The organism is Pseudomonas oryzihabitans, assembly GCF_006384975.1.
Classification (GTDB): Bacteria; Pseudomonadota; Gammaproteobacteria; order Pseudomonadales; family Pseudomonadaceae; genus Chryseomonas; species Chryseomonas psychrotolerans_B.
Genome location: NZ_CP021645.1, coordinates 4,851,430 through 4,908,484 on the forward strand (window position 1 = coordinate 4,851,430; position 57,055 = coordinate 4,908,484).

The 57,055-nt window shown below is 64.6% G+C and carries 48 protein-coding genes and 1 tRNA gene (2 of these 49 running past the window's edge); 15 read left to right on the forward strand and 34 right to left on the reverse strand.

The genetic code is table 11. The features are described from left to right. Positions 1–483, reverse strand: partial view of a succinyl-diaminopimelate desuccinylase gene (gene dapE / locus CCZ28_RS21915; protein ID WP_140220860.1) — the start only. It extends 660 nt beyond the left edge of the window; the window shows 483 of its 1,143 coding nt (coding positions 1–483); it begins with the start codon at positions 481–483; its stop codon lies off the left edge, out of view. 84 nt (positions 484–567) lie between these two features. Here dapE and tcdA point away from each other — a divergent pair, with 84 nt between their 5' ends. Further along, complete coding sequence (gene tcdA / locus CCZ28_RS21920) at positions 568–1,353, forward strand: tRNA cyclic N6-threonylcarbamoyladenosine(37) synthase TcdA (protein WP_140220861.1); 786 nt, start codon at positions 568–570, stop codon at positions 1,351–1,353. A 132-nt stretch (positions 1,354–1,485) separates the two neighbouring features. Here tcdA and CCZ28_RS21925 read toward each other — a convergent pair whose 3' ends face one another. Continuing rightward, positions 1,486–2,457: an IS110 family transposase gene (locus CCZ28_RS21925; protein ID WP_140219811.1), complete on the reverse strand. Its 972-nt coding sequence runs from the start codon at positions 2,455–2,457 to the stop codon at positions 1,486–1,488. 399 nt (positions 2,458–2,856) lie between these two features. Further along, on the reverse strand, positions 2,857–4,341 hold the full coding sequence (mltF, locus tag CCZ28_RS21930; protein ID WP_140220862.1) for a membrane-bound lytic murein transglycosylase MltF: 1,485 nt from the start codon (positions 4,339–4,341) through the stop codon (positions 2,857–2,859). A gap of 314 nt (positions 4,342–4,655) precedes the next feature. Between mltF and purL the strand changes: the two genes are divergently transcribed. Then, positions 4,656–8,555, forward strand: coding sequence for a phosphoribosylformylglycinamidine synthase (purL, locus tag CCZ28_RS21935; protein WP_140220863.1), 3,900 nt, complete (start codon positions 4,656–4,658; stop codon positions 8,553–8,555). Between the two features lie 147 nt (positions 8,556–8,702). Continuing rightward, positions 8,703–9,017 (forward strand): NGG1p interacting factor NIF3, encoded by a 315-nt coding sequence (locus CCZ28_RS21940; RefSeq protein ID WP_140220864.1) that lies wholly within the window; start codon positions 8,703–8,705, stop codon positions 9,015–9,017. Between the two features lie 3 nt (positions 9,018–9,020). On the opposite strand, the gene CCZ28_RS21945 is transcribed toward CCZ28_RS21940, so the two are convergent. The 7 genes from CCZ28_RS21945 to CCZ28_RS21975 all read right to left on the reverse strand — a co-directional run bounded on the left by CCZ28_RS21945 (position 9,021) and on the right by CCZ28_RS21975 (position 15,416). Next, on the reverse strand, positions 9,021–9,317 hold the full coding sequence (locus CCZ28_RS21945) for a winged helix-turn-helix domain-containing protein (RefSeq protein WP_074529450.1): 297 nt from the start codon (positions 9,315–9,317) through the stop codon (positions 9,021–9,023). Positions 9,318–9,359: 42 nt separating this feature from the next. Continuing rightward, entirely contained in the window at positions 9,360–9,704 is a 345-nt protein-coding gene (locus CCZ28_RS21950; protein WP_140220865.1) for a HepT-like ribonuclease domain-containing protein, read from the reverse strand. Then, on the reverse strand, positions 9,697–9,987 hold the full coding sequence (locus CCZ28_RS21955) for a nucleotidyltransferase family protein (protein WP_140220866.1): 291 nt from the start codon (positions 9,985–9,987) through the stop codon (positions 9,697–9,699). The genes CCZ28_RS21950 and CCZ28_RS21955 overlap by 8 nt, the downstream gene beginning before the upstream one ends. A gap of 144 nt (positions 9,988–10,131) precedes the next feature. Then, positions 10,132–12,963 (reverse strand): valine--tRNA ligase, encoded by a 2,832-nt coding sequence (locus tag CCZ28_RS21960; RefSeq protein WP_140220867.1) that lies wholly within the window; start codon positions 12,961–12,963, stop codon positions 10,132–10,134. An 86-nt stretch (positions 12,964–13,049) separates the two neighbouring features. Next, a complete protein-coding gene (locus CCZ28_RS21965) occupies positions 13,050–13,412 on the reverse strand; it encodes a hypothetical protein (RefSeq protein ID WP_140220868.1) in 363 nt (120 codons plus the stop codon). Between the two features lie 5 nt (positions 13,413–13,417). Then, the gene (locus tag CCZ28_RS21970; protein WP_140220869.1) at positions 13,418–13,846 is read right to left on the reverse strand and encodes a DNA polymerase III subunit chi; all 429 of its coding nucleotides are present in this window, start codon (positions 13,844–13,846) and stop codon (positions 13,418–13,420) included. Positions 13,847–13,916: 70 nt separating this feature from the next. Continuing rightward, positions 13,917–15,416 (reverse strand): leucyl aminopeptidase, encoded by a 1,500-nt coding sequence (locus CCZ28_RS21975; protein ID WP_140220870.1) that lies wholly within the window; start codon positions 15,414–15,416, stop codon positions 13,917–13,919. A gap of 171 nt (positions 15,417–15,587) precedes the next feature. Between CCZ28_RS21975 and lptF the strand changes: the two genes are divergently transcribed. Next, on the forward strand, positions 15,588–16,700 hold the full coding sequence (gene lptF / locus CCZ28_RS21980) for an LPS export ABC transporter permease LptF (protein ID WP_140220871.1): 1,113 nt from the start codon (positions 15,588–15,590) through the stop codon (positions 16,698–16,700). Next, entirely contained in the window at positions 16,697–17,758 is a 1,062-nt protein-coding gene (lptG, locus tag CCZ28_RS21985; protein ID WP_140220872.1) for an LPS export ABC transporter permease LptG, read from the forward strand. Before lptF ends, lptG begins: the two co-directional genes overlap by 4 nt. A 98-nt stretch (positions 17,759–17,856) precedes the next feature. Here lptG and CCZ28_RS21990 read toward each other — a convergent pair whose 3' ends face one another. The 3 genes from CCZ28_RS21990 to CCZ28_RS24520 all read right to left on the reverse strand — a co-directional run bounded on the left by CCZ28_RS21990 (position 17,857) and on the right by CCZ28_RS24520 (position 18,949). Continuing rightward, a complete protein-coding gene (locus CCZ28_RS21990) occupies positions 17,857–18,174 on the reverse strand; it encodes a hypothetical protein (RefSeq protein WP_140220873.1) in 318 nt (105 codons plus the stop codon). A 101-nt stretch (positions 18,175–18,275) separates the two neighbouring features. Beyond that, a complete protein-coding gene (locus tag CCZ28_RS21995) occupies positions 18,276–18,743 on the reverse strand; it encodes a hypothetical protein (protein ID WP_140220874.1) in 468 nt (155 codons plus the stop codon). Positions 18,744–18,778: 35 nt separating this feature from the next. Next, on the reverse strand, positions 18,779–18,949 hold the full coding sequence (locus CCZ28_RS24520; RefSeq protein ID WP_167509269.1) for a hypothetical protein: 171 nt from the start codon (positions 18,947–18,949) through the stop codon (positions 18,779–18,781). A 254-nt stretch (positions 18,950–19,203) separates the two neighbouring features. Between CCZ28_RS24520 and CCZ28_RS22000 the strand changes: the two genes are divergently transcribed. Next, positions 19,204–19,533, forward strand: a complete 330-nt coding sequence (locus tag CCZ28_RS22000; RefSeq protein ID WP_140220875.1) for a DHCW motif cupin fold protein — start codon at positions 19,204–19,206, stop codon at positions 19,531–19,533. A 241-nt stretch (positions 19,534–19,774) separates the two neighbouring features. On the opposite strand, the gene CCZ28_RS22005 is transcribed toward CCZ28_RS22000, so the two are convergent. From CCZ28_RS22005 to CCZ28_RS22025, 5 genes are all read right to left on the reverse strand, one after another. Then, entirely contained in the window at positions 19,775–20,326 is a 552-nt protein-coding gene (locus CCZ28_RS22005; RefSeq protein WP_140220876.1) for a DUF4411 family protein, read from the reverse strand. Between the two features lie 2 nt (positions 20,327–20,328). Continuing rightward, positions 20,329–21,507: an ImmA/IrrE family metallo-endopeptidase gene (locus tag CCZ28_RS22010; protein ID WP_140220877.1), complete on the reverse strand. Its 1,179-nt coding sequence runs from the start codon at positions 21,505–21,507 to the stop codon at positions 20,329–20,331. Positions 21,508–21,615: 108 nt separating this feature from the next. Next, on the reverse strand, positions 21,616–21,930 hold the full coding sequence (locus CCZ28_RS22015) for a hypothetical protein (protein ID WP_205894611.1): 315 nt from the start codon (positions 21,928–21,930) through the stop codon (positions 21,616–21,618). A 61-nt stretch (positions 21,931–21,991) separates the two neighbouring features. Next, positions 21,992–22,195: a hypothetical protein gene (locus CCZ28_RS22020; protein WP_140220878.1), complete on the reverse strand. Its 204-nt coding sequence runs from the start codon at positions 22,193–22,195 to the stop codon at positions 21,992–21,994. Positions 22,196–22,508: 313 nt separating this feature from the next. Then, positions 22,509–22,593: transfer RNA gene (locus CCZ28_RS22025), tRNA-Leu, on the reverse strand. Positions 22,594–22,699: 106 nt separating this feature from the next. Here CCZ28_RS22025 and queA point away from each other — a divergent pair. The 6 genes from queA (at position 22,700) to CCZ28_RS22055 (ending at position 28,798) form a co-directional block, all read left to right on the forward strand. Then, positions 22,700–23,743: a tRNA preQ1(34) S-adenosylmethionine ribosyltransferase-isomerase QueA gene (gene queA, locus CCZ28_RS22030; protein ID WP_140220879.1), complete on the forward strand. Its 1,044-nt coding sequence runs from the start codon at positions 22,700–22,702 to the stop codon at positions 23,741–23,743. A gap of 10 nt (positions 23,744–23,753) precedes the next feature. Beyond that, positions 23,754–24,872 (forward strand): tRNA guanosine(34) transglycosylase Tgt, encoded by a 1,119-nt coding sequence (tgt, locus tag CCZ28_RS22035; RefSeq protein WP_140221415.1) that lies wholly within the window; start codon positions 23,754–23,756, stop codon positions 24,870–24,872. Between the two features lie 147 nt (positions 24,873–25,019). Beyond that, entirely contained in the window at positions 25,020–25,364 is a 345-nt protein-coding gene (yajC, locus tag CCZ28_RS22040) for a preprotein translocase subunit YajC (protein WP_058762149.1), read from the forward strand. Positions 25,365–25,428: 64 nt separating this feature from the next. Continuing rightward, entirely contained in the window at positions 25,429–27,297 is a 1,869-nt protein-coding gene (gene secD, locus CCZ28_RS22045; protein WP_140220880.1) for a protein translocase subunit SecD, read from the forward strand. Positions 27,298–27,307: 10 nt separating this feature from the next. After that, the gene (secF, locus tag CCZ28_RS22050; RefSeq protein ID WP_140220881.1) at positions 27,308–28,213 is read left to right on the forward strand and encodes a protein translocase subunit SecF; all 906 of its coding nucleotides are present in this window, start codon (positions 27,308–27,310) and stop codon (positions 28,211–28,213) included. A 57-nt stretch (positions 28,214–28,270) separates the two neighbouring features. Next, on the forward strand, positions 28,271–28,798 hold the full coding sequence (locus tag CCZ28_RS22055; protein WP_140220882.1) for a glycine zipper 2TM domain-containing protein: 528 nt from the start codon (positions 28,271–28,273) through the stop codon (positions 28,796–28,798). 143 nt (positions 28,799–28,941) lie between these two features. On the opposite strand, the gene CCZ28_RS22060 is transcribed toward CCZ28_RS22055, so the two are convergent. From CCZ28_RS22060 to CCZ28_RS22070, 4 genes are all read right to left on the reverse strand, one after another. Then, positions 28,942–29,982: an acyltransferase family protein gene (locus CCZ28_RS22060; RefSeq protein WP_140220883.1), complete on the reverse strand. Its 1,041-nt coding sequence runs from the start codon at positions 29,980–29,982 to the stop codon at positions 28,942–28,944. Positions 29,983–30,266: 284 nt separating this feature from the next. Continuing rightward, a complete protein-coding gene (locus CCZ28_RS22065) occupies positions 30,267–30,818 on the reverse strand; it encodes a hypothetical protein (RefSeq protein ID WP_140220884.1) in 552 nt (183 codons plus the stop codon). A 119-nt stretch (positions 30,819–30,937) separates the two neighbouring features. Continuing rightward, positions 30,938–31,075 (reverse strand): hypothetical protein, encoded by a 138-nt coding sequence (locus CCZ28_RS24525; RefSeq protein ID WP_167509270.1) that lies wholly within the window; start codon positions 31,073–31,075, stop codon positions 30,938–30,940. 64 nt (positions 31,076–31,139) lie between these two features. Next, the gene (locus CCZ28_RS22070) at positions 31,140–32,492 is read right to left on the reverse strand and encodes an MATE family efflux transporter (RefSeq protein ID WP_140220885.1); all 1,353 of its coding nucleotides are present in this window, start codon (positions 32,490–32,492) and stop codon (positions 31,140–31,142) included. 350 nt (positions 32,493–32,842) lie between these two features. Between CCZ28_RS22070 and CCZ28_RS22075 the strand changes: the two genes are divergently transcribed. Both CCZ28_RS22075 and bfr read left to right on the forward strand, forming a co-directional pair. After that, on the forward strand, positions 32,843–33,739 hold the full coding sequence (locus tag CCZ28_RS22075; protein ID WP_058777842.1) for a PA4780 family RIO1-like protein kinase: 897 nt from the start codon (positions 32,843–32,845) through the stop codon (positions 33,737–33,739). 114 nt (positions 33,740–33,853) lie between these two features. After that, positions 33,854–34,351 carry a bacterioferritin gene (bfr, locus tag CCZ28_RS22080; RefSeq protein WP_058785035.1) on the forward strand — a complete coding sequence of 166 codons (498 nt, stop codon included), beginning with the start codon at positions 33,854–33,856 and terminating at the stop codon, positions 34,349–34,351. A 31-nt stretch (positions 34,352–34,382) separates the two neighbouring features. Here bfr and CCZ28_RS22085 read toward each other — a convergent pair whose 3' ends face one another. The 12 genes from CCZ28_RS22085 to CCZ28_RS22140 all read right to left on the reverse strand — a co-directional run bounded on the left by CCZ28_RS22085 (position 34,383) and on the right by CCZ28_RS22140 (position 56,389). Beyond that, positions 34,383–36,950 (reverse strand): ATP-binding protein, encoded by a 2,568-nt coding sequence (locus CCZ28_RS22085; RefSeq protein WP_140220886.1) that lies wholly within the window; start codon positions 36,948–36,950, stop codon positions 34,383–34,385. A gap of 178 nt (positions 36,951–37,128) precedes the next feature. After that, positions 37,129–38,457, reverse strand: coding sequence for a bifunctional DedA family/phosphatase PAP2 family protein (locus tag CCZ28_RS22090; RefSeq protein WP_140220887.1), 1,329 nt, complete (start codon positions 38,455–38,457; stop codon positions 37,129–37,131). Positions 38,458–38,517: 60 nt separating this feature from the next. After that, positions 38,518–39,663, reverse strand: coding sequence for an alginate O-acetyltransferase AlgX-related protein (locus CCZ28_RS22095; RefSeq protein WP_140220888.1), 1,146 nt, complete (start codon positions 39,661–39,663; stop codon positions 38,518–38,520). Between the two features lie 10 nt (positions 39,664–39,673). Next, positions 39,674–41,089 carry an MBOAT family O-acyltransferase gene (locus CCZ28_RS22100; RefSeq protein WP_140220889.1) on the reverse strand — a complete coding sequence of 472 codons (1,416 nt, stop codon included), beginning with the start codon at positions 41,087–41,089 and terminating at the stop codon, positions 39,674–39,676. A 13-nt stretch (positions 41,090–41,102) separates the two neighbouring features. Further along, complete coding sequence (locus CCZ28_RS22105) at positions 41,103–41,759, reverse strand: alginate O-acetyltransferase AlgF (RefSeq protein ID WP_140220890.1); 657 nt, start codon at positions 41,757–41,759, stop codon at positions 41,103–41,105. Further along, positions 41,759–42,415, reverse strand: a complete 657-nt coding sequence (locus CCZ28_RS22110) for an SGNH/GDSL hydrolase family protein (RefSeq protein ID WP_140220891.1) — start codon at positions 42,413–42,415, stop codon at positions 41,759–41,761. The genes CCZ28_RS22105 and CCZ28_RS22110 overlap by 1 nt, the downstream gene beginning before the upstream one ends. Positions 42,416–42,430: 15 nt before the next feature. Then, positions 42,431–46,348, reverse strand: a complete 3,918-nt coding sequence (locus tag CCZ28_RS22115) for a cellulose biosynthesis protein BcsC (RefSeq protein WP_140220892.1) — start codon at positions 46,346–46,348, stop codon at positions 42,431–42,433. Next, positions 46,327–47,484 (reverse strand): cellulose synthase complex periplasmic endoglucanase BcsZ, encoded by a 1,158-nt coding sequence (bcsZ, locus tag CCZ28_RS22120; protein WP_140220893.1) that lies wholly within the window; start codon positions 47,482–47,484, stop codon positions 46,327–46,329. The genes CCZ28_RS22115 and bcsZ overlap by 22 nt, the downstream gene beginning before the upstream one ends. Before the next feature lie 9 nt (positions 47,485–47,493). Beyond that, entirely contained in the window at positions 47,494–49,791 is a 2,298-nt protein-coding gene (gene bcsB / locus CCZ28_RS22125; protein ID WP_140220894.1) for a cellulose biosynthesis cyclic di-GMP-binding regulatory protein BcsB, read from the reverse strand. Between the two features lies 1 nt (position 49,792). Continuing rightward, positions 49,793–51,928 carry a UDP-forming cellulose synthase catalytic subunit gene (gene bcsA / locus CCZ28_RS22130; protein WP_437179238.1) on the reverse strand — a complete coding sequence of 712 codons (2,136 nt, stop codon included), beginning with the start codon at positions 51,926–51,928 and terminating at the stop codon, positions 49,793–49,795. Between the two features lie 41 nt (positions 51,929–51,969). Beyond that, a complete protein-coding gene (locus CCZ28_RS22135) occupies positions 51,970–53,013 on the reverse strand; it encodes a cellulose synthase operon protein YhjQ/BcsQ (RefSeq protein WP_167509271.1) in 1,044 nt (347 codons plus the stop codon). A gap of 358 nt (positions 53,014–53,371) precedes the next feature. Beyond that, the gene (locus CCZ28_RS22140; RefSeq protein ID WP_140220897.1) at positions 53,372–56,389 is read right to left on the reverse strand and encodes a cellulose biosynthesis protein BcsC; all 3,018 of its coding nucleotides are present in this window, start codon (positions 56,387–56,389) and stop codon (positions 53,372–53,374) included. A 255-nt stretch (positions 56,390–56,644) separates the two neighbouring features. Here CCZ28_RS22140 and CCZ28_RS22145 point away from each other — a divergent pair, with 255 nt between their 5' ends. Continuing rightward, positions 56,645–57,055, forward strand: the 5' portion of a protein-coding gene (locus CCZ28_RS22145; protein ID WP_140220898.1) for a glutamate-5-semialdehyde dehydrogenase. The gene runs 855 nt beyond the window's last position; 411 of the gene's 1,266 nt are visible here — the first part of the coding sequence; its start codon is at positions 56,645–56,647; its stop codon lies off the right edge, out of view.

A 57,055-nucleotide genomic window follows, 5' to 3' on the forward strand; every position in this document is an offset into this window, starting at 1 on the left:
GTCCAGCCGCTCGCCGCGTTCGCGCAGGCGCTCCACCACGGCGCGGGTGCCATGCAGCGCCGGACCTTCTTCGTCGCTGGTAATAAGGAAGGCGATAGCGCCGCGATGGTCGGGATGGTCGGCGACGAAGCGCTCCACGGCGATGATCATGCTCGCCAGGCTGCCCTTCATGTCGGCAGCGCCACGGCCGCGCAGCATGCCGTCGGCATCCACGTGGGCATTGAAGGGCGCCTGCTGCCAGGCTTCCAGCGGACCGGTGGGCACCACGTCGGTGTGGCCGGCGAAGCACAGCACCGGACCCTCGCCGCCACGGCGCGCCCAGAAGTTGTCCACCTCCTCGATGCGCAGCGGCTCGAGGGCGAAGCCCAGGCGTTCCAGGCGCTGCATCATCAGGGCCTGGCAGCCTTCGTCCAGCGGCGTGACCGAGGCCCGGCCGATCAGGTCGCAGGCGAGTTCCAGGGTGGGGGTGAGGGCGGTGGTCATGGTAGGTCCCGGGGAGGCGGCTAGGTTCAGGGGGAGCGGTATGGTAAAGGAAAACCTATACTGTGGCTTTTGTGGAAAGCCTTCATGACGTTCGATGAACAACGCTTCGGCGGGATCGCCCGGCTTTATGGGCAGGAGGCGGTGGAGCGCTTGGCCGCCAGTCACGTCGCCGTCGTCGGCATCGGCGGGGTGGGCTCCTGGGCCGCCGAGGCCCTGGCCCGCAGCGGGGTCGGCCGCATCAGCCTGTTCGATCTGGACGACATCTGCGTCAGCAACACCAATCGTCAGGTGCATGCCCTGGACGGCCAGGTGGGCCGGCCCAAGGTCACGGTGATGGCCGAACGCATCCAGGCCATCAACCCGGCCTGCGCGGTCAAGGCGGTGGCGGATTTCGTCACCCGCGAAACCATGGCCGACTACATCACCGAAGACCTCGACCTGGTGCTGGACTGCATCGACAGCGTGGCTTCCAAGGCGGCGCTGATCGCCTGGTGCAAGAGACGCAAGATCGCCATTGTCACCACCGGTGGCGCCGGCGGCCAGATCGATCCCACCCAGATCCAGGTGGTGGACCTCAATCGCACCTACAACGACCCCCTGGCCTCGCGGGTACGCTCCCTGTTGCGCCGCGACTACGGCTTTTCGCGTAATCCCAGCCGGCATTACAGCGTGCCCTGCGTCTTCTCCACCGAACAGCTGCGCTATCCCAAGCCGGACGGCAGCGTCTGCCAGCAGAAGAGTTTCGTCGGCGAAGGCGTGCGCCTGGACTGCGCCGGCGGCTTCGGCGCGGTGATGATGGTTACCGCCACCTTCGGCATGGTAGCCGCCGCGCGGGCGGTGGATAAGTTGATCCAGAAGCCGAAGGGCTAGCGCTTTCGTAGGTTGGGTTGAGCGCAGCGAAGCCCAACGGTGCCCCGATCGAGCCTTCCATGTTGGGCTTCGGCGATGAAGCCGTCTCAACCCAACCTACGTCCTGACGCGCGTAGATACCGTCTTTGTTCCTCAGTGTGCAATCGCTAAAGCAGGGTCGAAAGGCTTGCCCGATTTGAGCACGCCATAGGCGATGGTCAGCAGCTTACGCATGGCGGCGCAGACGGTTTGTTTACCTCTTTTGCCCCTGGCTTTCAGACGCTCGGCTTGCGCCTTGATAGCCGGGTTGTAGGTCAGCGCCACGACAGCGGGTAGGTATAGCGCACTTCGTAAGCGGACTGATCCCATGCGCGAGAGGCAGGCATGGCCGCGCGCGAGACCGGATTCCTGTAGGCGTGGGTTCAAGCCAGCAAAGGCGGTAACGGCGCGGGCATTGGCGAAGCGGTCGATATCGCCGAGCTCCGCCAGGATCAAAGCGGCGGTCTTGTCGGCGATGCCGTCGATACTCACCAGCAGGTCGCGCTTACCACGTAAGTCTGGATCGTCGTCGATATGGCGTTTGATCTGTTCAAGCGTCCAGGCGATCTGCTCATCGAGCCGCTGCAAGACTGCCCGGATGGAGTCCTGGACTTTTTCCGGGCTGACCTCGAGCCGATTGAACTCCATCTGTCGTAGCGATTGGAGGTCCTCCAGGCGCCGGGTCAGCGCGCGAAGCGTGCGGATGGACACAGATTCCGGGTGCCAGTCTCGCAGACTATCCTCATGCCGCTGGCCATAGGTGGCGATCAGCTTGGCGTCGAGTTTGTCCGTCTTGCTGCGTTGCAACTGGCTTTGCGCATAGCGGGCGATCTGTGCTGGATTGAGCACTGCGATTCGGTAGCCCAGAGCATGGAAGTGCTCGGCGAGCGCTTCGTGGTAGATGCCCGTGGCCTCCATCACGATCCAAGCGCCTGGCTCGGCATGCTGTTGCAGCCAGTCTGCAAAGACCGCGAAGCCTGACGGGTCGTTGCTCAGCTTGCCCTTGGTCCGGTACTTGCCGTTGGACTGCAGGACCGCCAGATCGAAGCTGCGCTTGGCGATATCAACGCCCACCACTACGGCCATGATGTCTCCTCCTTCAGATGAGTCACGATCACGTCATCCCGTCCAACCTTGTGCAATACGAGCTCTAGAGGCTCTAGATACCGTTCGAACTTGGGGATGAGTGTGGCGGAGGCAGCCTATCTACGTTGCAAGCTCAAAGGCCTAAGGGTGGACACGGCTTGCCATCCTCCCCCGATGATCAGTCGGGGACTATGACCTCCTGAGGAGGCTGTAGTCGAGATACAAGGGTGGACAACGGCGCAGCCTTGTCCACGCGGGTGAACGCCGGGTGCCAGTGGAAAACGCTGGCGCGGTTTTCCACTGTACGAGGGTTCGAGCGAGGCGGCCCTCACCCCAGCCCTCTCCCCGAGGGAGAGGAGGCGGTACTGGCGCATCGGACTAACGACGGCACGCCTCTCTCTACATATCCTGCGGTGTTTCCCGTGCCGGCCGGTCGTCGGCGATCGCCGGGACGTGCAGGCCGCTCTTGGCCAGTTGCTGGCCTTCCATCTGCGGCTGGGTGGTCCAGGTGAGGATGTCGTAGTAACGGCGCACGTTCTGCACGAATTCCACCGTCTCGCCGCCGCGGGCGTAGCCGTAGCGGGTCTTGCTGTACCACTGCTTCTGCGCCAGGCGCGGCAGCATCTTCTTCACGTCCAGCCAGCGATCCGGGTCCAGGCCCTGGGATTCGGCCAGGCGACGGGCGTCGAGGATATGGGCGATGCCGATGTTGTAGGTAGCCAGGGCGAACCAGGTGCGATCCGGCTCATGGATGCTGTCCGGCAATTCGTCGCGGATCTGGTCGAAGTACTTGGCGCCCCCGGTGATGCTCTGCTCGGGGTCGAGGCGATTGGCTACACCCATGGCCTGGGCGGTGTTGTTGGTCAGCATCATCAGGCCGCGTACCCCGGTCTTGGACGTGGCGTCCGCCGTCCACAGCGATTCCTGGTAGCCCATGGCGGCGAGCAGGCGCCAGTCCAGTTGGTGCTTCTGTGCCACCTTACGAAAGTGCTTCTCGTACTTGGGCAGGCGTTCCTGCAGGTGTTGGGCGAAGGTGTAGGCGCCGACGTAGCCGAGGACGTCGACGTGGCCGTAATAGCGCTCCTTGAGCTGCTGCAGGGTGCCGTCGCGGCGCACCTTGTCCAGATAGGCGTTGACCGCGTCGAGCAGGCTGTTGTCCTCACCCGGCTGCAGGGCCCAGGCCTGGCCCTGGGTGTCGCCCAGGTCGAAGGCCACCCGCACGTTGGGGAAGTACACCTGGTTCATGGCCAGCTCGTTGGAATCCACCAGGGTCAGGTCGATCTGGCCTTCGTCGACCATGCGCAGCAGGTCGCTGACCTCCACCTGGTCGGACTCATCGAAGGCGAGACCAGGCACCTGGGCCTGCAGAGCGCGGAGTTGTTCGGCCTGGCTGCTGCCCTTGAGCACCAGGATGCGTTTGCCGACCAGATCCTTGGGTGAGCTGGGGCGGACGTTGCCGTTGCGATAGATGACCTGGGGTACCACGTCCAGATAGCTGCGGGAGAACTTCAGATTCTGCCGGGTGGGATTGGGCGTGAGACCGGCGGCGGCGATGACCGGGCCGTCGGGATTGCCGAGGCGGTTATAGAGGTCGTCGAGGTTGTCGGCGGTGCTGATTTCCAGGCGCACCTTGAGCGATTCGGCGAAACCCTTGACCAGTTCGTACTCGAAGCCGGTCTCGCCGTTACGGTCCTGGAAGTAGGTCGCCGGGCTGTTGCGCGTCACCACGCGCAGCACGCCGGCCTGCTGTACCTTTTCCAGGGCGGTCGGCTTGGGCTGCGCAGGCGCGTCTGCACCTCCACAGCTCATGAGCAAGATGAGGAAGGGCAGGATAAGCCAGGCGAATCGCTTGAAGGCTCTATTCAAATGGGCTAGCTCGGCCATACGGCATCAAAACGGCACTGGCGCCTTGCTGACGCGCCTCATCGTTGGCCCTCCGGGCACTCGTTATTGCCGGGGCGCGTCGCGCCACCGGTACGGCCAAAGGCCCTATCCTGAGCCCAATGGGCAGCCACGTCCAAAGGGCGTGGCAGGCCGTATCGGCGGGCAGTATACGCGAGAAGTGGCAAAGCGCCCATTTTATACATACAGGGTTGCTGGTAAGTCTGTATGAACCCTCGTCGCCGGAAGGTGTCCCGAGCGCGCCTTTAGGCTAGAATGCACGGCCCCAAAGTGACTTGGCCCCGAGGCTGTCCCCGATGCTGATCCTGCGCGGCGCTCCCGCTCTTTCTTCGTTCCGTCACGGCAAACTTCTCGACCAGCTGACTCGCCTGGTTCCCGGTGTCTCCGGGCTCTATGCCGAGTTCGTCCATTTCGCCGAAGTCGCCGGCACCCTGAGCGCGGAGGAAGAGGGCATCCTCGGCCGACTGCTGCAATACGGCCCCAGCGTCCCCCAGCAAGAACCTAAAGGCGCGCTGTTCCTGATCGTGCCCCGCTTGGGCACCATCTCGCCCTGGTCGAGCAAGGCCACCGACATCGCCCACAACTGTGGCCTCGCGCAGATCGAGCGCCTGGAGCGCGGCGTGGCCTACTACGTCGCCGGCGAGCTGGACGCCGCTGCCCACGAACAGCTAGCCGCGGCCCTGCATGACCGCATGACCCAGCGCGTGCTGCCGACCCTGGACGCCGCCGCCGACATCTTCAGCCATGCCACGCCCAAGCCGCTCACCGCGGTAGACGTGCTTGGCGGCGGTCGCATCGCCCTGGAGCGCGCCAACCTGGAGCTAGGCCTGGCCCTGGCCGAGGACGAGATCGACTACCTGGTGAAGAGTTTCACCGCCCTGGGGCGCAATCCCCATGACGTCGAACTCATGATGTTCGCCCAGGCCAACTCCGAGCACTGCCGGCACAAGATCTTCAACGCCAGCTGGGACATCGACGGCGAGAGCCAGGAGAAGTCCCTGTTCGGCATGATCAAGAACACCTACGAGATGAACCGTACCGGCGTGCTGTCCGCCTACAAGGACAACGCCGCGGTCATGGAAGGCTTCACCGCCGGACGCTTCTATCCCGACGCCGAGTCCCGCGAATACGGCGCGCACAGCCAGCCCGTGCACATCCTGATGAAGGTGGAGACCCACAACCACCCGACCGCCATCGCTCCCTTCCCCGGCGCCTCCACCGGCTCCGGCGGCGAGATCCGCGACGAAGGCGCCACCGGTCGTGGCTCCAAGCCCAAGGCCGGCCTGACCGGCTTCACCGTCTCCAACCTGAACATCCCTGGTTTCGAACAGCCTTGGGAGAAGCCTTACGGCAAGCCCGAGCGCATCGTCACCCCGCTGGACATCATGATCGAGGGCCCGCTGGGCGGCGCCGCCTTCAACAACGAATTCGGCCGTCCCGCCCTGGCCGGCTACTTCCGCACCTTCGAGCAGCAGGTCGAGACCCCCCGCGGTCCCGAGGTGCGTGGCTACCACAAGCCGATCATGCTCGCCGGCGGCCTGGGCAACATCCGCGCCGACCACGTGCAGAAGGGCGACATCTCGGTGGGCGGCAAGCTCATCGTGCTGGGCGGCCCGGCCATGCTGATCGGCCTGGGCGGTGGCGCGGCCTCGTCCATGTCCACCGGCGCCAGCTCCGCCGATCTGGATTTCGCCTCGGTGCAGCGCGAGAACCCGGAAATGGAGCGCCGCTGCCAGGAGGTCATCGACCGCTGCTGGCAGCTGGGTGAAAACAACCCCATCACCTTCATCCACGACGTCGGTGCGGGCGGCCTGTCCAACGCCTTCCCCGAGCTGGTCAACGACGCCGGGCGCGGCGGCCGTTTCGAACTGCGCAACGTGCCCAACGACGAGCCGGGCATGAGCCCGCTGGAAATCTGGTGCAACGAGTCCCAGGAGCGCTACGTGCTCTCCGTGGATGCTGAGAATTTCGAGACCTTCAAGGCCATCTGCGAGCGCGAGCGCTGCCCCTTCGCCGTGGTCGGCGAGGCCACCGAGGAGCGCCAGCTGACCGTGGCCGACAGCCACTTCGGCAACAATGCCGTGGACATGCCGCTGGAAGTGCTGCTGGGCAAGCCGCCGCGCATGCACCGCAGCGTGACCCGTGAAGCCGAACTGGGCGACGCCTTCGACGGCGCCGGCCTGGACCTGAGCGAGTCGGTAGAGCGCGTCCTGCGTCACCCGGCCGTGGCCAGCAAGAGCTTCCTGATCACCATCGGCGACCGCACCATCACCGGCCTGGTGGCCCGCGACCAGATGGTCGGCCCCTGGCAGGTGCCGGTGGCCGACTGCGCCGTCACCGCCACCAGCTTCGACGTCTATACCGGCGAAGCCATGGCCATGGGCGAGCGTACCCCGCTGGCCCTGCTCGACGCCCCTGCCTCGGGCCGCATGGCCATCGGCGAGACGGTCACCAACCTGGCCGCTGCGCGCATCGAGAAGCTCGGTGACATCAAGCTCTCCGCCAACTGGATGGCCGCCGCCGGCCACCCGGGCGAAGACGCGCGTCTCTATGAGACCGTCAAGGCGGTCGGCATGGAGCTGTGCCCGCAGCTCGGCATCACCATCCCGGTCGGCAAGGACTCCATGTCCATGAAGACCCGCTGGCAGGACGGGGGCGAAGACAAGAGCGTCACCGCGCCGCTGTCGCTGGTGATCACCGGCTTCGCCCCGGTGCAGGACATCCGCCGCACCCTGACCCCCCAGCTGCGCCTGGACAAGGGTCAGACCGACCTGATCCTCATCGACCTGGGTCGCGGCCAGAATCGCCTGGGCGGCTCCATCCTCGCCCAGACCCACGGCAAGCTTGGCCAGGCGGCCCCCGACGTTGACCAGGCCGAAGATCTCAAGGCTTTCTTTGCCGTGATCCAGGGCCTCAACCAGGACGGTCTGCTGCTGGCCTATCACGACCGTTCCGACGGCGGCCTCATCACCACCCTGGTGGAAATGGCCTTCGCCGGTCACTGCGGCCTGGCCCTGCGCCTGGACGCCTTGGCCGCCGACCGTGACGAGTTGACCCGCGCGCTGTTCGCCGAGGAGCTGGGCGCCGTCATCCAGGTGCCCCAGGACTTCACCCACGAGGTGCTGGCCCAGTTCAGCGCTGCTGGTCTGGAAGACTGCGTGGCGGTGATCGGCGAGCCGGTCAACGGCTACGAGATCAACATCCACTTCAACGACGAGCACCTCTATCGCGCCGAGCGCCGGATGCTGCAGCGCCTGTGGAGCGAGACCAGCTTCCAGATCCAGCGCCTGCGCGACAACGCCGAGTGCGCCCAGCAGGAATTCGACGCCCTGCTGGAAGAGGATCATCCGGGCCTGTCGGCCAAGCTGTCCTACGATCCCAACGAGAACATCAGCGCCCCTTACATCAAGAAGGGCGTGCGGCCGCAGGTGGCCATCCTCCGTGAGCAGGGCGTCAATGGTCAGGTGGAGATGGGCGCGGCCTTCGATCGCGCCGGCTTCTCGGCCATCGACGTGCACATGAGCGACATCCTCTCCGGGCGTATCGACCTGGCGGACTTCAAGGGCGTGGTGGCCTGTGGCGGCTTCTCCTATGGCGACGTCCTCGGCGCCGGCGGTGGCTGGGCCAAGTCCATCCTGTTCAACGCCCGTGCCCGTGACGGCTTCCAGCAGTTCTTCGAGCGCACCGACACCTTCACCCTGGGCGTGTGCAACGGCTGCCAGATGGTCGCCAACCTGCGCGAACTGGTGCCCGGCAGCGAATTCTGGCCGCGCTTCGTGCGCAACCGCTCCGAGCAGTTCGAGGCGCGGGTGGCCATGGTTCAGGTTCAGGATTCGCCCTCGCTGTTCCTCGCCGGCATGGCCGGGTCGCGACTGCCCATCGCCATCGCCCACGGCGAAGGTTTCGCCGAGTACCCGAACCAGGAAGCGCTGGTCGCGGCTGACGTGTCCGGCACCGTGGCGCTGCGCTACGTCGACGGCCACAGCAAGGTCACCGAGACCTACCCGGCCAACCCCAACGGCTCGCCGCTGGGCATCACTGGTCTATCCAGCCAGGACGGTCGCGTGCTGCTGATGATGCCGCACCCCGAGCGCTGCTTCCGCGCCGTGCAGAACTCCTGGATCCCGGCCGACTGGCAGGGCGAGGACGGCGGCTGGATGCGCCTGTTCCGCAATGCGCGGGTGTGGGTGGACTAAGGGTTCGGCGTCTAGCCAACTCTCCTTGCCTGTAGGTGGAGAGAGTTGGCTCGTGGCGGGCCACCCGGCATCCGCCGCAGCGCTCTTAACCGCCTCTCCCTCCGGGAGAGGGCTGGGGTGAGGGCCGCCCAGCCAGAGAACCCCACCATGCTCAAACTCTGCTTCTACGTCCCCGACTCCCACCTCGAAGCTGTCAAGCAGGCGATCTTCGCCGCAGGCGGCGGCCGCATCGGTCTTTACGACAGCTGCTGCTGGCAGGTCCAGGGCCTCGGTCAGTTCCGCCCGCTGCCTGGCAGCCAGCCGCACCTGGGCGAGCAGGGCAGCCTTGAACAGGTCGTTGAGTGGCGGGTGGAGCTGGTGCTGGCCGACGAACAGATCGCCCGCCAGGCCGTCGCGGCGTTAAAGGAGGCGCATCCCTACGAAACGCCCGCCTATGACGTGGTGCAGGTGCTGGATCTCTAGCATTCAGGGATAGCCGAGCACCGTCTTGATCCGCGGCAGCTCGCGCTCGACCCAGCGTGGGTCCACCGCACCCCAGTCACGGATCTCGTAGCCACCGGCATTGTTGCGGGCACCTTCGCCCTGCACGAACTGGCAGTCGATATCCAGATCCGCCAGCGCCAGCAGGGTGTCCTGGGCGGTACGCCGCGGCATGCCGGTAGCGGCCATCAGGGCCGGCACGCTGGTGGCGGTGCCGCTGGCCACCAGCCAGGCCACATAGAGGCGGCGGTAGAAGCTGGTCTTGGTCTTGCTCACGTCCATGTCATGGATCTCGAAGGTCAGTCGCCGTTAGGTCCGGGTCTTTCAAAGGGCTGCTCTCAGGGCGTCGAGCTGCTCCAGAAGCTTTGGCAGATCGTCCTGGATGATGCTCCAGAGGATGTCGTCATCGATACCCAGGTAGCCATGGATCAGCCGATTGCGCGTCGCTATGACCTGGCGCCAGGGAATGTCTGGGTAGCCCTCACGCACTAGCGCTGGAATACGTGTCGCCGCTTCGCCGATGAGCTCGAGATTGCGCAGCGTTGCATCATAGACCAGGGTATTGGTAGCGAAGGCAGCTTTATCCAAGCCCTGGCAATAGGCGATGGCTTTCCCGGCAAAGTCGATCATGTCCTCTATATAAAACGTCCAGAGGCGTTCGTCAGACATGAATGGCGTCTCTCTCCACCAGGGGGCGTAACTCGCTACGCAAGGCTTTTTCGGTCACCAGATCAACGGGATGGCCGAGCTGGTCTTCGAGGTGGAATTGCACGCCGAAGTACCGCTCCGAAGTAGCGGGTCCGTCGAAGTCGACCAGGATGTCGATGTCGCTATCAGCGCTTGCCGTCCCGCGGGAGACCGAACCGAACAGCGCCAGCGAGACCAGCCCGTAGCGCTCGGCAAGATAGGGTTTGCTGAGGCGCAGTTTGGTCAGAATGACGTCGCGTTCCAATGTCCTGTCCTCGAAAGAGGGGTTCGGTTCAGTCTGTCACGGATCAGGATCGCCTTCCAGCTCGCTCCCATGGCGGCTCTAGCAGCAGATATTGCAACCCCACGAACGAAAACGCCGCAGTCGTCTCCGACTGCGGCGTTCGCCTTACAGCGTCGCGATGCGCTGCTGCTGGTCCACCAGCTTGGCCAGGGCCTGTTCGGCTTCGGCCAGTTTGGCGCGCTCCTTCTCCAGCACCTCGGCCGGGGCCTTGGCGACGAAGCCTTCGTTGCCCAGCTTGCCGCCGACGCGCTTGACCTCGCCCTCCAGGCGGCCGATCTCCTTGTCCAGGCGCGCCAGTTCCGCGTCCTTGTCGATCAGGCCGGCCATGGGCACCAGCACTTCCATCTCGCCGACCAGGGTGGTGGCGGACATCGGCGCTTCTTCACCGGCGGCCAGCACACGGACCGATTCCAGCTTGGCCAGCTTGTTCAGCAGCGGCTCGAAGTCGGCCAGGCGGCGCTGGTCCTCGGCACTAGCGTTGGCGACGATGATGTCGATGCGCTTGGCCATGGAGATCTTCATCTCGCCACGGATCTGCCGCACGCCCAGCATCAGCGCCTTGACCCACTCGATGTCGCCTTCAGCAGCGGCGTCGATACGCGCCTCGTTGGCCACCGGCCAGGGTTGCAGCATCAGGGTCTCGCCCTGGACGCCGGCCGGCGCCTTGAGGCGCTGCCAGATTTCCTCGGTGATGAAGGGCATGAAGGGGTGCGCCAGGCGCAGCACCACTTCCAGCACCCGCGCCAGGGTGCGGCGGGTGCCGCGCTGGCGTTCGAGGGAGGCGTTCTCGTCCCACAGCACCGGCTTGACCAGCTCCAGGTACCAGGCACAGTACTCGTCCCAGACGAATTCGTAGAGTGCCTGGGTGGCCAGGTCGAAGCGGAAGGCGTCGAGCTGACGGGTCACCTCGGCCTCGGTGCGCTGCAGCTGGGAGATGATCCAGCGATCCACCGAGGACAGCTCCACGGGTTCGTCGTTGACGCCGGTGTCCTGGCCCTCGACGTTCTCCATGACGAAGTTCGCCGCGTTCCACAGCTTGTTGCAGAAGTTGCGATAGCCCTCGACGCGCCCCATGTCGAATTTGATGTCGCGGCCGGTGGTGGCCAGGGAGCAGAAGGTGAATCTCAGGGCGTCGGTGCCGTAGCTGGCGATGCCGTCCGGGAATTCGGCGCGGGTCTGCTTGGCGATCTTTTCCGCCAACTTGGGCTGCATCAGGCCACTGGTGCGCTTCTGCAGCAGGGTGTCCAGGTCGATGCCATCGACGATGTCCAGCGGGTCGAGCACGTTGCCCTTGGACTTGGACATCTTCTGGCCCTGGCCATCCCGCACCAGGCCGTGGACATAGACGGTCTTGAAGGGGATCTGCCCGGTCAGGTGGGTGGACAGCATGATCATCCGGGCGACCCAGAAGAAGATGATGTCGAAGCCGGTGACCAGCACGTCGGTGGGATGGAAGGTCTTGAGCGCCTCGGTCTGCTCGGGCCAGCCGAGGGTGGAGAAGGTCCACAGACCGGAGCTGAACCAGGTGTCCAGCACGTCGTCGTCCTGGCGCAGGACGATGTCACCCAGGTTGTGCTTGGCGCGCACCTCGGCCTCGTCGCGACCGACGTAGACATTGCCGGCCTGGTCGTACCAGGCAGGAATACGGTGACCCCACCAGAGCTGGCGGCTGATGCACCAGTCCTGGATGTCGCGCATCCAGCTGAAGTACATGTTCTCGTACTGCTTGGGTACGAACTGGATCTCACCGCTTTCCACCACGGCGATGGCTTTATCGGCCAGGGGCTTGGTGGAGACGTACCACTGGTCGGTCAGCCAGGGCTCGATCACGGTGCCGGAACGGTCGCCCTTGGGCACCTTGAGGGCGTGATCCTCGATCTTCTCCAGGCGCCCGGCGGCGTCCAGGTCGGCGACGATGCGCTTGCGCGCCTCGAAGCGATCCAGGCCGGCATAGGCGGCGGGGAGGGTGGCATCGAACATGCCATTGACGCTGCCGTCCAGGTTGAACACCTGGGCCCCGGGCAGGATGGCCGCATCGGCGTCGAAGACGTTGATCAGCGGCAGGTTGTGTCGCTTGCCGACTTCATAGTCGTTGAAGTCGTGAGCCGGGGTGATCTTGACGCAGCCGGTGCCGAATTCGGGGTCGCAGTAGTCGTCGGCGACGATGGGGATGCGGCGGCCCACCAGCGGCAGCTCGACATACTGGCCGATCAGGTCCTTGTAGCGCGGGTCTTCCGGGTGCACCGCCACGGCGGCGTCGCCCAGCAGGGTCTCGGGACGGGTGGTGGCGACCACCAGGTGATCGACGCCCTCGGCGGTACGGGCGCCGTCTGCCAGCGGATAGCGAAGGTGCCAGAGGTGGCCCTTCTCGTCATGGCTTTCCACTTCCAGGTCGGAAATGGCGGTGTGCAGCTTGGTGTCCCAGTTGACCAGGCGCTTGCCGCGGTAGATCAGACCGTGCTCGTGCAGGCGCACGAAGGCTTCCTTGACCGCCTCGGAGAGACCGTCGTCCATGGTGAAGCGCTCGCGCGACCAGTCCACCGAGGAACCCAGGCGGCGGATCTGCCGGCTGATGTTGCCACCGGATTCGTTCTTCCATTCCCATACCTTTTCCAGGAATTTCTCCCGGCCCAGGTCGTGGCGCGACAGGCCCTCGGCGCCGATGCGGCGCTCCACCAGCATCTGGGTGGCGATGCCGGCATGGTCGGTGCCCGGCTGCCAGAGGGTGTTGCGGCCCTGCATGCGGCGGAAGCGGATCAGGGCGTCCATGATGGCGTTGTTGAAGCCATGGCCCATGTGCAGGCTGCCGGTCACGTTCGGCGGCGGGATCATGATGGTGTAGGGCTCGCCCGACCCCTGGGGCGCGAAGTAGCCCTGGCGTTCCCAGGTTTGGTACCAGGAGGTTTCGATGGCGTGCGGCTGGTAGGTCTTGTCCATGGAGGGGGCTTTTGTCGCTGGAAGAGGAAAGCCTTCGAGTATAACGACTCCAGCCCGCCGACGGCAGGGCGCCTTGGCGTCCCGGGTCAGGGACGCTGCAGCAGTTCGTCCAGGCGCTGTTGCAGGCGGCGCTGTAGTTCCGCCTCCAGGCGCGGCAGCTCTTCATCCAGCAATTCCTGGAGGATGGCCGGTGCTTCCTGGCGCAGGCGGACGCGGGCCAGGTCGTCCCGCGGTTGCTGGGGGATCACGTCTTCGATGGCGTCCGGCACGATCTGGTCGAGCAGCGGCGGGATGGCCTTGAGGCGTTCGGCGCTGGGGGCGATGACGTCGGAGAGGATGGGAATGCCATCGCTGCTGCTCGGCTGGACAGCATTACGGCTCTTGTCGAGTACCTGCCGAATGGCTTCGAGGTCTTGCAGGACGTGGGCGGGAGGCTTGGCGCTGGTCATGGGCATCACACACGTGACAACTGATGATCCTGTAGAGCATAGCCAAGCTTGCGGTAGAAACGAAAACTCTCGCGCATTGCCTGGCGTACTTCCGGGGCCTCGACGACCACTTCGGCGACCCGGGCGAAACCCGCATGGCAGGGCGGCGGGGCGAGGGTGAGGTTGATCAGCAGCTCGCCGCGCTGGTCGGCGGGCGTGGTCAACCCCAGCACGACCGGGCTGTCGGTGGTGGCTTCCGCCAGATCGTGGGGAATGAAGCTGTCGGGGCGGAAAGCCCACAGCTGCTCGTCCAGGAGTTGGCGCTGCTCGGCATCGGCGCAGTGCACATAGACCGGCATGCCCTGCTTCCAGGCCTTGTCCACCAGCCGACAGGCGAACGCCAGCCGTGCCGCGGGATCGGTGGAGGGCAGGACATAGAAATCGACACGGGTCATGGGGTTCACGGAGCAAGAGAGGGAAACAGCAAGGCCGCGATGCCAAGGCATCGCGGCCTTGAGCAGGCGCTTAGGCCTCGGCGGTGCGGTCGAGCAGGTACTGCACCAGCAGGGGTACCGGGCGACCGGTGGCGGCCTTGTCCTTGCCACCGCTGATCCAGGCGGTACCGGCCACGTCCAGGTGGGCCCAGGGATAGGCCTTGGCATAGCGGGACAGGAAGCAGCCGGCGGTGATGGTGCCTGCCTTGGGGCCGCCGATGTTTGCCATGTCGGCGAAGGGGCTGTCCAGTTGTTCCTGGTACTCGTCGTGCAGCGGCAGTTGCCAGACGCGGTCGTCGGCGCGGTCGCCGGCCTGCTTGACCTGGTCGATCAAGGCGTCGTCGTTGCCCATCAGGCCGGAGACCAGCGAACCCAGGGCGGTGATGCAGGCACCGGTCAGGGTAGCGATGTCGATAACTGCCTTGGGCTGGAAGCGTTCGGCGTAGGTGAGGGTATCGCACAGCACCAGACGGCCTTCGGCGTCGGTGTTGAGGATCTCGATGGTCTGGCCGCTCATGCTGGTGACGATGTCACCCGGACGGGTGGCGGTACCGCTGGGCATGTTCTCGGCCAGGGCCAAGAGACCCACCACGTTGATCGCCGGCTTGAGCTCGACCAGGGCGCGGAAGGTGCCCAGGACGCTGGCGGCACCGCACATGTCGTACTTCATCTCGTCCATGCCGGCGCTGGGCTTGATGCTGATGCCGCCGGTGTCGAAGGTGATGCCCTTGCCAACCAGGGTGTAGGGCTGGGCGTTCTTGGCGCCGCCCTTGTACTGCAGCACCACCAGGCGCGGCGGCTGGGCGCTGCCCTGAGCCACGGCGAGGAAGGAGCCCATGCCCAGTTCGCGCAGTTTCTTCTCGTCGAGTACCTCGACGGAGAGACCCGCGTCCTTGAACTGCTTGCCCAGGGCCTTGGCCTGGTCGGCGACGTAGACCGGGTTGCAGATGTTCGGCGGCAGGTTGCCGAAGTCCTTGGCGTAGGCGGTGCCATGGGTGATCGCCAGGGCATGGGCCAGGGCGCGCTCGGCGTCCGGCTGGGAGGCCTTGGTGGTGACCAGGGTCAGCTTCTTCAGCGGCCGCGGATCGGCCTTCTTGCTCTTGAAGCGGTCGAAGACGTAGTCGCCATCGGCCAGGGTCTCGGCCAAGAGGCGCAGGCGGGCATAGCCGTCACGGTTCTTGACCGGTACATCGCCCAGAGCGATGGCGGCATCGCTGCCGCCCAGGCTCTTGAGCACGCCCAGGGCGCCGCTGGCCAGCTTGCGGTACTGGCGGTCGGTGAGGCCTTCGGCTGCGCCGCTACCCACCAGCAGCACGCGCTCGGCCTTGATGCCCGGAAGATTGGTGAGCAGCAGGGTCTGACCCGCCTTGCCGGCGATATCGCCGCGCTTGACCGCCGCGCTCAGGGCGCCGGAGGTGGCAGCGTCCACGGCGCCGGCCGCTGCGTCGAGCGTACCGCCTTCACCGACGGCCACGACCAGGGTGGCGGTTTTCAGGGTTTCCGGACGAGCGTTTTTGACGACGAATTCCATTAGGAGAAGCTCCCCAAGACAAACATATGAGTTCGCAGGATATAATGCGGGGCTTTCGCCAGGACCTTTCCCGGCGATCGGCCTTCAACGGGTGGGCCCTGTGACGCAAGCCATGCAGCCGAGCTAGTGTGAGCGTTCGCGCCAGAGCCTGACAACCCTGGAGAATCCTGTTTGATCGTCTTCCGCTATCTGTCTCGAGAAGTTCTCACCACCCTCGGTGCGGTCAGTGCCGTGCTGTTGGTGATCATCATGAGCGGCCGTTTCATCAAGTACCTGGCCCAGGCGGCGCAAGGCCTGCTGGACCCCGGCGTGCTGCTGCTGATCATGGCCTATCGTATTCCCGGCTTCCTCCAACTGATCCTGCCGCTAGGCCTGTTCCTCGGCTTCCTGCTGGCCTATGGCCGGCTGTACCTGGACAGCGAGATGACCGTGCTCACCGCCACCGGCATGAGTCCTGGCCGCTTGCTGGCCTACAGCATGGCCCCGGCCGCGGTGGTCGCCCTGGTGGTCGCCTGGCTCAGCCTGTCGCTGGCGCCGCTGGGCGTGCAGAAGGTCACCAGCATCCTCAACCAGCAGGATGCCATGACCGAATTCGATACCCTCGAGCCGGGGCGTTTCCAGTCCTTGAGAGACAACTCCCGGGTCACCTACACCGAGCGGCTCTCGGCAGATCGCAGCCAACTGGGCGGCGTGTTCATTTCTGAGCGCAATACCTCGACCGCCGGCGGCAAGGACCGGGGCGTGGGTGTCCTGGTGGCCGATACCGGTCGTCAGGAAATCCATCCTGATGGCAGTCGCTACCTGATCCTGCAGAACGGCTTCCGCTACGACGGCGTGCCTGGGCAGGCCGACTACCGGGCCGTGCAGTACGAAACCTACGGGGTGCTGCTGCCCAAGCCTGAGGTGAGCGAGGACATCAGCGAGCGAGATGCCGTCACCACCGGCGAACTCCTGCGCAGCAACGACCTGCAATATCGCGGTGAGCTGCAATGGCGGCTGTCGTTGCCGATCCTGGTATTCATCGTCACCCTCATCGCTGTGCCCCTGGCCAAGGTCAATCCGCGCCAGGGCCGCTTCCTCAAGCTGCTGCCGGCGATCCTGCTGTACATGGCCTATCTATCGCTGCTGATCGCCGCTCGCGGTGCGCTGGACAAGGGCCGCCTGCCGCCGGCCATCGGGCTGTGGGGCGTGCATCTGCTGTTCCTGGCGCTCGGCCTGCTGCTGGCCTTCTGGGAACCGCTCAAGGCGCGTCTGCGTGGTAACAAGCCGGGGGTGGCGGCATGAACAAGCTCGACGGCTACATAGGCCGCACCGTCTTTGTCAGCATCCTCGCGGTGCTCGGGGTGATCGTCGGTCTGGCGCTGCTGTTCGCCTTCATCGATCAGCTTGGCGACTTCGACGACAACTACGGCGTCGCCGAGGCGCTCAAGTTCGTGCTGCTCACCACGCCGCGGCATGCCTACGAGATGCTGCCCATGGCGGCACTCATCGGCTGCCTGGTCGGCCTGGGTACCCTGGCCAGCAGCAGCGAATTGATCGTGATGCGCGCCGCGGGCGTCTCCCTCGGGCGGATCGTCTGGGCGGTGATGAAGCCCATGTTCGTGTTGCTCATCGCCGGCATCCTCATCGGTGAGTACGTCGCGCCCTGGACGGAGAACCTCGCCCAGAGCGGGCGTGCCCTGGCCCAGAGCGCCGGCAAGGCGCAGAGTTCGCGCCATGGCCTCTGGCATCGCCAGGGGCACGAGTACACCCACGTCAACGCCGTGCAGCCCAATGGCCTGCTGCTGGGCGTGACGCGCTACGAATTCGATGACAGGCGTCACCTGCTGCAAGCGAGCTTCGCCCAGCGCGGCGTCTATCGTGGCGATCACTGGGAGCTGGAAAACGTCAGCATCACCGACTTCGGTGATCGGCAGACCAGCGTCCGCCAGGAGCCCAAGGTGATCTGGAACGTCGAGCTCACCCCTCAGGTGCTCGATACCGTGATCATGGAGCCGGATGCGTTGTCGATCTCCGGGCTGTGGTGGTACATCCACTACCTGGCCGACCAGGGCTTGAACAACAAGAGCTACTGGCTGGCCTTCTGGTCAAAGCTCTTCCAGCCGCTGGTGACCGCTGCCCTGGTGCTGATGGCGATCTCCTTCATCTTCGGCCCGCTACGTTCGGTGACCCTGGGGCAGCGGATCTTCACCGGGGTGATCATCGGCTTCGCCCTGCGGATCTTCCAGGATCTGCTGGGTCCCTCCAGCCTGGTATTCGGCTTCTCGCCGCTAGTGGCCGTGCTGGCACCGGCACTGCTCTGCGCGGTGGCCGGGGTACTGTTGCTGCGACGGGCCGGTTAAGCGCGACCAGGCAAATGCAGAGCGGCTCTCGGGTGTGTATCACCTGAGATCCGCTCGCTACCTTTGTCAGTTGCTTCGAGCCCCGCCGGCGTCTTCAGCTAGGCGGCGCCCTGACTCACCGGCTGCAGTTGCAACCAACTGGCGTGTTCCTCGCAGAATCTCAGGATCCGTTGAACGCGCCGGATCTGATCTCTATGGCGACATTCGCCCACCACGGTCCGCACCAGCAGATCGACGTTCTGCATATGGATCAGACGCAGATCCGGGCTCATGTCGGGGAAGTCTTCCATCTCGCCGATGCGCGTCTCGCAACGTGAGAGCAGGCGATCGATGAAGTCCAAGGAGAAGCGGGCGGGAGACTGAGCGGTTTCCAGGTCATTGACTGCAACCTGGGAGCAGGGGGCTAGCGTTTCCATGCGCAAGGTCTCACGTCCGTAGCGAAGCCTTACTATTGCACGCTTTGCCCGCAGGATTCAGCTGCCGATTGTCAGCTGGCCGTGCGGTCGTGGCGCAGGCGTCAGGGGTGATGCCGCTGCTCTTGCGTCGCCGTCTCCAGTAGCGCTGATCGTGCCCTAAGGTAAGACTGCTTGCGCTGCAGGTCGGCCGGATGGTCGATGGTGAGTCCCGCGAGATAATCCCGCCAGGTCGTCATATAGACCTTCTGGGCATTGCGTAGCGCTCGATCCTGGCCGGTGGGCAACTGGCGGGTCGCCTCGCTTGCCACCGTGGTGGCCGTCGTCTGGCAGTCACTCAACTGCTGGCGAAAGACCGGCAATCGCGCCTGCTCGCCGGCTAGCCGGGCGTTGTTGCCATTCAGCACCAGCAATTCGCAGCGATAGAGCGCGCTGTGCAGTCGCGCCTGCAGCGTCCAACTGGGCGAGCGACCCCACTCGCTACCCTGATCGGCCAGATCGACCGGTCGCTGTCCAGCACAGCCTTGCAGTCCAAGCAGCAGGGCGGTCAGCAGTGGTGCGATTCGCCTCATACCCAGTCCTCGAAACGCGGAGCGAGATCGCCAATCTACTGGTAGCGTTCCCATTCGTGATACTTGTCCATCAAATAGTTGCCGACCGGCTGCCGATGCTTGCAGTCCTCAACGCTCAGCGGACTGGGCTCGCAGAGCGGGCCGGCATCGCTGTAGTGGTTGCAGCCAGACAGCAGTAGCGCGAGGCCAAGCAGTATCCATTGCAAAAGGCATCCTTCCTCATGGTGAAAGCGGGGGGATCAAGAGCGTGACTGAACAGTGGGTCCGGCGCATTCCTAGGGTACAAAATCCGTATCGAGCGGCGATTTCTGGAGGCGGCGGTGCTACTTGGCGCCGCATGGACTTCGGTGGCTGGAGACACTCCAGAGCTGCAAGTAACGTGGAAATTCGTCCGATCTGTATCGCTTGACCGTCTTGCTGCCCAGGTAAAATGCCCTTCCTGCCCTGGATCGAGGCCTCCATGCAACTGAGCGACATTCCATTTGGAACCACCGATTGGTCGAACATCGAACCTACGGTCCATCCTGGAGAAACCGGCTCGGCCCTCTGGCGTACCTGCCAGTTCGGTGCAGTACGAGTGCGCATGGTCGAGTACAGCGCGGGTTACCTTGCCGATCACTGGTGTAGCAAGGGACACATTCTACTTTGCCTGGAGGGTCGACTGGATACCGAACTGGCCGATGGTCGCGTCTTCACCTTGGCCGCTGGCATGAGCTACCAGGTGGCCGACAATGCAGAGCCGCACCGGTCCTCGACCGCTACGGGCGCTAAGTTGTTTGTCTTGGATTAAGGCTCGTATCGAAGGTACAGCGAGGAATCGCAGGCACAAAAAACCGCCTCAGTGGGAGGTTTCTCTGTCTTCCAGCGCTTTGAAGGGCTGCTGGATAAATCTACTTGGTGCCCGGAGGACACTAGAACTCAGCCCTGTAGGCGGCTCTAGATGCCGATTTTTTGCTCGAAGCATGCCAGCGCATTATGAGCGCCTAGCCGAACCGGCTGCAGAGCGGAAAGCCGCGGGAGTAGGGGGTGGCCTACTCGTAGGCCTGGGCAGGTGCGGCTGGAATAGGCGGCTGGTTCCAGCGCGTGCTGAATTCGAGATCACGCATCATTTTGAAGACGCTGCAGCACTCGGCTCCTAGCTGCTTACAGACATCAGGCACCTTTCTGTTCTTTCTCTGGGCACTGGGCTTTGGGGTTTCTAAAGACACCACGCATCTTTCTTTTGGCTGACGGAGTGCGTAGGCTATTAGGAATGGGTCTCGTCCGATATATGCTAGCTCTACGTCAGTAAGGTCCGGGGCATAACCTTGGTATGTCACATGGGCAAGCAGCTTAGGGTCAGCATCCTCTTCTAGAATAAGCGTATTTTTGACTGATTCTTCTCTCAGCCAGATAGTAAGCGGGTCCTCATTCCCAGCAATCACTTCTTCATAAATCTCAATCGGGATTTTTATCCGATTATTATGGCTCTGGTGAATTATCCATTCCCAAAGCTCGGGGATCATGCTGCGTGGGTAATAGACCCCTTGGGCAGAGATTAAGGAGTTGGCATCCAGCAGATATACAGTATTTTGATGCGTCATTGTCATACACCAACCATCTTGTATACTGAGCCGGCCTTGACGCCAAGTAGAGTTGCCGCTTTAGTAGCTGTAAGCATTCCTTCGCTCATTGTCCTTTGTACCAAACTAACCGCCGCACTACCTACTTTATGTTTTTTCACGACGTAGTAGTCTGGCCCACTACTACCATCGCGCTCCTCTCTCTGGGTTTGCCTATAACGGAGCCATAGATCGCGATACTGTGTGGCAAGTCGCTCCCAGGTTTCTAAAGAAATGCGTCCTTGGATGTAGAGCCTGTATGCCACATGCGTTGCGCTTAGATTTCTATATTGCGCGTAATTATTGATTTGTGCGGTAAGTCGCTCGAAATTCTCTAGCTGGAAATCTTGAGATTTCAGTTCCTCGCTATCAGGAAATAGGACTGCGCTTGCAATATCGTTGCACCACTTTTCAGTATCATTTGAAAAGTTCGAGCCGCTAACTCCTGTAGCTCCCGCTAATACATGTGCCAGCTCATGTATGATAGTAAAATTTCTCGCTTGAACTGAGTCCTGATCGTTAACGACAATCAGTGGCGCTATTTGATCTGCAATCGCGAAACCTCTGAAAGCTTCCACTGGAATGTTAGTGTGATGGGTTCCGAGATTTCCAATCAGAAAAACAAAGCAGCCTTTGCTCTCTACTAGGTTTCGTAGATAGCTAAATGCGTCTTCAGGGCGCCGGTTGCGGCGATATTTTGCTATCTCGAAATCCAGCAGCTGGCTTATGTACTCTGCTGCTTCTTCTGCAGTTGTTTGGTCCGGATTTATCGATCCAACATAGTCGAGTGGTTTTGCTTCGTCTAGATCTGTCAGTGCTTCTTTAATAAGGCTTTGCCTGGTGAATAGGTCCCGAACGAGGGCATCTAAGTTGCCGCGACTTTCTATTTTTAATTCGTCACGGACGGATCTAAAGTCTACACCTCTGTCCGCTACTACCGGTGGCTGAGGCAGATAAAAGATGAGTAGGGGGCGTCGGTACAAATTAGCCATTTTCAAAAGCAGAGGCCGTGAAATTTCTTTTTCACCGTTCTCATACCGCAAAAGCAATTCCGCACCAGTAGTCTTTTGACTTTTGATGCCAAGCTGCTTCGCCGCGAGGTCCAGCGATAGACCTGCAGTCTCCCTCGCCCATACCAGGACTGCAGGATTAAGATTTGGCATTCAACCGGTCCATTTTGTCAGCTTCCACATAAATTATTGCTCAAGAGGCCCTACGCCGTTTCATCCACAGCTACCACTGGTCGCGAAATACCGTTGTGCGGAGTTCGCCTACAACCCATCCATGCAATTTTTTACGTCCTCATCGATGACGCTACCGGGCTTGATGCATTCCTGCATGGAGCGACGAGGCCCGCGGTTGTCGATGCGTTCCTGGCGTTCCACCTGTGCCAGCGAGCGTTTAGCACCGTCAGCCATAGGTCCTTTGCTAGCGGCCCAGCTCTGCAGGATGGATTTCTGGGTATAGCTCGTCACAGCCTCGACTGCCGGGCGAATTGCGTTAGCGGCCTGGGCGAGGGCGGTGTCTTCGGCGAAGACCGGCGCGGCGAGAAAGAGGGTGGCCGAGCTGGTCAGGAGGTATCGCATACAGGCTTCCTTGCTATGTAATCACCAGGATATCGGCATCCGGCCGGCTGGCTTTACTAGCTCATTTCGTCAGAGCATAGACCAACACCACGACGGCGATGATGCCGCTGATCACGATGATCAGGCCAATGATCCCGCAGATCCCATCCCAGTAAGCGCTTTTGCCTGGGTAGCGACCTCTACTCAGAAGTCGGAGCACGACGCGCCCAAGGCCTTCAAACAGGACATCACACAGCCCGCCGAACAAAGCAGAGAAGAAGTCCATTCCAAATCCTCGGCCTAATATCAGTAGATCGCCTCGCAGGACGCACCGTCATCGTCGATGCGGCTGCTGCAGCTAACTTCGCCTTGGCGCTGCTGCTCATCTACCTGCACGACTTCAGCTTGTCGCAGCTGAAGGAGCCGGTAAAGCAGGTGCCGTCCGATCCGCCAAATGCATGGAATGACGTCGAATGTCTCGGCGTCACTCGCAAAAAGGCTACAGCGAGGGGAGCGAAACGCCAGGCACAAAAAAACCGCCTCGATGGGCGGCTTCTCTGGTTTCCATGGATCCCAAAGGACACATGGAAGATAACGCTTGGTGCCCCGGGGGAGACTCGAACTCCCACTCCTTTCGGAAACGGATTTTGAATCCGCCGCGTCTACCGGTTCCGCCACCGGGGCAATGGCGGCGGAGTATAGGGATGGTCGCAGGCTGGGTCAATCCAAAGTGCGTTGGTGAAAAAGGCCGCTTCCGGTAAGCTGTGCGGCCTTTCGAGATCTACCTGCCATGCACGTCGCCGACTTCCATTTCGACCTTCCCGAATCCCTCATCGCCCGTCATCCGCTGGCCGAGCGCCGCGGCAGTCGATTGCTGGTGCTCGACGGCCCCAGCGGTGAGCTGAGCCATCGCCACTTCGCCGATCTCCTGGGGTATCTGCAGCCCGGCGACCTGATGGTGTTCAACGATACCCGGGTGATCCCGGCGCGGCTGTTCGGCCAGAAGGCCAGTGGCGGCAAGCTGGAGATCCTGGTGGAGCGGGTGCTGGACGAGGAGCGGGTGCTGGCCCACGTGCGTTCGAGCAAGTCGCCCAAGCCGGGCAGTCGTATCCTCATCGACGGTGGCGCCGAGGCCGAGATGGTCGCGCGGCATGATGCCCTGTTCGAACTGAAATTCGCCGAACCCGTGCTGCCGCTGCTGGAGCGGGTCGGGCATATGCCGTTGCCGCCTTACATCGACCGGCCCGACGAGGCCGAGGATCGCGAGCGCTACCAGACCGTCTATGCGCGCAACGCTGGTGCCGTGGCCGCGCCCACCGCCGGGCTGCACTTCGACGAGCCGCTGCTCGAGGCCATCCGCGCCAAGGGCGTGGCGACCGCCTTCGTCACCCTGCATGTCGGCGCCGGTACCTTCCAGCCGGTGCGGGTGGAGCGTATCGAAGACCACCACATGCACCGCGAGTGGTTGCAGGTGGATCAGGGCGTGGTCGATGCCGTGGCCGCCTGCCGGGCGCGCGGTGGTCGGGTGATCGCGGTCGGCACCACCAGCGTGCGCTCGCTGGAAAGCGCTGCGCGCGACGGCGAGCTCAAGGCCTTTGCCGGCGAGACGGACATCTTTCTCTATCCCGGTCGGCCCTTCCACGTGGTCGATGCCCTGGTGACCAATTTCCACCTGCCCGAATCGACCCTGCTGATGCTGGTGTCGGCCTTCGCCGGTTACCGCGAGACCATGGCCGCCTATGCCACGGCCGTGGCCGAGGGCTATCGCTTCTTCAGTTATGGCGACGCCATGTTCATCACCCGCAATCCCGGGGCCCAGGGCCCGGAGAGCTGATATGAGTTTCATGAATTTCGAACTGCTGGCTACCGAGGGCAAGGCCCGGCGCGGTCGCCTGACCTTTCCCCGCGGCGTGGTCGAGACCCCGGCCTTCATGCCGGTTGGCACCTACGGCACGGTCAAGGGCATGCTGCCCGACAGCGTCGCCGACATCGGCGCCCAGATCATCCTCGGCAACACCTTCCACCTCTGGCTGCGGCCGGGGACCGAGGTGATCCAGCGCCACGGCGACCTACACGACTTCATGCAGTGGCAGGGGCCGATCCTCACCGATTCCGGCGGCTTCCAGGTGTTCAGCCTGGGCGCGCTGCGCAAGATCAAGGAGGAGGGCGTCTATTTCGCCTCGCCGGTGGATGGCGCCAAGGTCTTCATGGGCCCCGAGGAATCCATGGCCGTGCAGCGCGCCCTGGGCTCGGACATCGTGATGATCTTTGACGAGTGCACCCCCTATCCGGCGGACTTCGACACCGCGCGCCGCTCCATGGAGCTGTCGCTGCGCTGGGCCAAGCGTTCGCGCGAGGCTCATGGCGACAACCCCTCGGCGCTGTTCGGCATCGTCCAGGGCGGCATGCACGAAGAACTCCGGCTGAGGTCCCTGGACGGCCTGGAGCAGATCGGCTTCGACGGCTACGCCATCGGCGGTCTCTCGGTGGGCGAGCCCAAGGACGAGATGATCCGGGTGCTGGACTTCCTGCCGCCGCACCTGCCGGCGGACAAGCCGCGCTACCTGATGGGCGTCGGCAAGCCGGAAGACCTGGTGGAAGGCGTGCGCCGCGGCGTCGACATGTTCGATTGCGTGATGCCCACCCGCAATGCGCGCAACGGCCACCTGTTCATCGACACCGGCGTGCTGAAGATCCGCAATGCGGTGCATCGGCATGACGAGTCGCCGCTGGATCCGACCTGCGACTGTTACACCTGCAAACATTTCTCCCGGGCCTATCTGCACCATCTGGATAAATGCGGGGAAATGCTGGGGAGTATGCTGAATACGATCCACAACCTGCGGTACTACCAGCGCGTGATGGCCGGTTTGCGCCAGGCTATCCAAGAGGGTAAATTGGCCGACTTTGTGGACGCCTTCTATGCCCGGCGCGGCCTGCCTACACCACCGCTCGGCAGCTGAGAGCCCCTGTTCGATCGTCGAAGCGAGATGGCGTTCATTCGCCGCTTGCCGAGGGAGCGAGCCTGGAGTCCGAGTTCGTCGAGACGGTCGTGAGCGACCGCCGGGCTGTCTTCCTTTCCGTCATCCAACTCTGCAAGGAGTAGTGCAATGAGTTTTCTGATTTCCACGGCCCAGGCCCAGGAAGCTGCCGCGCCGGCCGCCAATGCCGCACCGGGAGGTGAATACATTCAGTTCATCTTCCTGATCGGCTTCGTGGTGATCTTCTATTTCTTGATCTGGCGTCCCCAGGCCAAGCGCACCAAGGATCACAAGAACCTGCTCGGCGGCCTGCAGAAGGGCGACGAAGTGGTGACCACGGGTGGCATCGCCGGCCGTATCAACAAGGTCACCGACGATTTCGTGGTGCTGGAAGTGTCCGACAACGTCGAACTCAAGTTCCAGAAGGGCGCCATCGCCGCGACTCTGCCCAAGGGCACCCTGAAGGCACTCTGAGCCTTCCTAAATCTAGCTAACACCGGGGCGCGCAAGGCGCCCCGCCTTTATCTCGGGCGGTGTCATGCTCAACAAATATCCCCTCTGGAAGTACCTGCTGATCCTGGCCGTACTGGTCGTGGGCGTCATCTACGCGCTACCTAATCTGTACCCCGACGATCCGGCCGTGCAGATCAGCGCTTCCAGCACCGAACGCAAGGTCACCCAGGCCGATCTGGACCGCGCCACCGCGGCGCTGACGGCCGCGAAGCTGGCGGTCAAGGCTGCCACGCTCAACGAGACCGGAACCCGCGGCCTGATTCGCCTGACCCGCGCGGACGATCAATTGCCAGCTCAGGATGTGGTACGCAAGGCGCTTGGCGACGACTTCGTGGTCGCCCTCAATCTGGCACCCACCACGCCGCACTGGCTGCGCAGCATCGGCGCCAGCCCCATGAAGCTGGGCCTGGACCTCTCCGGTGGGGTGCATTTCCTGCTGGCCGTGGACATGGACAAGGCCGTGGATGCACGTCTGAAGGTCTACGACAACGAGGTCAAGACCCTGCTGCGTCGTGAGAAGGTGCGCTATCGCAGCATGCCCGATCAGAACGGTGCCCTGCAGCTCGGCTTCACCGACGCCGCCGACCTGCAGCAGGCCGAGAGTCTGATCCGCAAGAACTACAACGATTTCACCCTGACCACCGATACCCGTGGCGATCTGCAGGTGCTGCGTCTGCAACTGACCGATGCCAAGCTGCGCGAGATCCGCAACTACGCCGTCACCCAGAACCTGACCACGGTACGCAACCGGGTCAACGAACTGGGCGTGGCCGAGCCGCTGGTACAGCGCCAGGGCGCCGACCGCATCGTGGTCGAGCTGCCGGGCGTGCAGGATACCGCCGAAGCCAAGCGTATCCTCGGCAAGACCGCCAACCTGGAATTCCGCCTGGCGGCGACCCCGGATACGCCGCGTGCCTCCACCGAGAGCTTCGAATTCCGCGAGCCGGGTCGTCCGGCGGTGCCGCTGGAGCGTAACGTCATCATCACCGGTGACCAGGTTACCGACGCCTCGGCTAGCTTCGACGAGAACGGCCGGCCCCAGGTCAACATCCGCCTGGACGGTCATGGCGGCGATCTGATCAACCGCGCCACGCGCAACAACGTCGGCCGCAGCATGGCCGTGGTGTTCATTGAGCAGCGTCCGGTCACCCGCTACACCACCCAGACCGTCGATGGCGTGCAGAAGGAAGTGGCGGTACCCGGCTTCGAGGAAGAGCGGCACATCATCAGCCTGGCGACCATTCAGTCGGCCCTGGGCAACAGCTTCCGCATCACTGGCCTGAACGGTTCGGGCGAGGCGTCGGAACTGGCGCTGCTGCTGCGTGCCGGTGGCCTGGCCGCACCCATGTACTTCGCCGAAGAACGCACCCTCGGCCCGAGCCTGGGCGCCGACAACATCAAGAAGGGGGTCGATGCCTCCATCTGGGGCATGGTCTTCGTCTCGCTGTTCCTGATCGCCATCTACCGTTTCTTCGGTTTGCTGGCGACCATCGCCTTGGGCTTCAACATGGTGCTGCTGATGGCCTTGATGTCCATCCTGCATGCCACCCTGACGCTACCGGGTATCGCCGGTATCGTGCTGACCATGGGCCAGGCGGTGGACGCCAACGTGCTAATCTTCTCGCGGATCCGTGAAGAGATCGCCAATGGCATGCCGATCCAGCGCGCCATCCACGAGGGCTTCAGCCGCGCCTTCACGGCGATTCTGGACTCCAACCTGACGACCCTGCTGGTGGGCGCCATCCTGTTCGCCATGGGCACCGGGCCGGTCAAGGGCTTCGCCGTGACCATGTCGCTGGGTATCTTCACCTCCCTGTTCACCGCCATCTTCGTGACCCGTGCCATGGTCAACCTGATTTATGGCGGCCGGAACGTCAAGAAGCTGTGGATTTGAGGACGCGGCGATGAAAAAGACCATCAACTTCATGGGCGTACGCAACATCGCGTTCGCCATCACCGCCCTGTTGACCCTCCTGGCGCTGTTCAGCTGGTTCTACAAGGGACTCAACTTCGGCTTGGATTTCACCGGTGGTACCCTGATCGAGTTGCGCTACGAGCAGCCGGCCGACCTGAGCAAGATCCGTCAGGAACTGCACAGCTCCGGCTTCGAGGAGGCGGTGGTACAGAGCTTCGGCGCCACCACCGACGTGCTGGTACGGTTGCCCGGAGACGATCCGCAACTTGGCCAGAAGGTGACTACCGCACTGGAGAAGGCGAGTCCTGATCGCTTCTCCCTGACCCGTACCGAGTTCGTCGGTCCGCAGGTGGGCGAGGAGCTGCGTGACCAAGGCGGCCTGGGCATGCTGCTGGCTCTCGGCAGCGTGTTGCTCTACGTGACCTTCCGCTTCCAGTGGAAATTCGCCGTCGGCGCCATCCTGTCGCTGATCCACGACGTGGTGGTGACCCTGGGCCTGCTGTCGTTCTTCCAGATCACCTTCGACCTGACGGTACTGGCGGCGGTGCTCGCCATCATCGGCTACTCGCTCAACGACACCATCGTGGTGTTCGACCGGGTACGGGAGAACTTCCGGGTACTGCGCAAGGCCAGCCTGATCGAGAACATCAACGTATCGACCACCCAGACCCTGCTGCGGACCCTGGCGACCTCGATCTCGACCCTGCTCGCCGTGGTGGCCCTGCTGATCTTCGGTGGCGACAACCTGTTCGGTTTCTCCCTGGCACTGTTCATCGGCGTCATGGCCGGTACCTACTCGTCGATCTATATCGCCAACGTGGTACTGATCTGGCTGGACCTGAAGAGCGAGGACCTGATTCCGCCGCAAACCAAGGAACTAGACGATCGCCCCTGATGTCCTAGGCATGGCAAAGGGCCTGGGCCCGCTATGACAGGTAGTCAGGAGGTTGTAGTGAACAAGTCGATGCTCGTAGGAACGGTTCTGGGTGTTGTGGTTGCCACCGCAGGTGGCGCTGTAGCTTACAGTTTCGTCGACCGCGGGCCTCAGTACGCCGAGGTCGTGGCCGTTCAGCCGGTCAAGGAAACCATCAAGACCCCGCGCGAGGTCTGTAAGGACGTAGCGGTGACGCACCGCCGTCCGGTTCAGGACCAGCACCAGATCGCCGGTACCGCCGTAGGCGCGGTCATCGGTGGTCTGCTGGGCAACCAGGTCGGCAACGGCAGCGGCAAGACGCTGGCAACCATCGCCGGCGCCGTTGGCGGTGGTTACGCCGGCAACAAGGGTCAGGAATACCTGCAAGACCACGATACCTATACTACTACCCAGACCCGCTGCAGCACGGTTACCGACAGCAGCGACAAGGTGGTGGGCTACGACGTCAAGTATCTGCTGGACGGCAAGCTCGGTCAGGTTCGCATGGATCACCAGCCGGGCAAGCAACTGGAAGTGAAGAACGGCCAGGTGCTGGCCAGCCAGTGATGCCTCTCCAGGCGTGAGGCCCTAGGCTTCAGCCAATAAAAAGCCCGCTACCAGGTGACTGGTAGCGGGCTTTTTATTGGCGCTCGTTCGGGCTTCGAGGGCTCCGGCCAGGACGTCAAGCATCCTGGCCGGAGGACTGTCACTCAGACGGCCGGACGGGGGGTTTCAGCCTTGGGCCGAAGCCACCGCCGGGCGGAGATCCACGCCGGCGCCTCGAACAAGCCGTTGATGTTGCGGGCTTCCAGCAGCTTGGCCACCGCCACCGGTACCAGGATGCCGAAGGCGCAACCCAGGACGATGTGCAGCAGGCCGTCGTTGATGTGCAGGCCTTTGCTCAGGATGATGCGGGCACCACTGCCGCTCAGCACGTGCATCACGTAGATGGGCATGGAGAGGGCGCCAAGGGTCAGTACCCACTGCAGCGGCCGCTGTGCCAGCACCATGCAGGTACTGGTAACGAAGATGATGCCATTGAGTGCCAGCACCAGGGTCGCCAGACCGCGGTCGGTGTAGACCAGGCCCAGCAGGCCGTGGAACCAGTACTCAAGCACGATGAACAGCAAGCCCGAACCCAGCATCACGCGACCGGCCTGCTCTTCGATGGCCTGCTTGAAGTTGTTGAACCAGACACCGAAGGCGAAGAAGACGAAGTTCTGCGCGGTGAAGGTAAAGAAGAAGTCTTCCGGACCGGCATTCTGGAACAGGTAGACCAGGGCGCCAAAGGCGAATACGGCGAAGAAGGCCAGCGGCTTGGCCCAGCGGTAGGCGAGCATGGCCAGGCAGAACACCAGGAATAGCGCATAGAGGAACCAGAATTGCTGGCGGGGTTCCCAGACCGTCAGGACCTCGCTGAAGCTCACGCCACCATTGGTATAGCGCGACATCAAGGCTTCGACCGAGCCCTGCAGCAGCGACCAGACCAGGAAGGGATAGACGATGGTATCGATCTTGTTCACCAGCAGGCCGCCGGTGCCGCGCTTGATGAAGGAACTATAGAAGAAGAGGCCGGAGAGGAAGAAGAACAGCGGCATGTGGAAGGTGTAGATGACGCTGTCCACCAAGCCGTGGAATTCGGCGTCCTGGAGGATGCCGGCGTTGAGCAGGCCGCGGACGACGTGACCGTAGACGACCAGCACGATGCCGATGGCTTTGGCATAGTCGACCCAGAGATTGCGAGTGTTCATTGAATGATCCTTTTCAAAAGAGAACCTGTGCAGCAAGAGCGAAGCGCTAAGGCAAAGGAGCGCGTGAGCGCTGCAACGCCGAGGCGTGCATCGCGACAGGTTCGATCATGGTAGGACTCCCGAAGGAACGACGTCCGTTGATAGCCGGTTACAGGAAGGGCTCCTTGCCCGCGTTCTGACCATGGCTATCTGCCATTGTTCATGGCCTGTTTCCGGGCGGATGTGACCGGGGCTACAGTTTCGCCGCCAATCGCCGCTTTGTCCGACGAACTGTAGCCAAATGTTTAAAGCGACTGTTTGAGAAGCTGCAGTTGCTTCTCCTTGAGGAGCTGCTCGTAGCGGGGCGAACTGTAGATGAGCAGCACCTGTTTCTTGCGCGCTGCTCGGGCGCTGAACTTATAGAAGACGGTGTCGTGATCGAAGGCCAGATAGGCTTGGGCATCGTCGTCATGGGCCAGGCGTTCGAAGGCTTCGGTAGACGATTGCGAGGAAGGCTTGCCGTATTTCTGGGTCAGGCCTTCGGCGATCAGAAAGGATTGGGCCAGGGGGGTGACGATGGAAAAACGCAGGAAATGGCCATCGATGAAGAAGGCCCCCGCTTCGACCTTTTCGCCCGCGAAGGCCAGATCGTCACAGCCCAGGTAGTCGACACCTGGAATGTCGATCTTGCGTGGTTGGAAGGTGCACAGCTTATGGTCGAGAAAGGTTTTCTGATCGACGCCGAAGGCAATGCCAGCATAGCCATCGACCGCCCGGGCGAGCGGCGCCACGAATACCGACAGCAGCGCCGCCGCGAGCGCGAAAGACCGGGGCGACAGGCGGGACCTGACGGGCATGGTGAGCTGGATTCCCTTCACGAAGGCGCTAAGACTGACTTATCCGGACGATGCTAGAAGCTCCGCCAGCGCTTTGCCATCGTCATCGACGGCTTTTGTCGAGGCGTTCAGGCTTGGCGTCAGGCGACGCCTGGCGGAATCTGGTCTTTGCCGTAATCCTTCAGCTTTTCCAAGTTCTCCGGCTTCTGGTGCTCGGGTACCGCGTCCTGGTCGGCGGGAGTGTCCTGGGGTTTCCGATCTTGGGTGTTTTCACTCATGGCAGCGCTCTCGGCAGGGGATTCCCGACTTTGAGGGGAGCGCCTGCCCGAGGGTTCCGCCAGCTCAGGTGGTGGGGCCTTCGCTCAGCCAGCCTTCGCGCTCGGCCAGGCGCCAGGCCAACGCGGCGGAAATCAGGCCGCGCAGGGCCATGAAGGTGAGAAAGGCGAGCCATAGCCCATGGTTGCCCAGCCCGCGCAGCAACCAGCCGAGCGGCAAGGCCATCAGCAGGGCCAGGAGCATGGCGTTACGCATCTCCCGGGCGCGGGTGGCGCCGATGAAGAGGCCGTCCAGCAGATAGCTGGCCATGGCGATCAATGGCAGCAGGGCGAGGTAGGGCAGGTAGGCATGGGCCTCCTGGCGTACGGCGGCGATATCGCTCTGCAAGGCGACGAAGAGATCGCCGAACAGGGCGAAGGCCAGCGCGAATATCAGGCTGGCCAGCAGCGACCAGCCGCCGGCGATCACCAGTACCCGGCGCAGGATGACGCCTTGGTGCGCACCCAGGGCATGGCCGGAGAGGGCTTCCACGGCGTGGGCGAGGCCGTCCAGGGCGAAGGCGGTGACCAGTAGGCCGTTGAGTAGCAGGGCGTTGGCGGCGACCGTCGTTTCGCCCAACTGGGCACCCTGAGCGGCGAACAGCAGGAATACCGCCTGCAATGCCAGCGAGCGGATGAAGATGTCGCGATTGACCGCCAGCAGCGGTCGCCAACTGGCCAGGCGCCGTAGTGCGGTACGGTCCACCCGACCCGGCCATTGCCGCAGACGGCGGATCGCCAGCCACAGGCCGAGCAGTACGCCGCCCCATTCCGCCAGCACCGAGGCCAGGGCGATACCCTGCACGCCAGTGCCGAGGCCGAGCACGAAGCCGGTCACCAGTACGAGATTCAGGGCGTTGGTGGTGAGCAACAGCACCAGGGGCGTGCGTGCATCCTGGGTGCCGAGCAGCCAGCCGATCACGGCATAGCTGAGCAGGGCGGCCGGCAAGCCGAGCAGGCGCAAGTGCAGGAAATGGCTGGCCAGTTCGGCGAAGGCCGGGTCCAGGCCGAGCCAGGCGAGCAGGGGATCGAGGGCCAGGCTGGCGATCAGCAACAGCAGCAGCGATAGGCCCAAACCCAACAGACCGGCTTGCAAGAGGATCTGACGCAGGGCGGCGCCATCCGTACGGCCACTGGCCTGGGCGGCGAAGCCGGTGGTGCCCATGCGCAGGAAGGCGAGGATGCCGAGCAGGGCGGTATAGAAGGCGCCACCCATGGCCACGGCGGCGAGCTGCCGGGCTTCCGGCAGATGGCCAGCGATGGCGCTGTCGACCAGGGTGACCAGCGGCACGCTGAGGTTGGACAGGATCATGGGCGCGGCCAGGGCCCAGACGCGGCGGTGCAGCTCGGGGTGGCGCCAGTCGGCGAGTAGGGAGGACATGAGGGGAATCGCAGCGGCGGCGGAAGCGTCATTGTAGGGTAGCCGAGGCGGCTGGTGCGCGGGGTGTTCCAAGGTCGCCTCGCGACGAGGATGGTAAAGGGCGGGCGTAACAGTCCGATTCCTCGCCAGGCATGCTTCGCGCCGGTGGAACTGGCCGTCCCCAGGCTGAAGGGCATCGTTTCCTCGCTTTCTTTGCCAGTTGCGTGCGCAGTCGGTCACGGCCGAGGAATCTTGTCCGCTTCGATGAGTCGCACGCTCAGGGCGATGCCGACTTCCCTTTCTGGGCGTCTGGCTTGAAACTTGCGTCATAAGTCACTGTGACGACCGATAAGAAGGAGCTGGAACCGGCGATGAAAACTCCCAAACGCATCGAGCCGCTGATCGAGGACGGCTTGGTCGATGAGGTGATAAGGCCCCTTATGAGTGGCAAGGAGGCGGCGGTCTATGTGGTGCGCTGTGGCCGTCAGGTGCGTTGTGCCAAGGTCTACAAGGAAGCCGACAAGCGCAGCTTCCGCCAGGCCGCCGAGTACCAGGAAGGACGCAAGGTCCGTGGCAGTCGGGAAAATCGCGCCATGGCCAAGGGCTCCAAGTTCGGTCGACGCGAGCGCGAGGACAACTGGCAGAACGCCGAGGTGACGGCGCTCTATCGCCTGGCCGACGCCGGGGTACGGGTCCCCAAGCCCCATGATTTCCTGGATGGCGTGTTGCTGATGGACCTGGTGACCGATGGCAATGGCGAGGCGGCCCCCCGGTTGAACGATGTGACGCTCACCGCCGAGGAAGCGCGCACCTATCACGACCTGATGATCGGCCAGATCGTGCGCATGCTGTGCGCCGGGCTGGTCCATGGTGACCTGTCCGAATTCAACGTGCTGCTGGCCGAGGATGGCCCGGTGATCATCGATCTGCCTCAGGCGGTGGATGCCGCGGGCAACAACCACGCCTTCCGCCTGCTGGCGCGCGATGTGGAGAACATGGCGCTGTACTTCGGCCGCTTCGCCCCGGAGTTGCGCAAGACCCGCTACGCACCGGAAATGTGGGCGCTGTTCGAAAAAGGCGAGTTGTACGCCAACACGAAGTTGACCGGCGAATTCGTCGAGCGCGAAGGGCAGGCCGATGTCCATGCGGTGATGCGCGAGATCGAGGCGGCGCGGCGCGACGAGGAGCGCCGGCAGGCGGCCCGGCGTGAGCAGGACGCCCCCACTGGACGCGAGGAGCCGCCACCGCCCTGGCTAAGCGGATCGTGAAGCAGAACGATTAGCGCTGCGATGAGACGAACGGCCCCAGCGGTCGGGCGATGAACGGTCCTGCCTCGGTCGCAGCGCGCTAAACTGGGCACTGAACAGCACAGGACTCTTTTCATGCAAGGTCATCCAGACGTCATCAACTATCTCAACCAACTGCTGCGCGGTGAACTGGCGGCGCGCGACCAGTATTTCATCCACTCGCGGATGTACGAGGATTGGGGGCTGATGCGACTGTACGAGCGGATCGGCCATGAAATGGAAGAGGAAACCCAGCACGCCGATGCCCTGCTGCGCCGCATCCTGTTCCTCGAAGGCACGCCGGACATGAGGCCCAATGCCATCAACGTCGGCCAGACCGTGCCCGAGATGCTGCGTGCGGATCTGGCGCTGGAGTACGAGGTGCGCGAGGCCCTGGCCCAGGGCGTGGCGCTGTGCAACCAGCACAAGGATTTCGTCACCCGCGAAATCCTGGTCGCCCAGCTGGAGGACACCGAGGAAGACCACGCCTACTGGCTGGAGCAGCAGCTGGGTCTGATCGACAAGATCGGCCTGCAGAACTACCTGCAATCGCAGATGAAAGGCGGCACCACCCCCCACGGCGCCGGCCTGTGAAAGGGCCTGACCGGCGTCCGCAGGACGGCGGTCAGGCGCTGTCGCGGGCGTCTTTCGGCGCTCGCGGCAGATAGAGCGAGATGCAGGTGCCGACGCCCGACGTGGTGTCCACCTGGATCTGGCCGCCGGACTGGTGCACGAAGCCATGCACCATGGACAACCCCAGCCCCGTACCCTGGCCCGGTGGTTTGGTGGTGAAGAAGGGATCGAAGATCCGCTCCCTGATCTCCGGCGCGATACCCGTGCCGGTGTCGCTCACCTGGACCCTCACGTAATCCCCCTCGGGTAGGCCGTCCGGCCGGTCCGAGGCGGTCTCTGGCAGATTCGCCGTCGACAGCACCAACTGGCCGCCTTGAGGCATGGCATCGCGGGCATTGATCGCCAGGTTGAGCAAGGCGCTTTCCAGCTGGACCGCATCGATGACCGTGGGCCAGAGGTCGGCTGCCGGCTGCGCCTGGACGTCGATCGCCGGCCCGACGCTGCGGCGGATCAGCTCTTCCATGGCCAGCATCAACTCGTTCACGTCGGTGGACTTCGGCTCCAGGGTCTGTCGCCGGGAAAAGGCCAGCAGGCGCTGGGTCACGGAGGCGGCGCGCGCGGCGTAGGCCTGGGCGCCGCTCAGCAGGCGGTCGAGTTGATCGGTGCGATTCTGCTGCAGGCGGCGGTCGATCAATTCCAGGCTGCCGATGATCCCGGCCAGCAGGTTGTTGAAGTCGTGGGCGATCCCTCCGGTCAACTGGCCGATGGCTTCCATTTTCTGCGCCTGGTGCAGCGCCTGCTGGGCTTGAGTCAACTCCGCGGTGCGTTCGGCGACGCGCTGCTCCAGGGTTTCGTTGGCGGTGCGTACCGCCTGGAACAGTTGCGCCTGTTCGATGGCGATGGCGGCACGGGCAGCCAGGGCGGTCATCAGGCGTTCATGCCGGACGTTGAAGCGCGCCGGTTGTGGATGGCCAAAGAAGAGACCACCCAGCACCGCGCCACTCCGGGCGACGACGGGAACGGCCAGATAGCTGCGCACGGGTAGGTGCCCGGCAGTCAGGTCCTGGTGTTGGGTCGAGCGGTCATAGCGAGGGTCAGCGGCCACGTCATCGGTGCGAACCACGCTGCCACTGCTCAGGGGCGGCGCGAACAGGGCGGTGGCGCTCGGCCCGTCGAGCTGCTCGAAGGTCGCGCGGTCGGCGCCGGAGAGGGTGAAGAGTTGTAGACAGTCGCCGTGCTCGGCGGGTTGATGATTGAAGTAGGCGCCGAAGCGCGCGCCGGTGAGCTCGACCCCGGCATCGGTCACGGTCTGCACCAGATGCGCTAGATCCAATTGGCTGGCCAGCTCCGTATCGATGCGCTTGAGCGCCTCCAGGGTACGGGTTTCCTCGCGCAGCTCGGCTTCGGCATTCTTGCGGTCGCTGATATCGACGATGAATTCGAAGGCGCTGCCATCGGGCAGGCGTTTGGCTGCCACCAACGCCCAGCCGGTGGAGCCATCGCGGCGGACATAACGGCGTTCGTCCGGTGGCAACTGGTCGCCGGCGCGTCGCAGGATCGGTGCGGGCCAGGCGATGCGTTCCTTCGCCAGGTCTTGATGGTCATATCCGCTCATGCGCAGGAAGGCGTCGTTGGCATCGATCAGGCGGCCATCCGGGGCGAAGCACAGCGCGCCCACCGTCTCGATTTCCAGGGCGGTACGGAAGCGCCGTTCACTGGCTTCCAGCGCGGCCTTGGCCAGATGGGCCTCGGTCACATCTTGCCCCTGGCAGAAGATGCCGATTACCTGGCCGGCTTCGTCGGTCAGGGGTTCGTAGATGAAATCCAGGTAGAGGGTGCGGGCCGGCTCGCCTTCGGCCTCCAGGCGAAAGGGCTGGTGCTCGGCGACGAAACGCTGACCGCTCTGGTAGACCTGGTCGAGCCACTCGAAATAGCCCTGATCCTGCAGTTCGGGAAAGATCTCGCGGACGGTGTGGCCTTCGAAGGAGCGCTCACCGAACAGGCGGCGAAAGGCGACGTTGACGAAGTCGAAGGTGTGCTGCGGGCCGCGGACGATGGTAACGAAGCCGGGCGCCTGCTCGAACATGCGGCGCTGGCGGGCGGCGTCGGCGGCGCGGCGCCGTTCTTCGAGGATGCGCTGGGTCGTCTCGTGGCCCTGGTTGAAGATGCCGGCGATCTCGCCGCCTTCACCGCGGATCGCCGTGAAGCTGTAGTTCCAGTAGGTCTCGCTGACCACGCCCTGGCGCACCATGGGCAGTAGCTGATCGAAGACGGAGAATCCCTGACCACTGCTCAGCACCTGCGCGAATTGCGGCCCGACCACCGGCCAGATGTCCTGCCAGACTTCCTGGGCGGGGCGGCCCAGGGCCCAGGGATGGCGCTCGGCGGGGATCGGTGCCCAGGCGTCGTTGTAGAGCAGCAGTAACTCGGGTCCCCAATAGATGGCGGTGGGGAAGCTCGAATTCAGGCAGATGCTGAGGGCGGATCTCAGGGACTGCGGCCACTGGGAAGGTGGGCCCAAGGGCGAGTCGGACCAGTCGTGGGTGCGCAGCCGCGCGCCCATTTCGCCACCGCCGGAGAGAAAGTCCAGTTCGTTCCAGTCGGCAATCTGCGCTGCCATTAATCGCATCCCCCAAGACATCTCTGCAGTTACAGGCGTTCTGACCACCGGGGAGCCGGAACTGCAGGACCGCGACGATATTTTTTGCGGCCAGCCGTCCCTGGCTTGCCACCCTACGGGCCGTCGGCGGAGCCGACGTCAAAAATCGCTCCAGGCGATTTTTTGGTTCGCCATCCCATCAAGCGCGTGGTGCGTAGCGTTCGATGGCCTCCGGCAAGGCCCAGCCGGCGGCGAAGGTGAAGACCAACAGGATCAATGGCAGCAGCACCATCCAGGTCCGCGTCGGCACCGGTTCGAGGCGATTGCCGCCGGTCTTCTGCAACAGCGCCAGGCTCAGGCCACAGAAGCCGCCGGCGAGCAGGGCGCCGGCCAGGATGTCGGTCGGCCAGTGCACGCCCAGGTAGACGCGGCTGAGGGCGATGAGCACCGCCGGCAGGGCGGCGATCACCAGCCAGGCGAGGCGGCCGCGCGGCCCATAGCGGCGCCCGGCCAGGATGCCCAGGGTCAGGAAGAAGGCGAAGGAGGCCGAGCTGTGGCCGCTGGGCAGGCTGTAGGTGGTCAAGGGCTCGGCGAGGACGTCCGGCCGCGCCCGGGCCAGCAGATTTTTCAATTGGCCATTGGCGAGCGCGGTACCCAGGGTGGTGCCCAGGGCGAACAGCAGCGGCCGCCACTGGCGGAAGGCGGCCAGCACCAGGATCAGCACCGCCGCGACGATCAGCTGGGTACGGAAGTCGCCCATGCGGGTGATGACCACGGCGACGCCATTGAGCCAGGTCTCGCGGTGCTCCTGGATCAGGGTCATCAGGCCTTCGTCGAAGGCACGCAGGTGGTGCCAACCGAACAGCAGCGCCAGCAGACCGGCCAGGCAGAGGGCACCGCTGAGCAGGGTGGTACCGGCGCGTTCCCGCCAGGTGCCATGGCTGATGACCGCCACCAGTACCGCGACGCTTCCCAGGACGATACCGGCCTGCTGCCAGAAGCCCTCCGGAAGCGGCAGGCGGAAGGCGGCGCCGGTCACCCAGCCCGGACCGAGATAGGCGATGGACCAGCCAGCGGCCGCCACCAGGCTGACGCTGATGAATTTCACCAGGGGCATGTCGAGCATGCCGGCGATCAGCGGCAGCAACGGGCGCAGCGGGCCGATGAAGCGGCCGACCAGCAGGCTGGCGACGCCGTAGCGGTGAATGAAGCCTTCGGCCGAACCTATCCATTCCGGATGGTTGCGCAAGCCCGGCAGGCGGCGGATGCCCTCGTGGAAGCGCCGACCGATGAAATAGGAGACCGCATCGCCGAGGATGCCGCCGAGGAAGCCCAGCAACAGGGTGTCGAACAGATCGAGCGCACCGTTGCCGGCGGCGATGGCCACGGCGAAGAGCACCACCGTACCGGGCACCACCAGGCCGGCCAGGGCCAGGCATTCGAGAAAGGAGATGATGAAGATGGCCGTGCCCAACCACTGATGATGCTGGTTGATCCACTGGGTCAGGCCGTCGAGCAGTTCCGTCATCTAGAGGCTTCCTGGGTCCGGGGATGCGTCCTCAGACCCATGGAGAAAGCCTTGGTTGCCTCAAGGACGCGGATCGAGGCGTAAGGCCTCGGGGCCGGGCGATTGTAAATCGCGCTCCGGGATTTCCCAGACCAATAACTGTGGCGGGGTTTGTCGGAAGGCCTTGCTGGCGAAATAGTCGCGTGCCGCACCGGCGAAATGCCCACCGTCCTTGGCGAAGCGACCGACACTGGCCCCTAGCGCCTGCTCCAGGAAGGGCAGGAAGTTGGAGTTGCGCGAGAAGGAGGTGCCGATCAGCGCGAGGTTGGGCAGGTCGCCGTCGCCGAACAGGTCGTCGCTCGTCCCGGCGGCCGCGTGGCTGTCGACCTGGGTGAGCGCCAGTATCTCGGGCGTGGGTTGCTGGCGCAGGGGCAGCCAATCCAGGCCGGCCAGGCGTACCAGATCGCCTGGACGTGCTGCCGGCGGCAGCAACGTGCGGGTGAATTCGCGGGCCGGGGTGGCCTGGAAGGGCAGGCTGCGGATACGGGCGGCCAGGGCACGCGCGGCGGCATCGGCGCCCGCTTCGTTCCAGTGGGTATCGGTCCGCAGGAAGGCGCCACTACCCAGGGGGGTAAGGACCGGGATGAGGTCGACGACCGGCACGCCGGCTGCGCTGAGCAGCCGGGTCCAGTCGCCGGTGCGGTTGGCGAAGGCGGCCGGGCGCCGCAGGCCGCACAGTTGGTCGGCGGCGATGCGGCTCTTGTCCGGCACCACGGCGACCAGCAGGCGGATGTGCCGAGCGGCCAGCTCGCGCTGCAGCTCGATCACGGTCTGGGCTCGCGCCCGGGCATTGGCGGTGGCCTGACGATGGACTTCCAGTTCTTCGGCGAGGAACAGCCAGCCGGGACAACCCTGGCGCACCCGTGGCCCGGTATCGCCGAACAGCAGCCAGCTCAGGCCGCGCTCCAGGCGCGCGGCGGCTTCGGGCAGCGGCGCCTTGGCCAGTTCCTTGGCGACGTGGTGGGTGAGTTCGCCTTCGAGCAGGGCGTGACGGTCCAGCCGCTCCGGCCAGAGCGAGAGGCGGTCGGTCAGCAGGGCCCAGGCGCAAGAGCCGAGGCCGAGCGCCAGGAACAGGGCGAAGACCAGGCCGGCCAGGGGCGCCAGGCGCACCTGGGTGACGCTGGGCGGCTGCGGAGCGGGTGAGGGCGGCAGGGCGGGTGCGCTCATGACGACGACCTCAGAACTGGAAATAGAGGAAGGGCACGGCTTCGCGGCTGGCGATCAACCCGAAGCAGAGCAGGAAGCCGGCCACCGGCCAGGCGGCGCCCAGGCCGCGCAACAGGGCACTGCTGGGCAGCCGCTGCTCGATGCGCGGCTGCCACAGCGGGGCGATGACGCAGGCCACGCCCAGCAGGGCGGCCAGGCCATGGGCGGGTCTCAGGGTGACGGCCAGGGCATCGCCCAGGGCGAAACCGTGCAGGCCGAACTGACCGGCGTACATCGACAGTGCCGTCGAGAAATCCGGCGCGCGGAACAGGGTCCAGGCCAGGGCCACGAACAGCAGGGTCAGGCCGTGGGCCAGGGGGCGCGGCAACGGCCGGCCGCCGAGTTCGTCCCATAGGCGGTCCAGGCACAGCGCCAGGCCGTGCAGCATGCCCCAGAGCAGGTAGTTCCAGCTGTCGCCGCCGTGCCAGAGGCCGGCGATGGCCATGGTCAGGAAGAGGTTGCGATAGGTGCGCCAGCGGCCGCCGCGGTTGCCGCCCAGGGAGATGTAGAGATAGTCGCGTAGCCAGCTGGACAGCGACAGGTGCCAGCGCCGCCAGAAATCCTGGATGCTGCGGGCGAGATAGGGGCGGTTGAAGTTTTCCGGGAAGTGGAAGCCCAGCATCAGGCCCAGGCCGATGGCCATGGCGCTGTAGCCAGCAAAGTCGAAGAACAGCTGCAGCGAATAGGCCAGGCAACCGATCCAGGCGTCGAGGAAGGACGGCTGGTCGAGGTGGAAGGCGACGTCCACCAGGGGGGACAGGGTGTCGGCCACCAGCACCTTCATGCACAGGCCGATCATGAAGCGCCGGGCACCGAGGGCGAAGTTCTCGCGATTGAACCAGCGCTGGTTAAGCTCGCGGCGCACCCAGTCGTAGCGGATGATCGGCCCGGCGATGGAGTGGCCGAACATGGAGATGTAGGTGGCGTAGTTGACGAAGCTGCGCTCCACTGGCACCACGCGACGATGGACGTCCACCAGGTAGGAGATGGCCTGCAGCACGACGAAGGACAGCCCCGCCGGCAGCGCCACCTTCTGCCAGTCCAACGGCAGGGCGCCGGCGGCCACCAGCGCCTGGCTCCAGGTGGCGGCGACGATGTTGGCGTACTTGTACCAGCAGAGCACCGCCAGGTTGATCACGATCAATCCTGCGAGCACCCGCAAGCGGGTCTTCGAGCCTTCGCGCGCGCGGTCCACCAGCAATCCACCGACCCAGGCCAGCAGCCCCATGGCCATGTGCAGCAGCAGGAACAGCGGACTCAGCCAGCCATAGAACAGCCAACTGCCCACCAGCAGCACGCCGTTGCGCCCGCCGGGTCGCGCCAGGGCGTAGACCAGCAGGAACACCGGCAGGAAGAGGGTGAGGAATTCCAGCGAAGCGAAGACCATCGCGAAGCTTTCCTTAGCGGGCGACGCTGTCCTGGGTGGTGAGCAGGCGCGGACCGCTGGCGCCGGGCAGCAGCAGTACGCTGTAGCGCTCGCCGGCCTTGAGTTCGCCCAGGTCCAGCGGCTCGCCCTCGGCCTTGCCGGCGCAGGTCAGCTGCACCTTGAGCGCCACGGCGTTGAGGCTGCGTCTTTGCAGGGTGCCATCGGCCACGTCCTTGAAGATCTCGGCATTGCGCCCGGCGGCTTGCAGGCCCGGGGTCGCACATTTGGGGTCCAGGCTGTAGAAGGCCAGCGAGGCCTTGAGCGCATTGAAGTCGTCCGGCTGCTCGCGCACCACGCGCTGCACCAGCGGCGTACCGGGCAGCACCACCAGGGTGGCGAATTCACCGGCGGCGACGGACAGTTCCAGCGGGGCGCTGGCAGCGCCGCGCTGGAGTTCACCCTTGATGGCCTTGGCGGCCGGTACGGTCAGGTAGCTCGAGACCGGCTTGGCGGCGTCCAGCTGCAGGCGTGCGGCGGAACCGGCCGCTTGCAGTGCCAGCGGCTCGCTGCCGGCGTTGACGAATCTGAGGAAGGCCGAGTCTTCGCTCGGGCCGGTGGGGTACAGCGGGATGTCGGCGGCTTGGGCCAAGGCGGTGGCGCCCAGGCCTGCCAGCAGGAACAGAGCCTTCATCATTTGGCTCCCAGTTCGGCGGGCGGCAGCTTGGCCAAGGCCGTGGCGATGGCGTTGCCCCAGGCCTTGTAGCCGGCCACGGTGAAGTGCTGGCCGTCGGTGGTGATCCACTGGCCGGGCTTGGAGAAGGTCAGGGAGTCGACGTAGGTGCAGGGGGCGACGTTGCTGGCGAGGAACTTGGACATCAGCTCGGTGCGCGGATCGTTCTTGCCGTACTGGCCGCCCGCCTTGCCCCAGGCCGGGCCGACCCAGACGCACTTGGTGCCGGTGGCGGCGATTTCCTTGGTCAGGGCGGTGACGCTCTGCCAGGCCCAGGCCTTGGGAAAGGAGGGCTTGTCGTAGGAGGCCATGGTGTCGCCGATCACCAGCACCACCAGGTTGGGCTTGTCGGCGGCGATCAGTTCCTTGATCGGCGTGGTGGTGGCATCGCGGCCCTTGATCACCAGCTTGCCGTTGTCCCGCTGCTCGGCGCCGCAGTCGACCTTCTTGGTGGTCAGCCAGTCGGCGGCGCTGGCGCCGCAGGCGCCGATGGAATGCACCTTGGCGCCCTGTTGCACCAGGGCGGCGTTGAGCGGCTCGACCAGGTGGTCGGCCAGGCTCATGTGGCTTTCGCCGAGAACGAGAAGGGACAGGCCGGCAAGGGCGGAAGCGGGCATGGGGATGACCTCGGATCAGTTGGAATAAGGTGAGCGATAGGGACTGACCGGCAGTGCCAGTGGTCGGTCCTGGGGCTCGAAGTAGTAGCGCAGGTAGAGACTGCCGTTGACCTGGCGATAGTCGCGGGCGTTGTCCAGGCCCAGTTCGCCGCCCAGGTGGAAGTCCGGGTTCAGGCGATACTCGCCGGCCGCGGCCAGGCTGTAGCCCAGGCCGGTCTTGCTCTGGCCGGCGTAGCGGGCCGCGCTGCCCAGCGCCTGGCTGGCCGCGGCCTGGGCGGCGGCATCGGTGGGGTAGTAGTCGGCGGCGTCCTGCTGGAAGTGCTGTACCCCGAGGGTGCCGCGCAACTGATAGGTCCAGCGGTCGCCGCGCTGGGACCAGGTCAGCGGCACACCCAGGGCGAAGAAGCGTTGCGGGCTGAAATAGCCACCGTGACCGTAGGTGAAGAAGTTCTGGTTGTTGGCATAGCCCAGTGCGGTCAGCGACAGGCCCAGGGTGAGCTGGGCGTCGCTACCGTTGACCAGGTAGCGATAGGTGCCGCCACCGAATTCGGCGCGGTCGTTGTCCTCGACCTTATTGCCCAGCAGGCGGAACCAGGACGCGTAGGCATAGGCGCCCACATTGCCGTCGTCGTAGCTGAGCTGGCCCCGCACGCCATTGGCGGTGACGCCGCCCCATTCCTGGCCGGTACGGGCATCGCGGCTGCCGGCGAAGGCGGTCAGGCTGTCGATCACCGCGCGGCGCGACGCCGACAGGGTATAGTGGGCGTGCTCGCTGTCGCCCAGCGGTCGCTCCAGGCTGACCCCACCCACCATGGTGGCCTCGCGGAAGCCCAGCGGCGTGGTGCCGGCATCCGCCTTGAGGCCGCTGCTGGGCTGGCTGTAGGCCACCGCGATCCCGGTGCCGCTGGCCTTTTGGCTGCCGGGGTCGCCACCCGCGATGCTGGCGACCGGACCACCGCCGAAGCGATCCGCGGCGCCTGGGGCTACCTTGCCGGCGTCGAGGCTCACCGGGGTCACTCGCACGGCCAGGCGGTCGTCGCCTACCGGCACGGCGATCTCCAGGGGCGCTTCGACGGCGGTGAGCTTGCCCAGCCCGGATTCGCTGTTGTTGCTCCGCACCGAGAGGCCCTGGGTGATGGTGGCGCTGCGGCTTTGTTGGATATCGGCCAGGGCACGCTCGGCGGCGCTCATGCCGGTGCGGGAATCAGCCTTCACCCGCGCGGGTACGGCGGCGAAGGGGTTGTCCGTCGGTGCCTGGCTGACTGGCTGCGGCTGGTAAGGCGCAGCACCCGGGGTCGACTTTGTGGTGCTGAAAGGTTCCGGCAGGGTGGTGCCCAGCAGCCTTGCCTGACGGGTGGGTTCACCGACTGGCGGTGGTAAGGGGGCATTCTCAGGGGCCAGGGCGCTGAGCGAGCGACCGTTGGACGCGAGAGGGTTGACCGGTGCGGCGCTGGCGACCAGGGCACGGTCGCGCTGCTCGGCGGCGACCACCTTGGTCAGCAATTCGGTCGCCTTGCCGTCGCGGCCCAGTCGGGAATAGAGCTCGGCGGCGCGGGTCAGTACCCTGGCATCGTCCGGTGCCAGAGTCACCGCTCGGGCGATGGCGCCTTCGGCAAAGACAGGATCCTGGGCCGCTATGGCGGCGTCGGCGGCGTCCAATTGCAGTTGGACGTCATCGGGCCAGAGTTTGATCAGGGGACGATAGAGATCGACGGCCTTGGTGGCGTCGCCATGGGCCAGGTACAGCCGTGCCAGGGCCGCGTTGACTTGCGGATCCTTGGGTCGCTGGGCGAGCGCCGGGGCCAGGACGTCATAGGCCTCCGCCAACCGGCCGCGCTCGCGCAGGGCGTCGGTCTGGCGGATGCGATAGCGGCGGGACAGCTCGTCGTAGCGGTCGCGCTGGGCGGGCGTCAGCCGGGCGGCGCCCAGTTCGTCCAGCAGGGCGTAGGCTTCGCGATCGTCACCCTGTTGCAAGAGGACCCCGGCGTACTGCAGCCGCAGGTCGACATCGGTCGCCGGGGCGGCGGCCACCAGGGGGCGTAGCAGCGCCAGGGCGTGGGTGCTGTCATCCAGTTCTGCATAGCCACCGGCCAGGGTCCGCAGCAACGCGGGTTGGCCGGCCGCCTGGGCTTCCAGGGCCTGGAGCCGGGCGCGGGCGGCTTCGCGCTGACCGCGCTTGGCGAGTGCCAGGGCGGCGGCCAATTGCTCATCCAGGGCCAGGCGCCGGGCCAGGGCCTGAATTTCGGGACTCTGGCGGTCGGTGGGAATACGCGCCAGCAGCGCCTGGGCGCGCGAGGTATCGCCCTGCTCACTGGCGAACAGGGCGCCAACGAAGAGCACGTCGGGTTGGGTCGGGTGGCGTTGCAGCAGGCTGTCCAGCTGGTTCTGGCCTTGCTTGGCCTGGCCTTGGGCGACATCGAGGCGGGCCAGGTCCAGGGTGATCCAGGGATCGTCGGGGGACTCGTGGAGCGCTTCCTGCAGCGCCGCCCGGGCGCCAGCCAGATCGCCTCGCGCACGCAGCACCGTCGCCCGCTCGCGGGCGACGGTGGCGCGCATCTGGCCCAGCCCCGGTAGCTCCGCTTGGGTGCCACGCGGCAGGCTATCTGCCAGACGCAGGGCTTCATCGCTGCGTCCGGTCTGGCCGAGCAGACCGATCAGGCCGCGCCGGGCGCCGAGATCATTGGCATTACGGGCGAGCAACTGGCGATAGCCAGCTTCGGCGGCACTCAGGTTGCCGCTGCGTGCTTGCAGATCGGCCAGAGCCAGTTGTCCGGCCGTTGACTTGGGGTCCAGCCGTAAGGCTTGCTCGATCAGGCGGTGAGCCGTGTTCAGGTCGCCACCGTTCTGGGCGCTGCGTGCTCGAGCCAGCAACTGTTCGTACCGGAGTCTGTCCAGCGCCTGTTGCCAGGAGCGGCCCTTGGGTTGGGCTACCGCCTGGATGAGCAACCGCTCGGCGTCGTCCAGACGGTGCTGCTGCTGCCGGAGCACACCCAGGCCACCCAGGGCATCGGGATCCTTGGGTACCCGCTTCAGCCGTTCCTGGAAGGCCTGCTCGGCGGTGCGCTGGTCCCCCTTGCGCAGGGCTTCGAGACCGCGTCCGACCAGCGGATCGGCTCGCCAAGGATCAGCCGCCTTGCTGCTTTGGGCACGGCCTTTGGTCAGTAGCGCACGAATCTCCGTATCGCCGGGATGAGCCTTGAGAAAGTCTTCGAACAGAGAGACCTTGGCTGGGGTGTCCGGCGCGCCCATCCAGGTCAGGGCCAGCCGCCAGCTCTCGTCGGCGTCACCAGCGATTTCCTCGCGCTGGGTCAGGGCGGCCAGCCGGCGGATACCCTCCGGCCTGGTGTCATCGCGGCGTACCAGCTGCTTGGCATAGAACAGAGCGAGAATGGGATCGTTGGGATATTCGCGCAGCAGTCGCTGGAAGCCGGCCTGAGCTTCCGGCCAGCCGCCGTCGACAAAGGCCAGGGTGTTGTAGTACTCGCGTGCCAGCAGGCCCTGGGGCTGCTGGCCGGCGAACAACTGGCGATAGAGGGCGACCGCCTTGGGGCGGTCGCCACCGTCGGCCTGGCGACGAGCGCCCTCGCGCAGGGCCGGATTGTCGCCGCTGGCCACATGGATGTCCTGAGCGAGCAATGCGGCCTGCAAGGGTGGGGGGCTGAGTGCCTGCAACCGCGCGAGATAGCGTTGCGCCTCTACCGGCCGCTTAGCGACCAACGCCAGGCTACCCAGGCCATAGAGGGCTTCTGGGTTGCGGTCGTCGAGCTCCAGCAGCTTTTGCCATGCCTCGCGGGCGCGTTCGGGTTTGTCGTGCTGCTGCCAGAAACGTCCTTGCTCGATAAGCAGGCGGGCCGTATTGGCGGTGTCGGCGGAGACAGGAGCCTGGATGAGCGCGGCCAGCAGGCTGAGCGTCAGGGGGAGGTGCTTGTGCATGAGGTCTTCCATGAAGGTTGCAGGCGCCCGTCGGCCGCGAAGCGATAATGGCCGGCGCTCCAGCCGAGGCCGAACAGACCGAGCATCTGGTCGTAGTAGCGCAGTGGCTGGTCGCTGGCGAGCGCGGCCTCCATGCGCTGCTGCTGGGCCTCCGCCAGCCAAAGGTCGCCCTGCTGGCGCAAGAAGGGTATCAAGGCCGCGGAGAAGCCCACCGGGCCGGTGCCCTGGGTCAGCCCGCTGCGCATATCGATCCGCTCCGGGGGGACGCCCAGCGTTGCGGTGGCCTGGGTCATCCCGTCCAGCGCGGCCAGCAGCGGCTTGGCGAGGGGGTCGCCCGCGTCGGTGAGGCCGGCCCAGAGGTAGACGCGGATAGCATCGTAGCTGCCTTGCGCCGGCCCCTGCGGATCGTCTACCACCAGACCTCGGTCGGGTGCCGTTCCTCGGTAGCCGGTCCAGTCGGCGGCCAGGTGATGCGGATTATGGCGTTGCAGCAGGGTCAGCACCTGCCCTGGCAACGTCGTCCAGGGGCCCTTGGGCTCTTCAAGGGCGAGGCGCCTTAGTATGAAGGGTGGCAGGTAGCTGAGATTCAGTCGCCAGAGATGCTCAGGCAGCGCGAATCCCTGGGGACCGGGTAGCAAGGTGGGACCAAGGCCGGGCAACTCCACCATCTCGTCGCTGCGGATACGGACGAGCAGGGCTCGAGCATCCTCGGCGTAGGCAGGCATTCGCCAGAGGCGAGCCGCCTCCAGGAGACTATAGGCAAACCAGAGGTCGGCATCGCTCGCTGAGTTGGCATCCTGGATCCCCCAGCGTCCATCGCTGCCCTGGCCCCAGAGCCAGGCCGGCAGATGCTTACCAAGATCACCCTGGGCGAGATTGCTCTTGCTCCATTGCCAAAGGCGCGCGAAGGTCTCCGGCTCATTGGCCACCAAGGCGAAGAAGAGGGCGTAGGCCTGGCCTTCGGAGGTGCTGTGGTTGGCCTTGAGGCTGGATTCCAACACCCGGCCATCGGCCTGAATGGTCGTGGCCGAAAATCTCTGCCACTGCGGCCAAACAGGCCGCTCGCAGGTCGCCGCCACCGTGCTCTGGACCAGCAGCGCCATCATGAGGGCGACCTGGGCGAGGCGTCTACGCATGGGAGGGCCTCAGCCTTGCAGCCGGCGGCGTGCACGGGCACGCAGAGCCAGAAAGACCGGGGTAGCGAGCAGGCCCACGGCCAGGGCGGTGGCCAACAGCATCAGCAGCGGATGACCGGCCAACAGCCAGCGCAAATAGAGTAGCGGGCCCAGGTGGCCGACATAATAGGTCTGGTCGGCGACCAGGGCATCGATCCGCTCGTTCTTGATCACCGCCAGGCTGCCTTGCAGATCCTGGGTGTAAATCGCGCTCTGAGCCAGGTCGGAGGTGACCTTTTCCAGCGGCGCGGCATCGGTGGCGGCGAACAGCACTACGCTGCGACCCTTGCTCAGAGGCGACTCGAAGCCGGCGACATAGGCGCTACTGCCACCGCCGTTAAAGCCCAGTGCGGTGCGCGCCTTGCGGAGGTTGTCGCGTGGGTCGGGGCTCAGCCAGTTGCGCACCCGTAGCGCCAGATCGGAGAATTCGAAACGTCGGCTGCTACCGTCCAGCGCGGCGGGCAAGCTGGATGCCCATTGCTGCAGCAGCGGTGAACTGCCCGTGGTCAGCACCAACAGATCGCGCTGGGCGACGTTATCCAGTTGGGCACCCCGGACGAGGGCGACACCGGGTGCGGGATAGCCGGTGGCGGCGCCGAAGCGACCGAGCAGGGTCAGGTAGGCACCCAGTTCGCCCGTCGACGGCTTTTCGTCCAGCACTACCGCCGTTTCGGACAAATCGGCCATGCGGGTGAAGGGAAAGCCGCTGTCCTTGAACACGCCCAGATTGGGCATGGCGATGAAGTGGTGGTAGCCACTGAGGTCCAGGGTGGACTCCGGCTCTATGGTACCCCTCATATTGTCGATGATGACGTCGCGGCATTCGCCCTGTTTGATGTAGTCGTACATGAAACGGAACTGCAGTGGCGCCTGGGCGGACACGCCGTCCAGTGGTACCCGTATCTGGGTTTCGCGCGGCAGGCCATCGTCGTCGCTCTTCAGGGTGGCCAGCAGGCCGCTGTCCAGATGCTCGCGCGAAGGCAGCGACAGGGACTTGAGGAAGCGATCGTCGATGGACACCAGCAGTGAGGAGTTGGTGGAGACCGGTTGCGGTGTGTAGCGGTACTTGAGATCGAGCGGAGCGCCCTGGTCCTGCCAGAGGAAGAGGTCTGGCGGCAGGCGCAGTGGCACCGTGAGGTTGCCGGGATTGTAGCCCGAGGAGCCGAGGTTCTTGAGTTCGGTCAGCTCGCCCAATTTCACCGGTCGGTCGCTGGGTAGCCAGTTGGGGGCATCGTAGGGACGACGCGGGACCAGCGTGTCCAGACGATCAAGGGTCACTCGGGCACCGGATAGCGCCTGGTTCCCCAGCGTAAGGCCCTGAGCTGCGCGCTTGAGCTCAGCACCATCGCGACCGGCCAATACCAGCAGCTTGCCATTCGGATCGTGCGGGTTGGTGAGGATAGCGAGGGTGGGACCCGTCTTGGCGGTAAGGGTCAGGCCAAGTCGCTCGGCGGCTGCCGGGCTGTCCAGCAGAACCACGGCATTACCCTTGTCCGGCAGGCCATCGGTGACCGTCGGGAAGCGAGCGCCACGGGAGCCGGACAGGGCACCGAACCAGGCCGCAACGTTACCGGCGGCTTCCAAGGCGGTATTGTTCGGGTCGGGAATGACAAAGGGCAGCACCAGCGGGCGGGCGTCGCGGTAGTCGAAGAATGGCCGTGGCAAGGTGGCCAGGTCATTGTCGAGCACGATGCGGGTGACCTGGAGCTGCAGTTCGCTACCAGTGCCGATCTTGGCCCAGAGACTCGAGTGCAGGGGGTCTTCGCACTGCATGGTGTAGTGGCCGATCAGTTGCAAGGTCAGGCGGTTGACGTCGGTGATCAGGCGCGGCGGGATGTCGAGGGTGGTCTGCAGCAGCTTGCCGGCATTTTCTTTGGGAACCGGCAGGCTGGCAGCCACTTCGTCGTTGACCAGCACGTTGATCTGCGAGAGGTCCGGTAATAGCGCGGGTGAATAGCTGTATTCCAGACTCAGGCGCGCGCTGGTCACCACCTCGTCACTACGGATGCCGAAGCGCACGCTGTCGCTACCGTCCACACCACGCAGGCTCATCGGATAGCGCGCGCCCAGCTGCTTGAGCGTGTAGGTGTAAGCCTCGCCCACAGTGGTCGCTGCGGTCATCTCCGGCGCAGCGACGACGGGGTCCGTCGTCTGCGCGGCCTGGGTCGGTAGGGCGGTACAGACGGACAACGCCAGGACCAGCAGTGAAAAGGCCCAGGCCGGACGCGAAGAGGAGGGAAGAGGGTTGTGCACGCTTGGAACATCCATGTCAGGAGGAGGAGGACGTCTGGTCACGGCGGCTTGCCACCGCGCGCCAGGCATTGCGATTGAGTTCGTTGATGCCGTGCAGGCCGATCTGAGCGACCTCGCGTAGCGAGCTCGGCAAAGAGTCCGGTTTACGCTTACCCCAGGCCTCGGCCCAGAGATCGGCACGCGAAAAGGTCATCCGGACGAGTTCACGCTGCTCGGTCACGCTGAGGTCCGCGAAGCGAGTACCCACGGCATTTCCCCGGCTGAAGACCACGGTAGCCGGGAACCGGCGGATTTGATCCTTGCGCTTGAGTTCGATGTGTACCTGCGAGCCTTGGGCTACCTGGCTGCCTTCAGGTAGTTGCAGGCCGATCCCGCTTTGGGAGAAGTCCAGGGTGGTGCAGCTCAAATGGCTACCGTCGGCGAGCACGAGTCCTGCTGGTAGGGTCGCAGCCACTCTCGGTTCGGCCCGTACCTGGCGCGTCTCACTCGCCACCGCCACCGCGGCACTGACGATCACCACGTTGTAGAGCGTCCAGGCCAGGTTGATGGCGACCGTGGTCAGCGTTTCTGGGTCACCTAGAAATAGGCGACCGATGCCGACCGTGAGGCCGACCAGATTGAGTAGCAACAGCAAGATGTAGGGACGGGCCAACTCCCAGTCGAAATAGTCCTCGGCGATGATGCCGCCCTTGTCGGTCACGTTGAACTTGCCTAGGCGCGGGTTGATCAGTGCCAGCAGGGTGGGGCGCAGGATGTACCAAGCCAGCACCGTCTCATACACCTCGTTCCAGAAGGAATGGCGGAACTGGCCCTGGATGCGCGAGTTGGTGAGGTTCGAGTGCAGCACATGGGGCAACACGTAGCAGGTGATCAGCAGCGCCGAGGCGTGGAATATCTGGGCGCTGAACAACAGGTAGGCCAGGGGCGCGGTAAGGAATACCAGGCGCGGCAGGCCGTAGAAGAAATGCAGCATGGCGTTCAGGTAGCAGAGCCGCTGACCGAAGGCGAGCCCCTTTCCTAGAAATGGATTGTCCAGCCGGAAGATCTGCGCCATACCACGCGCCCAGCGGATGCGCTGGGCGATGTGCCGTGAAAGACTCTCGGTAGCGAGCCCAGCGGCCTGGGGAATGTTCAAGTAGGCGGTGTTGTAGCCGAGCCGATTGAGCTTGAGCGCGGTATGCGCGTCCTCGGTCACCGTCTCGGTGGCCACTCCACCGATCTCCAGCAACATCGAGCGACGGATCACCGCACAGGAGCCGCAGAAAAAGGTGGCGTTCCATAGGTCGTTGCCGTCCTGCACCAGGCCGTAGAACAACTCGCCTTCGTTGGGCACGGTGCGGAAGGTATTGAGGTTCTTCTCGAAGGGATCGGGCGAGAAGAAGAAGTGCGGCGTCTGCAGCATGGCCAGCTTGGCATCCTTAAGGAACCAGCCCATGGAGATCTGTAGAAAGGACCGTGTCGGCACGTGGTCGGCATCGAAGATGGCAACGTACTCGCCATCGGTGACCTTGAGCGCGGCATTGAGATTGCCGGCCTTGGCATGCTCGTTGTTCTCCCGCACCAGGTAGGAGACACCTGCCGTTGCGCAGAAGTGGCGGAAGTCCTCCCGGCGACCATCGTCCAGTACATGCACCCGCAGCTTGTCGCGCGGCCAATCGATGGCCTGGGCCGCCAGGATCGACAACTTAACGATGCTCAAGGCTTCGTTGTAGGTGGGAATGAAGACATCCACCGTCGGCCATTCGGCAGGATCTTCCGGTAGGGGAGCCGGCGCACGGCGCAACGGCCAGATCGTCTGCACATAACCGAATATCAGCACCGTCAATGCATATAACTCGGCGGCCACCAGGCCGTAACCGAGGACCATCTCCAAGGGTGTCTCGAAGCCCAGGGTGGCGGTCAGGCGCCAGTACAGGTAGCGCAGAGAGGCCAGCAGCGACAGCGCGATCAGCATGATCACCGGCAGGCGTCCGGGCAGCCGGCGCAGCAGCAGAGCGAACCCGAAACAGACGACTGCGAAGAACGTCTGCTCTTCCAGGCCCATGGGGACGCTTACCAGCAGCGCGGCGAACAGCATCAAGGCAAGGCAGCCGAGCACCTGAATCCAGCGTGGAATCGGGTGCGCCTGCGGGGCGGGGATGGAATCAGGCATCTGTTGCCGCTGACGGATCTGGTCCAAACGATCAAGAAAACTCATGGTAAAGGCCGCTCATGACGGAGCTCGAGCGCGGCGGTGTCCGCCAGTAGTGTCTCGGCTAGTTCGTCAAGAGCGTTCGTCCAGTCATCCTGCAGGCCTAACAGGCCCTGCCCCGCTGCCAGCGCCTGCTCCAGCGCCGTACTCTCCGGCAGTATGCCGAGTAGGCGGTTGCCACAAGAACGGGCCACCAGCGTGGCGATATCTGTGGTCAGCGGGCGTGCTGGATCTACACGATTGAGCAGGTAGGTGCAGTGGGCATGACCAGCGTAACGTTGCAGCTGATGGTCGAGACGCGCGATGCTGGCGTGGCCGGCCGTATCCGCCGTGGTTACGCCCAGCACTTGGGTAGCCATGGCCAGCGCTTGGCGGCCGATAGGCGTCGAGCCTGTCGGACAGTCGAGGATCACCCAGGTATCGGCCGAGACGTCCAAGGTCGCTAGACGTTGCGCCAGCCAGTTTGTATCCACCTGCAGCGAGTGTTCGAGGGCTTGCAGGTCCCTCTCGCTGAGGTTGCCGAAGGGCAGCATTCGTAGCTGTTCCGTTACGGGCAGGCAACTCGCCAGGGGCAGTGGAACGGCCTCCATCGCGGCATTCATCTGCGGCTGCAGCAGGGCGGTCAGCACGTTCTGCGCATCGAGCTCTACCAGCAATACCTTTTGCCCTCGCTCTGCCAGCCTCTGCGCCAACCCGGCGGCGACCACCGTTTTACCGGTGCCGCCTTTGGCCGACGTTACTGCCAGCACGGAGGCCGACAGGGACAACTGCGCCCGACTCAATGCTTGGTTCAAGGCAACAACCGCGTGCTCGGCGACGTACGCGCCTGACTGTTCCAGACTCTGGCCCGAGGAACCGGTGGAAATGGCTGGCGCAGAGGCCCTCCCGACGTCCGGGGCGACAAGAGCTGGCAGCTCCCCGGCCTGATTCGGCGTAGGTGGCGGGAGCGACCCGGGCATGGATTCGGGCAGCTCGAACTCACGGTAGCGATGTGGATCGCCGCCAAAGGCGTGGAACAAGTTGGCGATGTCTAGGGAACGGCCCATGGCAGGATTCCGGTGGGTCGAAAGGATGATGGCAGGGGGTTTGGCGCCAAATTTATGGCTATCTGCCATCATGGCGTCATAATTGTGAATGGTGTCACGACGGATCCGTGACGTACTAATAAAATTTGTTTATTCAAGAACTTGTCCAGCGTGCCGAAGGTGCGGGCCAGAGCCTTTGCTGGATTGGGTGATCGTTAGACGACATGAAGAAATCGTCAACGGCCCGCTTCGGTTCGCATGGACGAAAGGCGTTGACACGGGTAGGGGCGGTCAAGAGAGCGACGAACGCTAGGACGAGCGGTCAGGTCGAGTGGCTGGTAGCCGATAAGACAAGGCCCGCAGATGCGGGCCTTGGTCCTTATTCCTCGTTGCGCGACCGATAGGGTTGCGGGCGCAAGAGTTGCGGGCGTCCTTCCTGCTCTTCGAAGAAGTAGCGCAGATAGACGTTGCCGTTGACGTCGCGCTCGTCCTGGGCGTTGTCCATGCCCAGTTGACCACCCAGGGCGAACTGGCCGTTGAGGCGGTATTCGCCCTTGGCCGAGAGGCCGTAGGCCACGCTGGTCTTGCTCTTGCCGCCGTATTGACCTTCGCCGGCCGCTTCCGCCGCCGCTTGCAGCGCGGCATCCTCGGGATAGCGATCCGCAGCGTCCTGGCGAATGGTCTGCACACCCAGCAGGCCTTGCACCTGATAGGCCCAGAGGTCGCCACGTTGCGACCATACCAGCGGCACGCCGATGGCGAAGTAGCGCTGCGGGCTGAAATAGCCGCCATGGCCATAGGTGAGGTGGTTCTGGTTGTTGTCGTAGCCGATCGCCGTGGCGGAGAGGCCGACGGTGAACAGACTGTCCGGACCGTTGCGCAGGTAGTAGTAGACGCCGGTGCCGATCTCGAAGCGATCGTTGTCCTTGACGTCATGGCCGGTCAGGCGGTGGGCCGCGCCATAGATGTAGGAACCGTAGCGACCGTCGTCATAGCGCAGGCGCGCCAGGCCGCCATTGGCGGTCACGCCGCCCCACTCCTGGCCGGTACGCGGATCGCGGATGCCGCCATAGGAGGCCAGGGAGTCGGTTACCGACCGCCGCGACACGCTCAGGGCATAGAGCAGGTTCTCGCTCAGACTGCTCAGCGGCCGCTCCAGGGTGGCACCACCCACTACCGTGCTGTATCTCAGGCCCACCGGCGAGACGCCGATGTCGCCCTTGAGGCCGCGCCCGGCGTCTTCCACGGCGATGGACGCCGCCACGCCGTTTTCCTTCTGGCTGCCATCGCTGCTGCTGTCGTTGATCCGGGTCGGCGTGACGCGCACGGCCAGGCGCTGGTCGCCCGCCGGGAAGGAGATCTCCAGCGGTGCGCTGACGGTGGTCTGTCGTGAGCTGCCCGTGGGATCGTAGCTGCGCACGTTCAGACCCTGGGTGATGCGAATGCTGCGCTCACGCTGCAACTGGCCGAGGATCTGCTCGGTGGCCAGGCTGCTCGACAGGCTGCTGGTGGGCACCACGGACAGGTCGTTGAACGGGTTGTTGGCGGCCTTCTGCGGTTGCAGCGGATCGCTCCAGGCGTAATCGGCACGACCACCACCGCCGTCCACGGCGGCAGGGACGGTGGCCAGGGCGTCATCGCTGCGGCGCTGCCCAGGCAGGGCGGCGAAGGGGTTGTCGCTGGCACCGGCAGCGCGGGCGGCGGACTCGCGGTCCTGGCGCTCCACCTGGACCACCTGCTCCAGCAGGCTGGTAGCGGTGCCGGCCATGCCGATGTCGCGGTAGAGCAGGGCGGCGCGACGCAGCACCAGTGGATCGCTCTGGCCCAGCTTGACCGCCTGATCCAGGTACTGGCGCGCGGTGACGCTGTCCTGCGACTTGGCGGCGATCTCGGCCGCACCCAGATAGAGTTCGGCATCCCTGGGCTGGTCGCTCAGAACGTCGCGGTAGAGCTGGCGGGCCTTCTGGGTGTCGCCGCTGGCCAGGTACATGCGCGCCAGGGCTGCCTGGGCGGCCTTGTCGTCGGGGCGGGCCTTGAGTGCCGGCGCCAGGGTGTCGTAGGCGGCAGCCAGCTCACCCTTGTCGGTGAGACGGTCGGCCTGGCGGATGCGGTAGCGGGCCAGGAGATCGTCGTACTGCTGCTTCTCGCTGCTGTCGAGCACCACGCCCTGCAAGTCGCGCAGTACGTTGCCGACGGTCTGGTCCTGGTTCATTTGCAGCTGGATGCTGGCGTAATGCAGCTGCATGCCGGGGGTCGGCCGGGTATCGCCGGAGATCAGCGGCTTGAGCAATGCCAGGCCGTGCTCGGGATCGCCAGCGATGGCGAAGGCTTCGGCCAGATCGCCGATCAGGTCGGGATTGCGGCCGGCACGGGCTTCCAGGCGCTTCATCAGGCTGCGCGCTTCTTCGCGACGACCCTGCTTGGCCAGGGCCACGGTTTCGGCCAATTGTTCATTGAAGGTGATGCGCGCGGCCAGGGCATTCATGTCCGGCGAACGCTGTGGCTGGGGAATGCGCATCAGGGTCTGCATGGCACGCTCATATTCACCCAGCTCGTTGGAGAGCAGGGCGCTGGCATAGAGCACCTCGGGACGCTGGGCGCCGTCCTTGACCAGGCTGTCCACCAGATCGCGCGCGGCGCGCGGTCGACCCTGGCGAACTTCCAGGCGCGCCTGGGCGAGGCGCAGCCAGGGATCGTCCGGCGATTCCTTGCGCGCCTGTTCGAGCAGCCGCGAAGCACCCTGCAGATCGCCGCGTGCCTCGGCGGCATCGGCTTCCTGCATGGCTTGGCCGGCGCGCAGGCGATCCAGGCCCTTGATCTTGTTCTGGGCGCTCGGCTGCAGATTCTTGGTGAGTTGCAGGGCTTCATCGGTACGCCCCAGCTCGTTGAGCGCGGCGATGCGGCCGTAGTAGGCATCGACGTTGGCGGGCTCACGCATCAGCACCTGGCGATAGGTGGCTTCCGCCAGATCCCACTGGCGTTTCTGGCTCTGGATACCGGCGAGGAACAGCTGCGCTTCGACCGCTTCCGGCTTGAGGCGAATGGCCTCGACGCTGAAGTCGCGTGCCTTGTCCAGTTCGCGTTGGTTCTCGGCCGCATGGGCGAGTTCGAGCAGGTGGTGGTAGCGCGCCTCGTCCAACGCCGGCTGCCAGGTCTTGCCGCCTTTCTGGACGGCCTGGGTGAGCAGTTGCTCGGCCTCGGCATAGCGCTTCTGCGCCAGGCGTGCACTGCCCAGCTTGCCCAGTACATCCGGGTCTTGGGGCGTCTTCTTCAGCTGGGCTTCCAGCGCCTGCACGGTGGCCGCGGTCGGCGTCACCTCGGCAGCGGCAGCCCAGGTGGCTTCGGCATGGATCAGTAGGGCGAGCAGGCCGAGAGGCAAGGTGAGGTGCTTGGGCATGGTTCTTTCCGTGAAGGCTGTTAGGCGTCGCTGCAGCTCCCGATCGACGCAGGGCTGGAACGGTTCCGGCTACTTGGGAATAGCTGAACGCAAGCTGAACGGCAAATCTAGCGGCGGATGATTCCCGACAGGCCGTGGCGAGTCAACCGAATCGAAATCGCAATACCATATTCCAGGGCCCTCGACGCTGGTCGCCCAGGGCCTGGCGACGCTATACTGCACAGCTTTCCTACCGTCTTTCGCAGGCTGCCGACCATGACCGAGTCCGTCTCCGCCTACATGACCCGTCTTGGCCAGGCAGCGCGTGCCGCGTCGCGGGTTGCCGCGCGGGCCAGCACCGCCCAGAAGAACCATGCCCTGCTGGCCGCCGCCGCCGCTCTGGACGCCCGTCGCGCCGAGTTGAGCGCTGCCAACGAACAGGACCTGAGCGCCGCCCGGGCCAACGGCCTGGAGCCGGCGATGCTCGATCGCCTGGCACTGACGCCCAAGCGCATCGACGACATGATCGAAGGCCTGCGCCAGGTCGCGACGCTGCCCGATCCCATCGGCGAGATCCGCGACATGAGATACGTGCCCTCGGGTATCCAGCTGGGCAAGATGCGTGTGCCGCTGGGTGTGATCGGCATCATCTACGAGTCGCGGCCCAACGTGACCATTGATGCGGCC

Bases quoted from the DNA above. Each gene is read 5' to 3' on its own strand.
- tcdA (WP_140220861.1), top strand. From the start codon at position 568: ATGACGTTCGATGAACAACGCTTCGGCGGGATCGCCCGGCTTTATGGG.
- CCZ28_RS21925 (WP_140219811.1), bottom strand. From the start codon at position 2,457: ATGGCCGTAGTGGTGGGCGTTGATATCGCCAAGCGCAGCTTCGATCTG.
- mltF (WP_140220862.1), bottom strand. From the start codon at position 4,341: ATGGCCGAGCTAGCCCATTTGAATAGAGCCTTCAAGCGATTCGCCTGG.
- purL (WP_140220863.1), top strand. From the start codon at position 4,656: ATGCTGATCCTGCGCGGCGCTCCCGCTCTTTCTTCGTTCCGTCACGGC.
- CCZ28_RS21940 (WP_140220864.1), top strand. From the start codon at position 8,703: ATGCTCAAACTCTGCTTCTACGTCCCCGACTCCCACCTCGAAGCTGTC.
- CCZ28_RS21945 (WP_074529450.1), bottom strand. From the start codon at position 9,317: ATGGACGTGAGCAAGACCAAGACCAGCTTCTACCGCCGCCTCTATGTG.
- CCZ28_RS21950 (WP_140220865.1), bottom strand. From the start codon at position 9,704: ATGTCTGACGAACGCCTCTGGACGTTTTATATAGAGGACATGATCGAC.
- CCZ28_RS21960 (WP_140220867.1), bottom strand. From the start codon at position 12,963: ATGGACAAGACCTACCAGCCGCACGCCATCGAAACCTCCTGGTACCAA.
- CCZ28_RS21965 (WP_140220868.1), bottom strand. From the start codon at position 13,412: ATGACCAGCGCCAAGCCTCCCGCCCACGTCCTGCAAGACCTCGAAGCC.
- CCZ28_RS21970 (WP_140220869.1), bottom strand. From the start codon at position 13,846: ATGACCCGTGTCGATTTCTATGTCCTGCCCTCCACCGATCCCGCGGCA.
- CCZ28_RS21975 (WP_140220870.1), bottom strand. From the start codon at position 15,416: ATGGAATTCGTCGTCAAAAACGCTCGTCCGGAAACCCTGAAAACCGCC.
- lptG (WP_140220872.1), top strand. From the start codon at position 16,697: ATGAACAAGCTCGACGGCTACATAGGCCGCACCGTCTTTGTCAGCATC.
- CCZ28_RS21990 (WP_140220873.1), bottom strand. From the start codon at position 18,174: ATGGAAACGCTAGCCCCCTGCTCCCAGGTTGCAGTCAATGACCTGGAA.
- CCZ28_RS21995 (WP_140220874.1), bottom strand. From the start codon at position 18,743: ATGAGGCGAATCGCACCACTGCTGACCGCCCTGCTGCTTGGACTGCAA.
- CCZ28_RS22000 (WP_140220875.1), top strand. From the start codon at position 19,204: ATGCAACTGAGCGACATTCCATTTGGAACCACCGATTGGTCGAACATC.
- CCZ28_RS22005 (WP_140220876.1), bottom strand. From the start codon at position 20,326: ATGACGCATCAAAATACTGTATATCTGCTGGATGCCAACTCCTTAATC.
- CCZ28_RS22010 (WP_140220877.1), bottom strand. From the start codon at position 21,507: ATGCCAAATCTTAATCCTGCAGTCCTGGTATGGGCGAGGGAGACTGCA.
- CCZ28_RS22015 (WP_205894611.1), bottom strand. From the start codon at position 21,930: ATGCGATACCTCCTGACCAGCTCGGCCACCCTCTTTCTCGCCGCGCCG.
- CCZ28_RS22020 (WP_140220878.1), bottom strand. From the start codon at position 22,195: ATGGACTTCTTCTCTGCTTTGTTCGGCGGGCTGTGTGATGTCCTGTTT.
- queA (WP_140220879.1), top strand. From the start codon at position 22,700: ATGCACGTCGCCGACTTCCATTTCGACCTTCCCGAATCCCTCATCGCC.
- tgt (WP_140221415.1), top strand. From the start codon at position 23,754: ATGAATTTCGAACTGCTGGCTACCGAGGGCAAGGCCCGGCGCGGTCGC.
- yajC (WP_058762149.1), top strand. From the start codon at position 25,020: ATGAGTTTTCTGATTTCCACGGCCCAGGCCCAGGAAGCTGCCGCGCCG.
- secD (WP_140220880.1), top strand. From the start codon at position 25,429: ATGCTCAACAAATATCCCCTCTGGAAGTACCTGCTGATCCTGGCCGTA.
- secF (WP_140220881.1), top strand. From the start codon at position 27,308: ATGAAAAAGACCATCAACTTCATGGGCGTACGCAACATCGCGTTCGCC.
- CCZ28_RS22060 (WP_140220883.1), bottom strand. From the start codon at position 29,982: ATGAACACTCGCAATCTCTGGGTCGACTATGCCAAAGCCATCGGCATC.
- CCZ28_RS22065 (WP_140220884.1), bottom strand. From the start codon at position 30,818: ATGCCCGTCAGGTCCCGCCTGTCGCCCCGGTCTTTCGCGCTCGCGGCG.
- CCZ28_RS24525 (WP_167509270.1), bottom strand. From the start codon at position 31,075: ATGAGTGAAAACACCCAAGATCGGAAACCCCAGGACACTCCCGCCGAC.
- CCZ28_RS22070 (WP_140220885.1), bottom strand. From the start codon at position 32,492: ATGTCCTCCCTACTCGCCGACTGGCGCCACCCCGAGCTGCACCGCCGC.
- CCZ28_RS22075 (WP_058777842.1), top strand. From the start codon at position 32,843: ATGAAAACTCCCAAACGCATCGAGCCGCTGATCGAGGACGGCTTGGTC.
- bfr (WP_058785035.1), top strand. From the start codon at position 33,854: ATGCAAGGTCATCCAGACGTCATCAACTATCTCAACCAACTGCTGCGC.
- CCZ28_RS22085 (WP_140220886.1), bottom strand. From the start codon at position 36,950: ATGGCAGCGCAGATTGCCGACTGGAACGAACTGGACTTTCTCTCCGGC.
- CCZ28_RS22090 (WP_140220887.1), bottom strand. From the start codon at position 38,457: ATGACGGAACTGCTCGACGGCCTGACCCAGTGGATCAACCAGCATCAT.
- CCZ28_RS22095 (WP_140220888.1), bottom strand. From the start codon at position 39,663: ATGAGCGCACCCGCCCTGCCGCCCTCACCCGCTCCGCAGCCGCCCAGC.
- CCZ28_RS22100 (WP_140220889.1), bottom strand. From the start codon at position 41,089: ATGGTCTTCGCTTCGCTGGAATTCCTCACCCTCTTCCTGCCGGTGTTC.
- CCZ28_RS22105 (WP_140220890.1), bottom strand. From the start codon at position 41,759: ATGAAGGCTCTGTTCCTGCTGGCAGGCCTGGGCGCCACCGCCTTGGCC.
- CCZ28_RS22110 (WP_140220891.1), bottom strand. From the start codon at position 42,415: ATGCCCGCTTCCGCCCTTGCCGGCCTGTCCCTTCTCGTTCTCGGCGAA.
- CCZ28_RS22115 (WP_140220892.1), bottom strand. From the start codon at position 46,348: ATGCACAAGCACCTCCCCCTGACGCTCAGCCTGCTGGCCGCGCTCATC.
- bcsZ (WP_140220893.1), bottom strand. From the start codon at position 47,484: ATGCGTAGACGCCTCGCCCAGGTCGCCCTCATGATGGCGCTGCTGGTC.
- bcsB (WP_140220894.1), bottom strand. From the start codon at position 49,791: ATGGATGTTCCAAGCGTGCACAACCCTCTTCCCTCCTCTTCGCGTCCG.
- bcsA (WP_437179238.1), bottom strand. From the start codon at position 51,928: ATGCCTGATTCCATCCCCGCCCCGCAGGCGCACCCGATTCCACGCTGG.
- CCZ28_RS22135 (WP_167509271.1), bottom strand. From the start codon at position 53,013: ATGGGCCGTTCCCTAGACATCGCCAACTTGTTCCACGCCTTTGGCGGC.
- CCZ28_RS22140 (WP_140220897.1), bottom strand. From the start codon at position 56,389: ATGCCCAAGCACCTCACCTTGCCTCTCGGCCTGCTCGCCCTACTGATC.